Consider the following 57296-nt stretch of genomic DNA (forward strand, 5'->3'; position numbering starts at 1 on the left):
CATTGCCGCAGGGCGCGATGATGACGGTAAAGCTGGTGGACGGCACGTACCAGCTGGTTGTGCTGACCGCGCCGATCGCGGGCACCACCGCATCGTTCGCGCCGGCCCTGCGGGCTGACGCAACGACCGGAGCGGGCAGCGTGGAGACGATCCTGCCATTCGCCCACGTGGCGCTGACCGAGGACAGTTTCACCCACTCGGTCGATCCCGGGCAGAAGTACACCCTGGCGTTCCAGGCGGAGGAGGCATTCTGATGGCCTTGCCCGACGCCCTTGCCGGCGCGCAGCTCGCCGGCGGATACTTCGATGTCGCATGGCTGGCGTGGCTGGATTTCGACGGCGATCCCGTGCGCGTGACAACGGCGGGGCGGACGCTAATCCTTGCTGGCACCGGAGACGCCGAGCTCGACGGCACGTTTGATGCGGTGGATCCGTCGCTGGTTGGCGTGACCGAGGTTCACAATAAGGAAGGCGGCGCGGAAACGCTGAGTTTCACGCTTTCCGGCATCGTCGGCCCCGATACAGACCTGCTGAACGTGCTGGGCAACGCGGCGCTGTGGCGCGGGCGCACGGCGCGGCTGTGGGCGGCCGTCTACGACGCAGCCGGCGTGCAGCAGGGCGCGATCTGGCCGTTTTACACGGGGCGGATGTCCGCCCTGCAGATCGTGGGCGAACCCAGCGGCCAGACGGTGAAGCTGGATGTCGAAACCTACCTCGCCAGCCTGACCAAGGCATCGGGGCGCACGTACCTGGACCAGGCGCAGTTCGACAACGACGACAACACGGCGGCGCTGACGATCGGCATTGCCAATGGATCGACCAAGGGCGTCGCGGGCGCGTCCAGCGTGCGCGGGGCTGGTGTGAGCGAGCGGGCCAGCACGCTGCGGGAGTTGTACCTGTGAGCGCGCTGGTGCGGCACGGTGGCTGGGAACAGGCGCTGGCGGACTACCTGCTGGCCAACCGTGATGCCGTGTTCGCGTGGGGGCGGATCGATTGCGTGCTGTTCTGTGCCGGGGCGATCGGCGCAATGACGGGCATCGATCCCGCCGCCGGCATGCGGGGCCGGTACGCAACGCCGATCGGCGCGCGCCGCGTGATGACGCGGATGGGCTGGAAAGACGTGCCGGCGATCGCCGCCGCGCATTTCGTGGAGATCGGCCCCGCGAGCGCAAGCCGCGGGGACGTGGTGTTCGATGGCCGAAGCCTGGGCGTGTGCATCGGTCGGGTTGCCTGCTTCGTCGGCGAGGAGGACGGCATGCCCGGCCTTGTCCAGCTATCTCTCTCTCAGTGGACCCGCGCCTGGCGCGTTCCGTTCTCGATCTAAACCGTGGGCAAGGTTGTAAAAATCGTCGCCGCCGTCGTCGGCGTGGCGGCGCTTGTCATACCCGGCGTGGGCGCGGCGATCGGCGGCACCATCTTCGGCACGCTGGCTGGCGCCGGCGTTGCGGTCGGCACCGCCGCGACGATCGCCAACGTCGCCCTGGTTTCCCTGATCGGCATTGGCGTTTCCGGTGCTCTGCAGACGGTCGCCGGCGTGCTGGGGCTGGGACCGAAACCCGCCAAGACAAGCGCCGCGACGACGGACAGGCTGACGGCGACGCTGAACCCGCGCGAGTACCGCAAGAGCTGGGTAGGGCACACCGCCGGCAACTGCGACGTGCGCTATCAGGAATACACGGGCGGCAACCAAGAATACCTCAATTCGATCATCGTCGCGGCGAGCCATGCCGTGCAGTCGATCGACGAGATCTGGTTTGACGACACCATGGCCTGGTCGGCCACGGGCGGCGTTGCCAGCAAGTATGCCGGCTACCTGTGGGTGACCACGCGGACCGAGGGCACGGCGGGCAACGCCTTCACGATCACGGGATCGACCAGCTGGGTCTCGTCCGAATCGCGCTTCGCGGGCTGCGCCTATCTGTGGCTGCGCTACAAGCTGACCGGGAATACCAGCAACGCTGAAAGCCCGTTTTCCAGCAGCGTGCCGAGCCGGATCACGATCCGGGGGCGTGGTGCGAAGCTCTACGATCCGCGCCAGGACAGCACGGTCGGCGGCAGCGGTGCGCAGCGGGCCAATGATCAGGCGACCTGGGGTTGGGTTTCCGACGACGTCGGCCGCAATCCGGCGCTGCAGCTCCTGTGGTTCCTGCTGGGCTGGCGCATCCAGAACCCGTTGACGGGCGCTTGGAAGCTCGCCGTGGGCATCGGCCTGCCGGCATCGCGCATCGACGTCCCGTCGTTCATCGCGGCAGCGAACCTCTGCGACGAAGCGGTAGCCCTGGCCGTGGGTGGCACCGAACCGCGCTACCGCGCCGACGGGGTATGGTCCGAGGGCGACGATCCCTCGACCGTGTTCGGAAACCTGCTGGCCAGCATGAATGGCGTGCTGCGCGATGCGGGCGGCAAGCTCTCGCTCGATATCCTGCACAACGACCTGGGCACGCCGATCGTCGATTTGGGACCGGCGGATCTGGTGGACGCTTTCACCTGGCTGCAATCGCCACCGATCGACCAGAGCTTCACGACCGTGCGCGGCAAGTACGTCGATGCCAGCAACGCCGGTTTGTACCAGCTGGTCGATTACCCCGACGTGTCGATCGACAGCATGGACGGGATCGAGCGATCGAGCACGTTCGATCTTTCGATGGTGCAGAGCGCCAGCCAGGCGCAGCGCCTGGCCAAGACCTATCTACAGCGGGCGCAGTATCCCGGCACGTTCTCCGCCGATTTCCTGGCGTCAGCGTGGCGGTGCCAGGTGGGCAGCGTGGTGCGGCTGACATTCCCGGCGCTGGCGTTCGAGAACAAGCTGTTCCGCGTGATCGAGCATACGATCCGGCAGGATGGCACGTGCCCGATGGTGCTACGCGAGGAAGCCGGGGCGATCTATTCCTGGGATGCGGACGAGCGGCCGGCCGTGGTCGCCGCGCCGGCGATCACCTATGATCCGCTGAACGATCCGATCGTGGTGGGTATCGGCTATGTCCAGGCATCTGCCGACGAAGCCTATGGCGCCGCACATGACGCGATTACCAAAGTCGCCGGTCTGGCCAACGACGGTATCATCTCGATCAACGAGAAGATCACCAAGCTGATCCCCGAATCCGCGCGGCTTGCGGACAAGTGGGCGTCGCTTTCGGCCACGGCGGCCAGCCTTTCGGTCAGCTCGAGCGCCGCGGCATCGGCGCGGGCCTCATGGCTGGGCATGCTGGCCGCGCTGGCACCTGCCTGGAACGACATCACGCAGGACTCACCCGTGGTGCGCGCAACCTATGACGGCGCGCGCGATGCCTATGGCGCGGCGCTCTATGATCTGGCGCAGGCGATCGACGCCAAGGCGGCAACGCTGGCGCAGTGGGCCGGCATAGGCGGATGGGGCAAGCCGCAGGACAATGCGACCCGCAACGTCGTCACTTACGCCACAAGCGACCCGGGTGGCGTCGACGGCGATTTGTGGGTCGACATTTCGGGCACGTATGCGGTGTTCAAGCTGCGGTTGGGCGGCACATGGGTTGTCGGTGCAAACGCGCTCAATGCCTATAACGCCTTGAGCGGAAAGCCGATTGCCCTTGCCGATATCAACACCACCGAAAGCAGCAAGCTCGCTGGGATCGCCGCCGGCGCGACGGTAGGCGCGCCGGCCGGCACGAACGTCGGCGGGACGGCGGCAACGACCGTCGAAAGCGGGGCCAACGCCGCCAATGCCGGCGTGAATTCCGACGGCACGATCAAGACGGACAAGGTATCGACGGCATCGGTTCAGACCAATGCCGTGACCGCGCTGGGCTATGTCTTCTCCGCCGGCGTGGGTGGGGGCGTTTCGAGCGATGGCTATCCATCGTGGTCAGACGTGCAGTCGCTGACGGTTTCGGCCATCGGCGTCGCGCTGCAGGTCGGCTTCGCGGTCAACGCGATCTATGCGGGCGATGCCGGCTATATCCCCACGGTTGACATCCGGCTGCTGCGGAACGGCAGCGAGATATTCTCCGGACCGGCGCTCTACCCGTCCGATTATTCAGCCGATTACCGATACTTCGAGGTCATCGACACGCCGAGTGCGGGAACCGCGATCTACAAGGTGCAGGCGCGCGCCTATCATACACACACCGATGTCGGTGCCGCTTTTACCAACCGCCTGTTGAAAGCTGTGGAGCTGAAAAAGTGACCGACTATTTCCTGATTTACCGGGCCGACACTGGCGCGTTGGAAGGCAGGGGCGCTGTTCCCGATGGCGGTGCCGCGCTCCAGCAGCCACCGCAGGGGTGCGCGATCCTGACAGTGCCTGTGGCGCTCTGGCAGCTGGACACTCAAGATCTGTTGCCCGCGCTGATCGCGCACATGTGCGCAGCGATCGACCAGCAGGCGGAGGCGACGCGCGGGGAGTTCATCACCAGTGGTTCCGGACAGGCGATGACCTATCTCCGCAAGGAGGCCGAGGCCGCCGCCTATCTTGCGGACAATTCTGCCGTGGTGCCGTTTCTGACGGCCGAGGCATTGGCAACCGGAGTGACGGTGGCGGCGCTCGCTGCCGTGGTGGCGGCGCGCGCTGCGCAATGGGCCGCGATCGGTCCAAGGATCGAGGCGGCCCGGATGGCGGCGAAACAAGCCGTGGCGGCGGCTGCGAACATTGCAGCTGCGGTTAGCGCAGCGCACGTCGATTGGGCAACTGTCGTCCAGGATGCCGCGTGATGGGCCGGCTTAAGATCGGGCTGGCCGCCCTGGCGACGGCGGCCGATATCTTCTTTGACACGCTGCTGGTGCTGCCCTTCTACTGGCTGGGGCTGGCCCCTCCGCCCAGCGGGCGGCAACTGATCAGCAGCCTTGTGGGGCAGTGCGCCGCCGCTGGACAGCGCTGGGCGATCCTGGCTGCGCGTATGATCGATCGCGTGGCGATCGCGCTGGGGGATGATCCCAACCACTGCGAGCGAGCCTTCCGCAAGTACGAATTCCTCGACGACTGAGAAGGGCACTACCATGCGCGACCTGCTGCATGCCGCGTTCGACGGCCTTTCGGACAACCTCAAGGCCACCGTCGACACGGTATCCGTCCTCTCGCTGGTCGGCGCCCTGGTGCAGATCCTGCCCGCCATCGCATCGCTGCTGACGGTGATCTGGACGGCGCTGCGCATCTACGAGACCACCACCGTACAGCGCTGGCTGCATGGGCCGGATGCGGCGGCCAGCGACGATGTCGCCGGCGAGGGCCGGCACGACCCCTAGAAGGAACACCATCATGGCGATCGATGCGAAACGCGCCAGCGGGTTGACCGCTGGCGTGATGGCGGTGCTTGCGCTGTTGCTTGGGGTGGAAGGTGGGTACGTCAACCACCCGAGCGATCCCGGCGGCGAAACCAACCACGGCGTGACGAAGGCGGTTGCGCGCGAGGCGGGCTATACCGGCCCGATGCGCGATCTGCCACAGGAGCGCGCGGCGCAGATCCTGGCCGATCGCTACATCATGGGACCGGGCTTCGGCCCGCTGATCGAGATCGCGCGGCCCGTGGCGATCGAGGCGATCGACGCCGGCGTCAATACCGGGCCGGCGCAGCCTTCGCGCTGGTTCCAGCTGGCGCTCAACAGCCTGAATCGCGGCGGCCGCGACTACGCCGATATCGCCGTCGACGGCAAAGTGGGAGCCGGCACAATCGCCGCCTATCGGCAGCTGCAGCGCGCGCGGGGAACGGCGGAAGCCTGCCGCCTGACGGTGAAGCTGCTCGATGCGCAGCAGGCCGTCTACTACCTGACGCTGACGCGCCAGGACGGGAAGTTCGAGGACTTCATGCCGGGCTGGATCATCAACCGCGTGGGCAACGTCAACCTGGCGGAGTGCCGCTGATGTGGGCCGCGCTGACCGGCAACCTCTGGCGCGCCGGCGCGATCGCGCTGGTCGGGATCTGCCTGGGCCTGCTGGTGCAGATCCACGGCGCGCCCGTGCTGGGCGGGGGGCTGATCGCGGAGCGTGACGCGGCGATCGCCGCGACCGCGACCGCGCGGCGCGAGCGCGATGCCGAACGCGCCGCGCACCAGGCGACGAAAGACCATTACCAGGAGGCGCAGGCGCAGGCTGCGCGCGACGAAACGCTTCGCCTGGCGCGCGTGAAGGGCGAACAGGAAAGGATCTCCACCGATGTGGCGGAAAACTATGCTCGGCGCCTTGCCGATTATCGCGCTCGCTATGAGCAGCTGCGCCAGCAAGCCGCGGCCGCCGCTGGAACCGCTGGCGGTGCGGCCGGAGGCGAGCCAGTGCCCGGCGTTCGCGATGCCGCGCCCGGAGCTGATGCGCCGGCCTGCGCGGACGGACTTTCTCTCGACCAGCGATGGGACGCCACCCAGCAAGCCCTCCAGCTCGATGAACTGATCTCGTGGATCGAGCGCCAGGCCCGCGTGCCGGCGAACGACCCCGCACCCAAGGAGAACTGATATGGCCGACTTCCTGACAACCGTCCTGAGCGGCATCACAAAGCGTTTCCGCGATATGGGCGACACGTCGTTTGCGGAAGTGGTCTCGCTGCCGGCTGCCGCGGCGGCACCCCTAGCCGCCAACACGGCGTTCGACGCTCGCGCCTTTGGCGCGGTGGAAGTGCAGTACGATGGCGCGGGAACCGTTACCGTCCTGCGATCGAAGGACGGGGTCACGTATTACCCTTGGCAATTCCTTGCGCTGGACGGGACTCCCGTAACCTCGATCACCAGCGCCGGCATCTACTCGGTGCGGGGCTCGGGATGGCTGAAGTTTTCGGCCACGGTCCTCGTGGACGGGAGCAACTGATATGGCGGTAGATCCTCTCGCTCAATTGTTGGCCTCGCGCGGCGCGCAGCGGGCAAACATTGCCGCCGCTGGCATCGGTTTTCGCGACAACTGGCTGGCATCGGTCAAGCGCAAGCTGGCGGCCGGGCAGAGCGCAACGATCCTGGTGTGGGGCGACAGCACCACGCGCAACAGCGTGCCCGCCGACGGCACGCCGCGCCGCTATCCCGCGCAATGGGCGGACAGCCTGATCGCGTCCGGCCGCCTGCCGGCGACGCACGGCGTGCGCATCTATGTCTATGACAGCCTGACCACCCAGAAATACGTGCTCGCCGAAACGCCGCGCGATCCCGGCAACGGGCTGTGGCTCGACATCTATCAGGCCAGCGTCTCCGGCTCGATCCCGCGTTATTTCATGCACGCCTACTTCCTTCGTGCGCTGGCGGCGGTGCCGGCGGATGCCCTGTTCATCGGGCACGGCATTAACCTGGCCAGCTTCCCCAATATCGCCGGCGAGATGCTGGCCGCGATTGAGCAGTTCCGCACGGTCAACCCGACGGCACCGATCCTGTGGACCACGCAGCATCCGCTCCAGGCCAACACCAATGGGGAGACGAGCTGGCGCCCGGCGCTGCTGAACAATGCGGCGGCGTGGGGCATCGCGGTGGATGATACCGTCTATCAGGCCTACCTTGCCGCCGGGAAGCCGAACAGCCTCTACAACGGCGACGGCATCCATGAGAGCACCGGCACCGGCTGCGCGCTCTATGTCGATATGCTCAACAAGTGGTGGGATGCCAGTTCGCCAGGTGTCGGCATTGCCCGCCAGCCCTCGCTGCTGCTGCCGGCGGATCAGCAACTGATCATCAATGGCGACTTCCAGACGTGGACCAACACGGCCGCCGCGCCTGACGGATGGACGGCGGGCGGCGCTGGTGGAATTGCGATCAGCAAGGACACGACGAACTACGCCAACCCGCGCAAGCCGTTTAGCTGCAAGATGATCGGCAGCGGTACGGCTGAAAGCTACATCGAACAGCAAGTGCCCGCTGCCCTGCGCAACTACCTGCTGGGTCGTTGGGTGACCGGTTGCGCGCGTGTGTGGCGTGACACGGGTGGTAGCAGCAATTTTCTAGGCAGGCTTTGCCTTGTGGTCACAGCCGCGTCGATCGGTGGAACGAAAAACGTCAAGATCGCCGATGCGAACATCACGCAGACCAATGGCTTTGGCTGGACCGTGCTGGAACCATATCAAATCCCCGACGACGCTACGATCGTGCGCCTGCGCATGTTCGCAGATAGCAGCACCGCACCCGATGCGACGAAGGCGTGTTACGTCGATCAGATGAGTCTGGTGCCCGGCGTGATGCCGAGGCCGTACAGCGTTTGATTTGGGGGTATCGCTGGGGGTAAAGACGCGCCACACCCGCGCCTTTTCGCGCGGAAAACGGCCGATTTCGCCTTGGCGCGCGGCGGAGGGATTATCCGCCGCGTTCCGAACAAGGAAAGGGCGGCCTGATTGGCCGCCCTTTCGGACCATGACGGTGCGTCGAGGCCTGCGCTGCACAGCCAAGGTAACCATCGCCCGCGCGTGAGACAAGCATTCGGGTCAGTTTGCTGAATTGCGCAAGTTAGGAATAGCTCATGCTCACCATCGCCGCGGTGAAAGCCGCCGGCGCGCAGGCGCGCGCCTACAAGCTGTTCGATGGCGGTGGACTGTTCCTGCATGTGGCACCGACCGGCGGGAAATCGTGGCGGCTGAAGTACCGCTTCGGCGGCCGGGAGAAGCTGCTCACCGTCGGCCGGTTCCCCGAGGTCTCGCTGCCCGAGGCGCGTGCGCGCCGCGAGGAGGCGAAGGCGGTGCTGCGCGATGGGCGCGATCCAGCTCATGCCGGCGCCGCGCCGGAGACGTTCGAGCAGCTCGCGCGCGCCTGGCACGCGCACCAGGTGCCGCGCTGGTCGACCACGCATGCGGCCGACGTGCTGGCCAGCCTGGAGCGCGACGTCTTCCCCGCGATCGGCAAGCGGCCGATCGGCGAGATCGGCGCGGCCGAGCTGCTCCACGCGATCGGTTCGGTCGAGCGGCGCGGCCGGCGCGAAACGGCGCGCCGGATCCGGCAGCGTTGCAGCGCGATCTTCGGTTACGCGATATCGCAGGGGCTGGCATCGCAGGACCCTGCGGCGATGCTCGGCCGGGCGATGATGGCGCCCGCGCTGGCGCAGCCGCACGCCGCGTTGACGTCGATCGATGCATGCCGGGCGCTGATCGATGCATGCAATCGCGTTGCCGGTGCATCATCGGCCGCCGCGCTTGCATCGCGGTTCCTGGCGCTGACCGCCGTGCGCCTCGATGCAGTGCGCGGCATGCGCTGGGACGAGCTCGAGGATCTTGACGGCGTTGCGCCGCTGTGGCGCGTGCCGCCGGCCCGTATGAAGCTCGCCCGGGCGAAAAAGGAATCGGACCGCTTCGCGCACCTGGTGCCGCTGTCGGCGCCGGCGGTGGCCGTGCTGCGCGCCGCGGCCGAGATCGGGTATGATACCCATTCTTCGGGTGGACTAGTTTTTCCGAGCGCGCGGCGAACTAGTCCATTGGGCGAGGGCGCCCTGCGCCAGCTCTATGCCCGCGCGGGCTTTGCCGGCCGGCACGTGCCCCATGGCTGGCGGGCCAGCTTCAGCACCATCCTGAACGAACTGCACCCCGAGGACCGCGCCGCGATCGATGCGGCGCTGGGGCACGCGGGCAAGGGCAAGGTCGAGGCCGCGTACAACCGCGCGCAGCTGCTCGAACAACGCCGGCGTCTGTTCGATCGCTGGGGCGCGTTGCTGACAGCCTGATTTCACGAATTCCCTGCCGCGAGGCGGGGGCACCGGGCTGCAACCCGGAAAACCGACGAGTGTGAGCCTCGCCACGACACAGCTGGCCAACTGGCCGCCCCGCACCCGCGCAACGGGCAGGGGCCTCGTGGACCACCAATCCCTATGAAATCGTTAACCCTGAGTTCCGTCCGCCCTGTCTCCCCCGCCGCTGGCTACCAGGGCGGCAAGCGCAACCTGGCGCGGCGCATCTGCGCGATGATCGACCAGACTCCGCACGAATCCTATGCCGAGCCATTCGTGGGCATGGGCGGCATTTTCCTGCGTCGATCGATGCGGCCGCGGGCCGAGATCATCAACGATATCTCCGGCGACGTCGCCACGTTCTTCCGCGTCGTCCAGGAGCACTACCCCTATTTCATCGATATGATGCGGTTCCGCGTGGCGAGCCGCGCGGAATTCGAGCGCCTGCTCGCCCTGCCACCCGATCGGCTGACGGACCTGCAGCGCGCGGCCCGGTTCCTGTATGTCCAGCGGCTGGCATTTGGCGGGAAGGTGAAGGGCAGGGGGTTCGGCGTCGATCCGCGCGCGCCGGCGCGTTTCAATGTCGCCAAGCTCGAGCCGATGCTGGCGGACATTCACGACCGGCTGGCCGGCGTGGTCATCGAGCAGTTGCCATTCGACCGTTTCCTGGAGCGCTACGATCGGCCGGGCATGCTGTTCTATGTGGACCCGCCATACTACGGCTGCGAGACGGATTACGGCGCGGACGTGTTCCACCGCGCGGACTTCGATCGACTGGCCGCGCAGCTCGCCGCCGGCCGGGCCAAGTTCATTCTATCGATCAACGACCATCCGGCGATCCGCGAGCGCTTCGGCCGGTTCCAGATCCGGCCCGTCGAAACGACCTGGGCGATCGGCACCAGCGAAACCCGCGCGGGCAAGGTGACCGAGCTGATCGTTTCCAACTTCCCGCTGCCCTGACCGCTGGCGCGACGGCGGGTGCGGAATGGCACGGTCCGTGCTCTTCCCCCTGGGAAGCCCGGGGCGGCGCATGCCGCCCCGTACACCAGTGCGACCTGGTGTGCCGCCTCTGGCGGGTGGTGCCTCTGTTCGGGCGTTACGGGATCGAGCTACGCCGGCCGAAGGCCGTCCTTTCACGTCATCTATCAGATGACCCCGGTCTCTCCACTCGTCGAAGATTCGCGCTCGCGTGAGTCGCGGGCATCGATCAGTTCGCCGATGCGCTTGAGCGTTTCGCCTCGCAGGCGATCGCCCGTCCAGATGGCGTCCACGAAGTCGGCCGGGTCCAGCGCGTCGAGCATTTCGCGCCATTGGGCCTTCTGCTGTTCGCGCGCCCAGCTGGCGTCGTCGGGCGCCGGCCCCTTGCCGATCAGGCGACGCACCATGTCCTCGACCGGCTTGGGCAGGAACAACGCATAGGCGTTGGTGATCTGCTCGACCTGGGGACCGGCCTCACCCTTGTTTTCGAGCGGGCGCGACCGTCGGACCCAATGCAGGAAGCCGGCCGCGCGGAGGCGGCGCAGCGCGCTATGAACGGCCTGGTAGGAATGCCCGACCATTTCCGCGAGCGTGGCGATCGCCGGCTCGAGGCGGCCGGTCCTGAAATCAACGATGTTGTACAGCGCCTCCAGAACCGCGACGCCGATATGGCCAAGGATGCCGTTGCGGCACCCCGGTTGCGACTTCTGCCGTTCGCGCCTGGTCCGGGCCTCGAGCGCGCGGGCGCTCTTGACCACGGCCCCGATCCTTCGTCGCGCGCCCCTTCGACTGCCATCGCCGATCGGCCGCCATATGCGATCCTCGATCGTCCCTTCGGTGTAGCTGTTGCGCCAGACAGCTTCGCCGCTGCGCGGGCTGTCTCCGCGTCCCTGCCGGCCGGCAAGGACATCGCCAATCGCCCGCGCCGTCATGCGCGGCCTCCGGCTTTCAGCGGCGCGGGCCATCCAGCAGGGTTTCCGGCGGCGCAAAGCCCTGCACCAGCAGGTCGGCCCATTCCTGCGCAATCTGGCGGCGGCGCCCCATGTATGCAGCGCGGTTGTAGCGGGATTCGACGCCGGCGGGCTTGTGCGCCAGCATGAGGTCGATGACGGCGCGATCGCCGGGGCGGTCCTGATCGAGCGCGCGCTGGTTCATGATGGTCGAGAAGCTGGCGCGCCATCCGTGCGGAACATGCCGGCCACCGAATCCCGGCACCCGGCGATAGTTCGTCGACAAGGCGTTCTCGCTGAACGGCCGGCGCGGATGACGCGCGGACGGAAACAGGTAAGTGCGTCCGGCTGCGTACGCCGCCGCGACGCGAACCACGTCGACCGCCTGTCGCGAGAGCGGGATGGTGAACTCGAAGGCTTCCTGCGACGCTTCGTCGAGCAGCAGCTTCATCTTGTCCGCCGGCACACGCCAGATCGGGTCCGCCGTATCGAGCCCCTCGAATTCGCGCAGCTCCGAGAAACGGATCATGCCCGGGCGCGCGGCGGTCAGTGCCAGCAACCGCGAAGCCAGCTTCGTCGTAGGATCGGCCGGCTGTTCCTCCATCGTCCGAAGAAACACCTGCGCCTCGTCCAGCTTGAGCAGCGCGGGAAACATGCGCTTGCCGATCGGGCGCAACGCCTGCGACAGCTTGGCCGCCGGATCCGCCGCGACCAGATCCACCGCGATCGCCATGCCGTAGATGCTCGAAACGCGGGCACGTATCCGGTGCGCCGTCTCGATCGCGCCGCGCTGCTGAATCGCCAGCAGCAGCTGCAGGATCTCTGAGCCCCGGATCTCGCCGATGTCGCGGCGCCCTAGCGTCGGAAAAATTTCGTTCTCGAGGCTGCTGATCACGTCCTGCGCGTGCTTCGGTTTCCAGCCCGGGCAATGCTGGCCATGCCACAGCCGGGCGATCGCCTCGAACGTGCGGGCCTCGTCGATCCCCCAGCGCCGGCGCGCCATGACCGCCTTTCGCTGTTCCCCGGGATCGGTCCCCTCGCGCAGCAGCCTGCGCGCTTCGTCGCGCCGATCGCGTGCCGCGCGCAGCGACGTCTCCGGATAGGCGCCGATCGTGAGCAGCTTTTCCTTGCCGCCGAACCGGTATTTCAGGCGCCAGCTCTTGAAGCCCTTCGCCGTCACGAGCAGGAACAACCCACCGCCATCGAACAGCTTCTGAGGCTTGTCGGCCGCGCGCGCATTGCGGCAGGCCTGATCGGTCAGCATGCGATACCCCCGCCGGCAGGTCCGCTACCCCCGCGCATACCCCACTTTGCGGCGGGAACTGCTGGGAACAACGGAGAGCGATGGGGACGGGCGTAAGGAGGAAGTAGCTGGAAAGTAAAGCTTTCCGGGAACACCTGCGCCCTGCTGGGAATGAGAATTGGCTCCCCTTAATGGATACGTTTCGAACTTTCTATCTCTTTCCGACCTCCAAAACCATGCGTTTGATCGTGCGCTACCGTTCCCTTCGTAGTGATGTCGGGTAATGCCCCGTTCTGAAATTCTCGGTTGAAGCGGATCATCGCTGGGAGATGCTCGACTACTTCGTTTGTCTGGACAAGGCAGCAGCCATTTCACTGGCGGAAATTCGTTAACTGGCTGCCATATAGACAGGCGTGTCTACGCCATCGCAGGCGGCCAGTTGTGCGTCTCGCCCTGACAGGACTGGCACCAGGCGTAGAGCGCGTCATAAACGACAAGACCGTGGCGCAGCATCTCGTGATCGTCGGAGTAGCGGGCTGACAAGCCGAGCGAGATGGCGAACAGCCCGGCTGACTGCGGGGCAAGGTCGAGCCGGGACGTATCGGCCCCGCGCACGATGACTGCCAGTTGCCTTAGCGCGGGACTGTCGAGCGCATATTTGGCGAGAAACGCATCGAAGCTGCATAGCTCGCCAACGTGACTGAACTCGACATCCGGGATATCGTATGGCGTTGCTCCTTCCTTGCTAGCGACAGCAAGAACCTCGTTGGCTGGCACATAAAGAAATTCAGGCTCGGCATCGACGAAGCGCAGGATCAGCCAGGGACAGGCAATGCGGTCGATCTTCGGGCGTTCGCGGGTGACCCATTTCATGGCGGTTATCCTCTCGCGCTCGCAACGGCACGGTAACGGCCATCGATGACTTCCCAATCGAGATTGCGCATGAACGCATCGACATATTTCGCGGCCGCGGCGCCGTAGTCCATGTGAAAGGCATGCTCGTACATGTCGAGGACGAGCAGCGGCGTCCCGGTGGCGGGACCGTTGGTGTGATCCCAGCACCAGTAGTTGTGCAGCGACGTCGTATGATGGTTCCAGGCGAGAATGCACCAACCCGAGCCCCCAGATAGTGCCATCGCGGTGCGGCGGAACTCGGCCTCCCAGGCCTCGAACGAACCATGCGACGTGGCGAGCGCTTGACGGATGCTGCCCGCTGCCTGGCCATTGCCACCCAGCGCATCGAAATACAGCTCGTGCAGCACGACCGATCCGGTGCGATGCAGTTCCTCGCGCTTGAGACCGCCATAGGCGACCGGCGGGAAGTCCTTGTCGGCCATGGCGGCGGCGAGCCGTCCCTCGATCATGTTGAGCGCGCGGACCGAGCCCTGATAGTTATTTTCCCAGTGCGAGCGGATCAGCCGCTCCGATAGCCCATCCAGCTTTGCTGGATCGAAACGCAACGGCTTGGGTTGGTGCTGGCTGGCGAAGGCCGGAACTGCTGCGGATGTCGCTGCGGTCTGCGCCTCACCGGCTGTGGCGGAATTGGCGATGGCAAGTCCGGCCGCTCCGGCGGCAAGGCTTCCAATCGCAGTACGGCGTGACACTTCGCTCATAGCTACTTCCTTTCAGGCAAACCGGCCAAGCATCAGTCCGCCGATGGCGGCTATTCCAAGCACCTTGATGACATTCCATTTGAAGCGGAAGACGAGCGCCGCGGACAATGCCGCGAGCAGTCCGGCGCGCCAGTCGAAGCTCGTCCAGTCCGGGCTGTAGAGGCGCAAAGGGCCTGTCTCAACCTCGCCGACGCGGGCGAACAGGACGTGGATGAGGAACCAGACCGTCAGGTTGGCGATCACGCCCACAACGGCGGCGGTCAATGCTGCGAGACCGCCCTTCAGGCGTTTCGCGTTCTCCATCCGCTCTATCCAGGGAGCGAAGGTGAAGATCCAGAGGAAGCAGGGGGCGAACGTCACCCACGTCGTCAGTGCCGCGCCGAGCAGACCAGCGACAAGCGGGCTGAATGGTTCCGGCGCCCGGAAGGCAGCGAGATAGCCGACGAACTGCGTTACCATGATAAGCGGCCCCGGGGTGGTCTCGGCAAGTCCGAGACCGTCAGCCATTTCACCGGGTGAGAGCCAGCCATAACCCTGCACGGCCTGCTGGGCCATATAAGCCAGTACGGCATAGGCTCCGCCAAAGGTGACCACGGCGAGCTGCGAGAAAAAGCTGCCGATCTCCCACAGCACATGGCCGCGCCCAAGCGTCACGAGGATAACTGCCATCGGTGCCGCCCAGATGGCGGCCCAGACGATGATTGTCCTTAGGGTCTGACCCCAGGGACGAGGGCCGGAAACGGGAGTTGCGCCGCCGGGTTTTATTCCCAACCATTCGGGTTTTGACGCAGCAACCAGCATGCCGATCGCGCCCGCGCCGAGCACGACGAGTGGGAAGGGCAGGTTGAGGAAGAAGAGCGCGGCGAAAGCGACCACGGCCAGCGCCTTCTTGAAGGCGGTATTGAGCGCACGGCCCGCTATGCGCAGCAGCGCCTGCACCACGATTGCCAGGACGGCCGCCTTGATTCCCAGGAACAATGCCGCAAACCAGTCGAGGTTGGCCGCAAACGCATAGAGCATCGATAGTCCGAGCATCACCAGAGCACCGGGGATGACGAACAATAGCCCTGCGGCAAGCCCGCCGCGCAGACCGTGCAGTTTCCAGCCGATCCAGGTGGCGAGCTGCTGGGCCTCGGGACCGGGCAACAGGTGGCAGAAGTTCAGCGCGTGGAGATATTGATCCTCGCTAACCCATTGGCGCTCATCCACCAGTTCGCGGTGCATGAGCGCGATCTGACCGGCCGGCCCCCCGAAGCTGAGAAAACCGATACGTGTGAATACCCGTAACAGTTCGCCAAAATCCGGGCGATCGGTCGAAACAGTCGATTCGGCAAATTTGGTCACTCTTCCCCATGCCTTTCCATCCGCTCGGCCGCGGACAAACAAGGCAACACTTGGGCGGTGACGCCTGACCGGGAGGTTGCTTCGCCCCGGCATCGCCAATGTAGACCGGGCATGCCCAAACCGCAACGCCAGTTGGTGCTCACACGCTGGGCCTGCCGAATGAACCCAACCCGATCCACAAGCAGCCCCATTGCCGTTGAATGCGGGATTGCCTCAAATCTGGATCCCGTCCTGTCGCGCGGCGCGAACCGGTCGTCGATGTCGGCGCGTGAGCGTGGCCCGGAGGCCGCGGGTTACGTGTGCCGCCAGACCTTGACGGCTGAGATTACGAGGATTGCGGCCAGCGCCGGTAGCAGGACAGATCCCGGAACGATCCCCAGCAGCAGTCCGCCGACAAGGGTTCCGCAGATCGAGCCGAGCGCCATCACCAGAAGGAACGTCCGGTTGCGGCCGAGCACGGCGAAGCTCTGGTCGCGGCTATAGCGCGTGAAGCCGACCAGCATGGTCGGCAGGCTCACCGCGAGCGACAGGCTGCCGGCCAGCTTTATATCGGTGCCGAACAGCAGCACGAGTGTCGGGATCAGCAGCTCGCCGCCCGCCACGCCCAGCAGCGACGCGACAATACCGATGGCAAGCCCTGCGACAATACCGGCGACAAGCTGAGCGGTCCCGGCCAATGGCGGCTGGCCCGCGCTGGAGCCGTGGCAGAAGAGCAGCACCGCCGCGATGGCCACCAGCAGCACGGCAATGACCTTGTAGAGGGTCTCGGACTTCGCCCGCACTGCCCATCCGGCGCCGAACCAGGCACCAATGAGACTGCCGGTGAGCAAGTTGAGGATTATCGGCCAGTGCGCGGCGACAGCTTCGAATGGGACCGACTTGGTGCGGAAAATGAGGGCGGTGGCGACCACGATCAGGCTCATGGCCTTGTTGAGGATGACAGCCTCAAGCGGTGCGAACCGGAAGGTGCCGATCAGGAGTGGCAACCGAAACTCCGCGCCGCCCAGACCGATAAGACCGCCGAGAGAGCCGATTACCGCGCCGCCGCCAAATGCCATCGGCAGGTTACGGGCGGGCGCTGCATTGGCGGTATCCTGCATCATGGCGCCGTGGTTACACCGACGCCGAGGTGGGTGCAGCTACTTTAAGGTCGGCGCCGAGAACGAGCGGGTCGATGAAGCCGAGCGCGATACCAACAAGACTGGCAAGTACAAGAGCAGAACGAAGCGCCAAATTCTGGCTTCATGTCATGAACGAACTCAAGACCCGAAGTGTGGAGGATAACGAGCAGCCGAGCAGCCGAGCAGTTGGCGACTCCGGTCGCTTCCCTTTTCAAAAAGCTGACTCAGGAAGTGAGGGATGGGAGAGGGAAGGTGCCTTTCGGAGCCTTTATGTCTGCCACATCCCGCTTTCGCCAGAGCCGTGACCTGGAGTCCCAGGCGGTTGATCTCGTCAGGCATCTTGGCGGGATTTGGTCGCCAGATGGCGCGATGTGCCGGTGCCCGGCCCATGATGACCGTACACCCAGCCTGTCGGTTCGCGTCGGCGAGAAGGCGCTACTCTTCAAATGCTTCGCGGGCTGCGACACTATCGATGTAATCCGTGCAATCAGGCGCCTCGACAAGGATATTCCGCTGAGCGCCGGGCGAGATGGTTCGCAATCCGTTTCAGCGCTCAGCCCCGCATGGCTGCGGCAACGGGCGCTGGACCTATGGGACGATGGACGTCCGCTGGCAGGAACGCCCGCCGATCATTACCTCCAGCGCCGCGCCATCACCCTGTTGCCGCCAGCTTTGCGATATCACCCGCGCACGCCGTTGGGCCGAGGAAAGCTGGCCGTATTCAGGCCGGCCATGATCGCGGCACTCCATGAGCGGCGACACGTGGTCGCGCTCCAGCGGACATTCCTGGACCCCAACGAACCGCTCCGCGCCCGCGATCTCACCAACCCGCGCCGCATGCTGGGGTATCCCGGCGGCGGCGCGGTCATGCTCGCACCGGCAACCGACACACTGGGCTTAGCTGAAGGCATCGAAACCGCCCTCTCGGCCATTCTCCTGCTCGACATCCCGGTCTGGGCGACGCTTGGCAACGAACGCCTCGCTCATATCGCCATTCCCGACAGCGTCACCCGTCTGATCCTGCTGCCCGACAATGATCGCGGCGGGCGGATCGGCGCGGCCAAGGCCATGAATGCTTATGCGATGCCGGGCCGGACGATCGAGGTTGTCTGGCCGCCCCAGGGCTTCAACGACTGGAATGATGTCCTGCGAGCGGAAGGAAAGGGGGTGGGGAGCTGGTTGCGGCAAGCGGCCTGAATGGTCTGGCCTCGTCCGTCAGGAGAATATCCATGTCCCAACCCATCATCCTCGTACCAGCGAGCAAGCTCGCCAAGTCGCCGAGCAATGTGCGCAAGGCCAGCGACGCCGAGGCCGACGCCCAGCTTGAAGCCAGCATTGTTGCGCACGGCGTGCTGCAGAACCTCATCGGCTTGCCCGTCGCGCGCAAGAAGGGGCAATACCGCATCACCGCCGGCGGTCGCCGCCTCGATGCCGTCCATCGCGCAATCGAAAAGGGTGAACTCCCCGCCGACTACGAACTGCCGGTCAAGGTCCTCGCCGATGCCAATGACGCGGTCGAGATCAGCCTGTCAGAGAACTTTTTCAAATTAGCGATGAATCCTGCCGATGCCTGCCGGGCATTCCAGGATATCATCGAGACCGAGAACAAGACGCCGGCCGACATCGCCAAGCGCTTTGGGCTCACCGAGCGCTTCGTGCTCGGGCGCCTGCGGCTCGCCAATCTCGCCGAGCCGGTATTCGAGGCGCTGCGCGAGGGCGCGATCACGCTCGACATCGCCATGGCCTATGCCAGCACATCCGACACCGCGCGCCAGGCCTCGGTGTTCGAACAGCTCGGGCAGGGCTATTACCGCGCCAATGTCGGCGAGATCCGCCGCCAGCTCGCCTCGGGCGGTTATCGCGGCAGCGACCCCAAGGCGCTGCTGGTCGGGCGCGAGGTCTACATCGCTGCGGGCGGCCGGATCGATGCCGATCTCTTCTCCGACGATGCCAGCGAGATGTGGATCGACGGCGACATCCTCGATCATCTCGCCGAGGAACAGCTCGCCGCCGCCGCCGAAGCGATCCGCGAGCGCGAAGGCTATGCCCAGATCCGCCCGGTCGCCGCATCTCACATTCCCTACACCGAGACCTATGGCCTGCGGCAAGTGCAGGGCGATCTGCCGCCGCTCACCGACGAGGAAGAAGCGCGCTGCGAGGCGATCCAGGTCGAACTCGAAGCGATCGAAGAAGCCGCTTCGGACGAAAACGGCGAGGGCTACACCGAGGACGACGAAGCCCGGGTTCAGGCGCTCGAAGCCGAATACGACGCGATTCAGTCGCGCACGCCGGTCCTCACCGATGAGCAGAAGGCCTCGGCGCTCGCCTATGTCGTGATCGGCCGCGACGGCCAGCCTCGCATCCACGAGCAGCTCTATGTCGCGCCGGTGGAAACGTCTGAGCACGATGGCGACGACGGCGAAGGCGATGAAGGCGACGATGGACTGGACCACAGCGGCGAGAGCGATGGCCCGGCCAAACCCGTCGTCAGCCAGCGGCTCGCCGACGAGCTGGCGATGATGAAGTCCGAACTACTCAGCGTCCATGTCGCGAGCGATCCGCGTTTTGCGCTCGATGTCGGCACCTTCATTATGGCTGATGCCGCGACCCGCCATTACGGCAGCATGGATCTCGCGAGCGAACTGCGTGCACGGTCGCCGTCCCCTCGCGTCGCCAATTTCGAGAGCGGGACGCTTGCGGCCGCGGAATGGGCGAAACTCGACGGGGCGCTCGACCGCAGCTGGATCGACCATGACGATGTGCGGGACCGCTACGACGCGTTCTGCGCGCTGTCCGACGAGGCGCGGGCCGCCTGGCTGGGCTGGGCGGTCGCGCGCACCTTCGATGCGGTGCCTGCCGGCCGGACGGGTAGCGCGTTCATCGATCATCTCGGTTCCAAGCTTACGATCGACGTCGCGGCCTGGTGGCGGCCGAGCGCGAAGAATTACTTCGACCGGATCACCAAGCCCGCGATCCTCGACCTGTTCGAGGCAGTCGGCGGCGTCGAACTGCGGCATCGCTACGGCGCGTCGAAAAAGCATGATCTCGCCGCGTCGGCCGAAAAGCTGTTCGCTGGCGACATCCTCGTCGAAGCCGAGACGAAGGAGCGGGCGATGAGCTGGCTGCCCGATGCCATGCGATTCGTGCCGGTCGATGACACCGCGCGTTCGATGATCGACTCGGAGGGCGAGCAGACCGAGGAAGGGGACGCCGCAGCGGAAACCGATCTGGGCATCGAGCCCGGCGATCATGAGGACGACGGCACGGAATCGCTCGCAGCCGCTGCCTGACCAACAACCCAACCCTCCCGACGGGGCCGCGGCGCACATGCCGCGGCCCCGTTTCCTTGTGCCCGGCCGATGGGGAGCAAGGGGGGAGGGCGATTGGCGACGGGGCGGATGGCCGCCCGAACTCCCAAGGATCACCTGCTATGAACATGCCGCTTCTCAAGCTTGCAGAGCCGGAAATCGACATCGGCGCCACAAGGTGCGAAAAGCTGTTTTCGGTCGCCAGGATTGTGGTGGACACGCTCGCCCATTCCGGCACCGTCACCCGCCAGTTTCTCACCCGATTGATGGCCGAGGCTTTCGGTGCGTCCGATGCCAATGGGGCGTGGTCGATGCGCGATGCCTATGACGCCCTGGAAACGGCGCAGGTGCTGCTGCTCGGCCGCGACGACTGGCAGGTGGGGCAGGGCGACGATCCACAGGCTACCTTCGCGGGGCTGCTCGCTTTCCAGAACCGCCTGCCGACCCAGAGCTACCGCTCCGAGCGCCAAGTCGATCTCCAGCAGTTCAGCACCCCGCTTGCGCTCGCCTGGCTCGCTGCGCGAGCCGCCAGGATCACGTCGTCGGACTACGCGCTCGAACCCTCGGCGGGCACCGGCATGCTCGCGGCCCATGCCGCGAGGGCGGGCGCACGCTTGCTGCTCAACGAACGCGACGACCAGCGTGCCGCACTGCTCGGCCTCGCGTTCCGCCATGACGTCACCACCCATGACGCCGAGTTCATCCACGACAGACTGACCACCGGCCTTGCCCCGAGCGTAGTCCTGATCAACCCGCCCTTCAGCCGCAGCGAGGGGCGCGGTCGTGATCGCCATGCCGGCGCGCGCCACTTGCGTTCAGCCCTGCTCCGGCTTGCCCACGGCGGACGCTGCGTCGCGATCATGTCGCCGGGTTTCGCCTCTGACGGCAGCGCAGCCGCCGGTTACACCGCAGTCGCCGAAGTCGTTTGCCCGCGTGCTGAAATCACCATCCTCGGCAATCCCTACGCCAAGCACGGCACCAGCATCGCGGTGCGGCTGATCATCTACGACAAGGGCTGGGCGGGCCAGACGGCGCGCCATACGGTCGATAGCATCGAGGCGGCGCTGCCGATCGTGCTCGGCCTTCCGGATCGCCTCGATCCCTCGCAATCGCCGCCGCCCGCGCCTGCTATGGCGCAGCCGCTTGTGCGGCTCGCTCCAAAGGCGTCGCCATCGGCATTGTTCGCGGGTCTGGCAGGTCCGCGCCTGGTTACGCCCAAGCGCGAGCCGCGCATCGACGATGTCCCGCTTCCGCTCGACTATAGCGTCCGCGACATGCCGCTCCCCGCGGGCGATCCTGTCGGCATATATGTCCCCTGGCGGCTTTCCCGCATCGAGATTGCAGGTGCCAAGGCCCACCCCGACCAACTGGTCGAGTCGGTCGCCATGGCCTCGGTTCTGCCGCCCGCGCCGAGCTACCGCCCGCTGCTGCAGCAGCGCGCCGTTTTGGCCCTGTCCGATGCCCAGCTCGAAACCGTCATCCATGCGGGCGAAGCCTTCGAGCGCAACCTGCCGGGCGTCTTTCTCCCAAACGATGCTGGCGACCAGCTCAACGAGGCGCCGGGCGGTCATGTCTACCGCACCGGCTATTTCATCGGCGACGGCACCGGCGTCGGCAAGGGGCGCGAGGTTGCGGCCTGCATTCTTGACCAGTGGAACCGGGGACGCCGCAAGGCGGCGTGGATATCGGTCGCCTCCGGCCTCGTCGAAGATGCCCGCCGCGACTGGGCTGCGCTCGGGGGCCTCCCCATCGACATCCAGCCGCTCGACGCCTTCCCGCTCGGCCATTCCATCGGCATGGACAGCGGCATCCTGTTCCTGACCTACGCGACACTGCGCTCCTCTCGCCATGACGAGGCCTCGCGCCTCCAGCAGATCCGGACGTGGCTGGGCGAAGACTTCGACGGCATGCTGGTGTTCGACGAAGCGCATGCGCTCGCCAATGCCGCCGGCACCGAGACCGAGTTCGGCGCGGCTAGGGGTTCCGAGCAGGGGCTGGCGGGCGTGCGCCTGCAGCATGCGCTGCCTCGCGCGCGGGTGCTCTATGTCTCGGCGACGGGCGCGACCGATCCCGCCAACCTCTGCTATGCAGCCAGGCTTGGCCTCTGGGGGCCGGGCACGGCGTTTCGTGATCGGGCTGCGTTCATGGCGGCGATGAACAATGGCGGGATCGCAGCCATGGAAATCGTTGCCCGCGACTTGAAGGCCATGGGGCTTTATACCGCCCGGGCCCTGAGCTTCGCAGGTGTCGAGTATGAGGCGCTCGAACATCGGCTGACCATAGATCAGATCGCTATCTACGATACCTACTGCGATGCGTGGCAAATAATACATTCCAACCTGGCCGAGGCCATGAAGGCTTCGAACATTGTCGATCGCATGTCGGGCGACACCTTGAACGCGCAGGCCAAGGGGGCTGCGCTATCCAAATTCGAGAGCGCGAAGCAGCGATTCTTCAGCCAGGTTCTGGTTTCGATGAAGATACCGAGCGTGATCCGCTCGATCGAGGCGGAACTGGCCGCAGGCCATGTCGCTGTCGTTCAGCTCGTCACCACGGCTGCCGCCATTCTCGACCGGCGGCTCGCCGCACTTTCGGCGCAGGATCGGGCTCACCTCATGCTGGATATCTCTCCGCTTCAGACGCTCGTGGATTATCTCCAGAACGCTTTTCCAACGAGGCAACTGCGCGCCTTCCGGGCGAGCGACGGAACGATGCGCTCGGAGATGATGGTGGGCGACGATGGCCAGCCGGTCCATTGCCAGGAGGCGCTCGCCGCGCGTGACGCGCTAATTGAGCAACTCTGCGGTATGCCGCCGATCCCCGCCGCGCTCGATGCCTTGATCGCGCATTTCGGCAGCGAGCAAGTGGCCGAAGTGACCGGGCGCACGAAGCGCATCGTCCTTGATCCACGCGGCAACCAGAAGCTCGAATCCCGCGCAGCCGGCGCTCGTAAAGCCGACAGCGACGATTTCATGGCCGGGCGCAAGACGATCCTCGCGTTTTCCGACGCCGGCGGGACGGGACGCTCTTACCATGCTGATCTCAATTGTGGCAGCGCGGGCAGGCGCCGCATCCACTTTCTGCTCGAGCCGGGCTGGAAAGCTGCAACCGCGATCCAGGGGCTGGGCCGCACTCATCGCACCAATCAGGCGACTCCACCCGTGTTCCGCCCCGTCACCACCGACTGCAAGGGTGAGCGCCGCTTCATCAGCACCATCGCGCGCCGCCTCGATAGCCTCGGCGCCCTGACCCGCGGCCAGCGCCAGACGGGCGGGCAGAACCTATTTGATCCCGCCGACAATTTGGAAAGCGACTATGCCCGTGAAGCGCTGACGCAGTGGTATCACCTGCTCCACGCCGGTAAGCTTTCCAGCACGACAATGGATCAGTTTCAGGCGATGACCGGCTTGAAACTGGTGGAAGAGCAGGGCGGCGGGCTGCTTGAGCGCCTGCCGCCGATCCAGCGCTGGCTCAACCGTATCCTGGCACTGAGGATCGCGACGCAGAATGCGATCTTCGAGGAATATATCGGCCTGATCCAGGCGCGCGTCGATGCCGCGCGCGAAGCGGGCACACTCGATATGGGTGTCGAGACCATTCGCGCTGAGCGAATTGTCCCCCTGTCCGATCAGGTTCTGCGCACGGATCCGCTGACTGGCGCCGAAACCCGGCTGCTCCGGCTTGAACTGCACATGCGCCCCTGGACGACATCCTGGAACCGGCTGATGCATATCTGGGAGGGAACCGACGACATCGCTTTCCTGCGCAATGGCCGTTCGGGCCGGGTGGCGTTGCGGGTACCATCCTGGTCGGTCACCGACGATGAGGGCAAGCCGGTGCCGATGTGTCAGCTCGTCCGGCCGACGGGCACCGATCGCATGTCGATGGGCACGCTCTGGACCAGCCATTGGAAGCCGATCGAACGCGAGGATTTCCGTAAAGCTTGGGAAATGGAGGTGAGCGAAGCCAGCGCGCGACTCGATGTCGAGACGATCAGCGTGGCAACCGGGCTGTTGCTGCCCGTCTGGCACAAGCTGCCTGCCGACGATGTGCGCGTATGGCGGATCGGCGACGCCACTGGCGAGGCGCTGCTCGGTCGGATCGTCATGCCGGCAGCGGTGGAGAAGCTCGAAGCCGAGTTCGGCCTCGCCGCTTCGGTTCGGTTGACGCCAGCCGAACTGATCGCGGCCGCGCGCAGCGACGAGGGTGTGCCGGTGCCGGGCCTCGAGGGCGTTCGCCTGGTGTCGGTCTTCGTCAACAACAGCCGCCGCCTCGAGCTGCGCGGCCAAAATCCGCTGGACCGCGAATGGTTGAAGGCGCGGGGCTGTTTCACCGAAGTCATCGCCTATTCGACACGAACGTTCGTGCCGATGGACCGGGCCGAGGACGTCCTCGCGGCAATAGCGATGGCCTCGGCATGAGCCTTGTTCCACCGAACGGAACTGGCGATTACGCACCCCAAGCCGTCACAAAAAGCTTGCCCTGCCAGATGCCGTCCGCTAATTATTGCGAACCATTCGCAATAATTAGCGAGTCGCCCGGAGCGCATCGCATGACCTATCTTTCGGCGCCCATCGAAGCCGGAGCGATCTCCATCCTCGGACTCGTTCTCGTCTCCGCGCGTCGGTGGCGCGAGGCGCGCGATACCGGACTGGCCGTCCAGCCGCACCTGTACACCGAGCTTGTCCGCGAAGGTGGCGACATCCTGGCGCCAGTGCTGGATAGCTTGATGCATTTCTACGAGATAGTGCTGCGCCGTCCGATGTGCGTGGGACGTGGCGGAATTGCGTCGCCAGACGAAGATTTGCTGCTCGATCTGCTCACCGGCACGAAGCAGAGCCGGGAGGCGTTCAAGGACTTGGCCGGCATGGGTCGCACGTTCGAGACAGCGCTGGCCTCGACCCGTATCATGGTCCGCAAGGCGTTCGGACTTCCCGCCCTCGCCTGACCGGTTTTAGCCGGACCTGAACCGATCGCCCGGAAGGGAAGTGGGGAAGGGGAAGCGCGCTCGGATGGTCGGGCGCCTTTCCCGGAGAAACCCATGGCACACAGCGACCCCATTCTCGACCCGCTCTTCGTCAAGAGCTTCAACGCCGATCTCGAGGCGCTCAACAGTCCGGCCCGCATCGCGATGACCAAGCTTTCGTCGGGCGGAGACGTGTTCGAACTGCTCGACGACGAAGGCCAGTTCGTCACGCTGTTTCCCGCGTCCGCCACGCCCGAAGTCACCGCCGCCGCCTACCGGCTTTACGGCCAGGGCCTCAACCGGGGGCTGCGTGCGGGCGAGGATCTCGCCTGGTCAAAACTGCGCCACCTGATCGGCGCTGCCGCTGTTGAGCGCTGACGCGCGCGTCCCTCTGCATCCCCTGAATCCGGAGAAACATCATGGCAGACCGAGCCAGCGCGTCGATCGTCATCGGCGGCGCCATTCACCGTTCCCACATTCCCGGCCTGATCGAGGCCATTTCCAGCGATGGTGGCCGCGCCGATTGGGACGGCGAACCCCTCGAACCCTCTTCGATCCGCGCGGGCGATACCCTCGATGCCTGCGCATATGAACTGCCCGGCGGCACCTTCGACTGGACCGAGCAATTCTGCGAGGAACGCGGTATTCCCTACGTCCGCAGTTCGGGCAGCTGCGGCGGTGTTTTCGGACCCGAGCGCGTGGTCTTCACGGGCGTCGGTACTGCCGTGCAGTTCGACATGACCGAGAACGACGAGATCGTGCTTGCCCGGAGCCTGGTCCGCGAACTCGGCACGATGGAAGCGGTCGAGGCCTGGTTCGTCCAGGCGGAATTCGTGCCGCCGCCCTTCGCGATCATCGACGATGATGCCGTCGATGCTCCCGTAGAGGAGGCGCTTCATGGCTGACAGTTATGTCCAAGGGAGCTTCGCCTTCACCTGCACAAACGCGGAAATGGCGCTGATCGAGGAAGCTTTCCAGGCGAGCTACGACCTCGAAGCGGGAAGCACGTCGGGCGATCCCACGCCGGAGTTCTTGGCAGCCTTTCCACCACTCGAACCCGGCGATCCCTGGAGCGGATTTGTCGGCATCTTTCCCGATCCCGATTTCCCCAATTTCGGGGTCGATTTCGAGGGCGGCAACACACTCGATCGGCCGGATGTCAGCACGGTCCATCTCTACAGTACGACCGACTTCCAGCCCGACGCCTTGGCACGACTGATCCAGCATTGCTGTCAATCCACATTGCAGCAGGCGCCGATCGGCTTCGAGTGGGCTTGTAGCTGTTCACGTGCCCGGATTGGTGAGTTCGGCGGCGGTGCCGGTGCTATCTTCCCTGATCGCATTGTCTTCGACAACACCGCGCAGATGCTCCAACGGGCGCTGAATAGCGATCCGTACGATGCCCCGCCGCCTGGGCAGGGGCATTGGGACGAGTTTCCAGAACATCCGCTTGCCGATTGGCAGGCCGAGGTTGCCAATGGCGATACACGCCTCGGCTATCCCGCCTGGGCTGCCGTGCGCGCAGCCTGACCCTTCAGACACGAGGACAGTATCCATGACCATATCCGCACCGGCGGAGCCTTCGGCGCGCCTATACAGCCAGACCGACCACGACGAACGCGGCAATTTTCACTATCAGGGCGATCTTTATTGCCCCGCCGACGATTTACCGGTGCTGTGCCGCCGGATCGAACGGCATCTGGCCAGCCAGTTCCCCGAAGTCCGCTTCGCCATTCGCAGCGAGCGATTTTCCGGCGGCCGCAAGATCATTGCCGAGGTGCTTGATGCGCCGGATGATTTGACAACCCGGGAGGCGCAGGAGGCCTTCATCGCCAGGGTGCGCGATCAGATCGAGCGTTTCGGTTACGCCCGCTCCAACTTCTACCAGGACTTCATGGCGGTCTCCTTCTACAACGAAGTGCGCATCGTCCCGGCCTATTGGGCAGCGCTTGCGGCCCGGCGTGGGCCCGCCAATCCCGTCGATAACCTGGTATCGCTGGCGAGCTTCAAGAAGCGCCTCAAGCCCGGCGACAGCCTGACCCTGCTGCACGCGCCCTACAAGCATCGGGCGCTGGGCACGGCCCGCAAGGTCATCCAGATCCGCTCGAAGGATTTCGTGTTCGAGGGGCGCAGCTATTGCGACTTTCCGCGCGCCAGCAGTTTTGCCTGCGACGGGCGCCTGGTGCGGATCGCTGTCGGCAACGAGCACGAGCCGGATGCGCACGTTCTTTACGAATGGCTGCCCGCTGCGGCCTGAACGCGCGGGGTGCTGGAAGGAAGGGGGTGGGAGAGGATGAGCGCGGATGCGGCGATGCACCGGCTCTTTTCACCTCAGTTTCCAGGAGCAGCTTCATGGCCAGTCTTGCCCGCGTAATCGACCACGATGTCCTCGACCATCCGGCGCCTGCCGGTTCCTCTCGTGACCGTCCGGTCAGCAGCGGCTACCGGGTCGATATTTCCCGTGGCCGCAATGTCAACCGCGTTTCGTCCGAATGGTTCTCCCGCCCCGACGACGAACGCTTTCTGTCGCTGACCGCGCTGCACGACAGCGTTCGTCGGCGTGCTGATCGCGCCACAACGCGCATCGTCGAGAGCCGGGCGGTGCGGGTCGAGGCGCGCAGCGACAATCCCGAGCGGCTCTCATTGATCGTGCCCGGCGACGAGCGGCCGATCGCGCCCACCAACTGGTCGTTCGGGCAGCTCGCCAGCCTGGTCGGCGCGCCCGCGTCCTATCTGCGCACGCTCCCCGCCGCGCTTGCCGGCATCAACATGCAGCATGGCCTCCTCTCGCATCGCGGCGAGCAGGTGAAACTGTTCCAGACCGACGATGGGCGGACGGAACTGCGCGCCGTAACTGGGCCAGATTACGGTCGTATATTCGACCACGAACTCGTGAGCGCCGTCATGCGGATCGCCGGGAACGGCGTTGGCGATACCCGCTGGAAGGTACCGGGTGTGCTCGATTGGGGCAGCATGATCTACAATCCCCATGTCGATGTAAGTCTGGAGACGACCACGCTCTACGCGTCCGACCGCGATGTGTTCGTATTCTTGGTCGACGATTTGCACCCGATCGAGGCCGGTAAATTGCCCAATGGTGAGCCCGATCTCTACTTTCGCGGTTTTTACGCCTGGAACTCAGAAGTCGGCGCCAAGGCATTGGGAATCGCGACTTTCTATCTCCGAGCTGTGTGTCAGAATCGAAACCTCTGGGGTGTCGAAAATTTCGAGGAAATCAACATCCGCCACTCGAAGTTCGCCGCCAATCGTTTCGCCCACGAGGCCGCGCCCGCGCTCGAACACTTCGCCGATTCCTCGCCGAGAAGCTTCGTCGAGGGGATCAAACAGGCCCGCGAACGCATCGTCGCTCGTAAGGACGAGGACCGTGAGGATTTCCTGCGGAAGCGCGGCTTCACCAAGGCCGAAACCGGCAAGATCATCGCGACGGTGCTCGCCGAGGAAGGCCACCCGCCCGAGAGCCTATATGACTTCGTGCAGGGCATCACCGCGCATGCCCGCACCAAGGCCAACCAGGACACACGCCTCGAAATCGAGGGCAAGGCGCGCAAGCTCCTCGAAAAGGTCAACTGAGCCGCCCATGACCATGCCGGTGCCGCGCCTTCGCCGACGGGGCACCGGCATGCCCACATCCCGTCAACCGACAAGGAGATCGCCGTGGAGTTCGGGCGCTACCTCGTGCTCAGCACCGTACATGTCTGCATGAAGACCGCCGACCTGCTCGACGCCTGGGCCGTGCTTGAACCGTCCAGCCGTCCGCTGGCGGTCGCTTCGACGCATTATGGATGGTTCATTCCGACCCGCGAGGCCGAGGAACCCGATCGTCAGCAGATCCCTGAAGAGGTGCTCGCCGCCATGCGCTTTGGGCGCGACCAAGGCTGCGACTACCTGCTGTTCGACTGCGATGCCGACGAAATCACCAGCCTGACCGTATTTCCCTGGTAATGCCACATCGGACGTCGTGATTGGCCGTGGCACGAAGACGTCACTGTTCGCGACGCAACGCGAAGACAGCGTTGTGCCCGCACGCCCGAATGCCCAGCGACTGCAATCCCGCCCTCTGCATGTTGGTCAGTGATCCCGAAGGGAAGGGAGGAGGCCGTGCGCAGGCTCGGAAAGCGGGTGGTGACAGGAGGACTCCATGAAAATCGAACTACGCCGCATCAATCACAATCCGAAACTGTCGGAAGAGACCAATGCCTATTCGGCGGAGGTCTGGATCGATGGCGAGCATGCTTTCGACGCCCGCAATCAGGGGCAGGGCGGCTGTGATTTCTACCGCCAGACCGGGCGATGGACCGAGGCCGAAGTCAGTGCCTGGCTCAAGGCCAATCGTCCGATCCGCGCTTTCCAGGGCCTCACCCTTGAACATGACCTCGAGGCTGAAGTCGGCGACCTGCTTGCGCACGAACTCGAACATCGCAGGCTGAAGCGGTTGCTGCGCACCAACCTCGTCACGATCGAGCGGGGCCAGATATTCCAGTATCCGCTGCGCAAGCGCCCCCTCGACCTTGTGGCGCGGGCAGTCACCGCCACCAATCCTGCTGCCGTGATCGTGAATGGCGGCGGTGATGAGGTAATCCGCCAGGCGCTCGCCATTCTCCTCGCTGTAAACTGACTCCAAAACCGGCATCGGAGAAACGCGGTGGCTATCACGCTCTCATCAGTGCGTCCAATCGATGGCACGGACCTAGACGCTGCCATTGATGACCTGATCATCTACGCAATAGCGCGCCGTGCCTGGTTCGCCTTCAATCTGTCGGGCGGCAAGGACTCCACCGCCTCTGCCCAGGCCGCCATCGCCCTGCTCGACCATATGGGACATCCTCGCGAACGGCGCATCGCTATCCATGCCGATCTCGGCCGCGCCGAATGGCGTTCGACACCCGCGACTGTCGCCGCGATCGCTGAGCGTCTTGGCCTTCCGCTCATCGTAGTGCGCCGCAGTGCCGGCGACATGATCGCGCGCTGGGAACAGCGCTTCGCCAACGGGTGCCGCCGCTACGAGAATCTCGAACTCTACCATCTGATCGGTCCGTGGAGTCAGGCCAACAAGCGCTTCTGCACCTCGGAATTGAAGGCGCAGGTGATTGGACCGGCGCTGGCCCGGCGGTATCGCGGCGATACGGTCGTTTCGGTGATCGGCCTTCGCCGCGCCGAAAGCCATGGTCGGCGGGATACGCCGATTTCACGGGCAGACGAGCGCTTCGCCAAGCCGGGGAATGCCGCAGGCACCCGGATGATTAACTGGTATCCCGGCGTCGACTGGACGGTCGAGGATGTCTTTGCAGCCCATGCCCGTCATGGCCTGCCGCTACATGAGGCCTATTGCCGCTTCGGTGCGACCCGGTTGTCCTGCGCCTTTTGCGTCCTTGCCTCCGCCCACGACCTTGCCGCGGCTGTCGATGCCGCCGACAATCGCGATCTCTATCGTCATCTGGTCGGCATGGAGGCGGCTTCGACCTTCTCGTTCCAGCCCGGGCGCTGGCTCGCCGACGTGGCTCCGCGCCTGCTCACACCGTCGCTGCACCGGGATATAGTGCAGGCCAAAGCCGATGCCGCAGAGCGCCGTGCGATCGAGGCCGCAATGCCGCCCGGCCTGCGCTTCGTGAAGGGCAAGCCGCCACGGCTACCGACGCTGGATGAAGCGAAGGCCGTTGCAGCGGCGCGGGCCGGAATTCTCAGTCGCCACGGTCTTGACAATCACTTTCCCGATGCCGCTTCAGTACGCCGGAGGTTCGTCGAACTCATCGACGCACGCGCTGCATGATGGCTGAGCAGTTTGGTGTCTGTGCGACAAAGGGGAGGCGGGGAGATCGGGTGAGGCGAGGGGAATGGTCCAACCGCCCCATCCGGAGTGCGGCCATGTCCCTTCCTGCCACCATCCAGACTGCCGTCGGTCAGTCCATCCTCGGAAAAATCACGAGATTATATAATAATAATAGCGTCGCCGACGTTTTGAACGAGATTCTGCAAAATTGCCTGAGAACACCGGCAATAAAAGGGGCCATTCATCGGACGGTAGCACCGGATTAAAAAGGGGCCACTCCTGCTAGACCTTCGCCTTTGCGCGGAGGCGGAGGGTGAAGAGAGTGGAACTTTATCTCAAGGTTCGCCGCGCTGTGATGATAGACGGGATGAGCCGTCGTTCTGCTGCGCGATTTTATGGTATCAACCGCAAGACCGTCGACAAGATGTTGGCCTTCCCGGCTCCGCCTGAGCATGGTCGGACAGGCGTGAGTTATAGCCGGAAGTTGTCCGGGTTCACCGAGACCATCGATCAGATATTGGAAGATGATCGCAGCGTGCATGCCAAGCAGCGGCATACAGCGGTGCGGATATTCGAGCGCCTGCGCGATGGGCATGGATTTACCGGCGGCATCACGATCGTACGTGATTACGTGGCCGGGGCGAAGCTGCGCAGCCGCGAAGTGTACATTCCCTTGAGCCATAAGCCTGGCCACGCTCAGGTCGATTTTGGTGAGGCGGACGGGATCATTGGCGGCAAGCTGGTGCGGTTCCACTATTTCTGCATGGATCTGCCGCACAGCGATGCGCCATTCATCAAAGCTTATCCTGCCGAGGTGGCCGAGGCTTTTTGTGATGGGCATGTCGCAGCCTTCGCCTTCTTCGGCGGCATTCCGATATCGATCCTATATGACAACACCAAACTTGCTGTGGCGCAGATCTTGGGTGACGGGAAGCGCGAGCGCAGCCGGATGTTCTCGACCCTGCAGAGCCATTACCTGTTCGAAGACAAATTCGGTCGGCCCGGCAAGGGCAACGACAAAGGCAAGGTCGAAGGGCTGGTCGGTTATGTGCGGCGGCACTTCATGGTTCCGATGCCGGTTGCCGATAGCTTTGATGCCATGAACGCGCGCTTTGTCGAACAATGCATGGAGCGCAGGCATGCAGTGCTACGCGGGCACAGCGAAAACATCGAGACGCGCATGCAAGCCGATCTGGCAGCATTTATGTCGCTGCCAGCGGTGCCATTCGATCCCTGCCATATTGTGACGGGGCGTGCCTCGTCGATGTCACTGGTGCGCTATCGCACCAATGATTACTCAGTGCCCACGGCCTATGCCCATCAGGAGGTGGTGATCAAAGGCTATGTCGACCGTGTCGCGGTGATCTGCCGGGGTGAACAGATTGCGGTGCATCCGCGCAGCTATGAACGCGAAGACTTCATCGCCAATCCGTTGCACTACCTGGCGCTTCTGGAGCAAAAGCCGCGCGCACTTGATCAGGCCGCACCGCTTGATGGCTGGGTTCTGGCCGAGCCAATGCATCGCATCCGGCGATTGATGGAGGCGCGTAGCGGCAAAGAAGGGCGGCGCGAGTTTATCCAGGTGCTGCGGCTTTGTGAGCGGTTCGAGCAAAGCCTTGTGGAATGGGCAGTGGCTCATGCCTTGGATCTGGGGGCGATCAGCTTCGATGCCGTGAAGATGATCGCGCTGGCGCGGCTCGAGCGGCGGCCACCGCGGCTTGACTTGCAGTTTTATCCGCACCTGCCACGCGCAGATGTCGGGCGCACTGACCCGCGTAGCTATATGGGCTTGCTGTCGCAGACAGGCGGTTCCCCGGCGGGAGTATTGGCATGACCGAGTCCCTGATGCCGCTGCCTGCCATGGCGCAAACTTCTACCAGCGTTCCGCCAGCGGTGTTGCTGGCCAACCACCTCAAGGCGCTCAAGTTGCCAACCTTTGCGCGTGAGCATGAAAAGGTCGCCTTTGAAGCAGCGCAAGACCGTGCCGATTATCCGCGCTATCTGCTGCGGCTATGCGAGCTCGAGCGGATCGACCGCGAACGCCGGATGGTGGAACGCCGCATTCGCATGGCCAAGTTCCCGCACACCAAGAGCTTCGACACGTTTGATTTTACCGCCCAGCCATCGCTGAACAAAGCACTGGTGCTGGAACTGGCGCGCGGGGAATGGATCGAACAGCGGCGTAATGTTATTGCGTTGGGGCCGAGCGGTACAGGCAAAACGCACGCCGCCCTCGCATTGGGTCTTGCCGCTTGCCAGAAGGGCCAAAGCGTGGCGTTCACCACCGCGGCAGCGCTGGTGCATGACCTGATGGAGGCCAGAGATGAGCGGCGATTACGCATGCTCCAGAAGCAACTGGCATCAGTCAAGCTGCTGATCTTGGACGAACTCGGCTACGTGCCGTTCACTGCCGTCGGCGGCGAACTCCTGTTCGAAGTGCTCAGCCAGCGATACGAACGCGGCAGCACGCTGATCACCAGCAACCTACCGTTCGACGAATGGACATCGGTGTTCGGCTCCGAACGCCTTACCGGCGCGCTCCTCGACCGGCTAACCCACCATGTCCACATCCTCGAGATGAATGGTGACAGCTTCCGTCTTGCTAGCAGCCGTAAGCGACAAAAGGAAAAGGAGAGCAGCAAGATGACCTGATCAGAAACGGCAATCGGCGTCGGGAAATCGGCTTCCGCTACGCTACAGCCGCTTCCCCGACGCCGATTAAACCCAGCCTCAAACTGAGGCTTTTTGTTTGAATTGACTGGCCCACTTTTAAACCGGTGGCTGGCCCCATTTTATACCGGCGTTGACATTACCGTCGTGCCGGTGATCTTGTACGCGAATGCGGTCTTGAACTTGTCCTCGGGCGAGGACAAGTATTTGGGCCGGATATGGAATTCACCGCCTTCCCAGAAATAACCGGCGTCGAGATCGATGGCGAACCGCTTCGTCGGCTTGTCCTCGACTTCGCGTGACGACAGCAATCCGGCCGCAGTCAGCTTGTCCTTGCTCTTGATGTTCGGCTCATCGACGTATGACACCGCGCCCTGAAAGCCGAAATGTTCGCCGAAGCGGTTGCCATAGGCAAAGGAGCCACCCCAGCCGTCATCGCTCCCGAACTTCGTGCCGCCCAGCGCAATGTCGGCATCGATCTGCTGCTCCTCGGGGATGGCGCGGGTCTCGACATGGACGCGGCCGACAAGCCCGTCCGCTTCGAACTCGGCGGGAGCGTTGCGGATCACGGTGACCGAACCGATCAGGGCGTTGGGCAGGATGTCGAGGTTGAACTCGCGCTTCTCGCCGCCGCCCGGCAACTGGATGCCATCGACCTGCAGGCGCGAATATTCCTTGTCGAGGCCGCGCAGGCGCAAATCCTTGTCTTCGCCAGGACCGCCGCCGGTATAGACGCCGGGCAGCCGCTTGATGACGCCGTTGAGAATGAAGCCCGAAGGACGACGTTCGATGTCCTTGCGGGTGATCGTCGCGGTTGCCGAAGTGTCATTGGTGATGACGACACTGTTTTCGGAGGCACCGGCCATGCTGAGACTCGGAAGAAGGACGCTGTTGTCGAGTTCCTCCTGCGACACCTCACCCTTCTGGGGGCCTCCGTCCGTTTCAGCGGCAAGGGCGGGCTGGGCGAACAGTCCGATAAGGGCCACCCCGATCATCCATTGGGAACGAAGGGTGCGGAAGGCCGGGGCCTGAATCGGCTGCAAGGTCATTATATCGTCTTTCTTTTCTAGCTGGTGATGGTGAAGTCGACCGGCAGGGTGTAGCTGGTCTGGAATACGTCCCGGCTCCAGTCCGGGATCGGGAAGGGTTGTGCCCGCTCGAAGATCGAGCGGATTTGGCGGTCCAACTCCGGCGAACCGGTCGAACGGACAAGCTTGAGGCTGGCGATCCGGCCATCCGCCGTCAGGTTGAACAGCACCAGACCACGCCCCTGGATTCCGGCGTCGCGCAGTTCGCGCGGATAGCGCTTGTGCCGGCCGAGGTGGGCCATCAGTACGCCTGCATAGCGGCTCTGCTGCTGCTTGATTTCTACTCGATCGGGTGCGGGCGGCGCTTCTGCAACAGTCGGCTTGGGTGCGTCGTCCCGCATTGGCGGCCAAGCAGCAGGCGAAGCTGCTGCGACAGCCGCAGTCGGCGACACGTTGGGAGCGAGATTAATGGAAACCGGTGCAGGAACGTCCGCTATGGCCGCTGCCTTCATGTCCGGTGCCTGAACCGCCTTCCGCTCTGCCGCCTCAGCGGCGGCTGGCGCTGGCGGCGGAGCGGGCGGCGCAAGCTGGACGACTGTCAGGCGCTCGGATTTCTCGACACGAAGAGGACCAAGGCCTGGGCCGAACCCTGCGAACAAAGCTGCCATCGCCAACCCGTGAAGCAGGGAGGCTACAGCGAACGCAATTTTTCGATTCGCGCCGGGGTTATATTGCGATCTCTCACAGTCCAATGAAACCAGTTCGTTTCGGACTGGCCCTTCACTTCGAAATTGCGGTGAATCTACCTCTCTCGCTGTGAAGATATTGGATTCGCCTGTCTGCGGGGGAGCAGCGGGCAGCGGAAAACCCACGGTATTCCGCGTGCTTTTGCTTTGCCCTGATACCGCAAGTGTAGCCATCAATCCCCCCGGATGAACCGCGCAATATGGTAGATGCGAACGCTTCGCAATAACAATTGTATCCGACCGATCCTTGATTTCGGTCAACGATCTCGGCTAGGGCGGGTCATACTGAGAATGAATTGCAAACGGGGTGGCTATGGCGATGGGTTCCGCACGCGGGTGGCATAAGTGGGTGAGCATCGCGCTGCTCATTCCGATGTTCATCATCGGCGCGACGGCGATCTTCATTGCGCACGACAAGTCTCTGGGCACCCAGGACTTGAAACTCGCGCCTGCCATGGCGGGCAATGCCATGAACATGAAGATGCCCGAAGTCATCGTGCGCGACGTCGCTACGGTTGGGGATGCGACCTTCATCGCCAGCCAGGCGGGCCTGTTCAGGATGGTCGGCGGCTTCCCGGTTCGTGAGCCGGGCATACCCAAGGGCGAGTTCCGTTCGGTCAAGGCCGATGCTGCGGGTACGCTCTATGCCGCCGGCAAGTATGGCCTTTGGCAGAGGGCCGGGAGCGGCGCGTGGACACAGCTTCGCGAGGGCGACTTCCATGGTCTGGGGCTGATGCCCAATGGCATTGTCGCCTATCTCAAGGACCAGGGCACGCTGCTGAGTTCCGATGGTGGCAAGAGCTGGATCGAAGCTCCCGGATTCGCCAAGCTTGGGGTTCTCGCCGCCAGGGAGCCGGAAGCCTACACGCTGCAAAAGCTGGTCATGGACCTCCACACCGGCAAGTTCTTCTTCGGCAAGAGCGCCGAGTGGATATGGATCGACATTCTGGGCGCGACGCTCCTGATGCTCTGCCTTACCGGCGGCTGGATGTGGTGGCGCAGTCAAAAGCAGAAGGCTCAGCCAGTTTGACCGGTCCCGAATAGCAGGACACGCTATGCTCAGCCTGCTGCTCGCCCTTTGCGGACTGGCGCTTCTGGCGATCCTCTTCTGGCTGACCGACGCCGGTCGAAGGGCGCTGCGTCGCCGATGGGATGCATGGCGTCAGCGGCCGCACCTGTTCCGCGTGACCCGGCGGATCGATCATGACGAAACGCATTTCTCGCTCCATCTTACGCCGGTGGGAGGCAAGTGCCGTCCTTTCATTGCCGGACAATATCTGACCGTCCTCGGCCCCCTGCTTCCGGCGGGAAACCACGCCGAGCGCCGCTATTCGCTCGACCGCTGGGATGCCTCGCCCGGCGAGTACGGCCTGACGATCAAGAAGGAACCGATGGGCCGCGTCTCGGGCTGGCTGCACGAGACGATCCGTGAAGGTGACGAGTTGCAATGCCGTCTGCCGGAGGGTGATTTCGTCCTGCCGGAGATCGGCGATAACGCGCCTATCGTGTTGATAGCGGCCGGTGTCGGCATTACTCCGCTCAGGTCGATGATCCATGCCTTGCGCGCGCGGGCTAGTGGCCCCGTCACCTTGTTCTTCACGGCGCGAAGCTTGCCGGGCCTGATCTTTCACGAAGAGTTCGAAACGCTGGCACGGGAATGGACCTCCTTCCGATACCACGCCCGCCTGACGGGGCAGGACGACATGTGGGAAGGAAATACAGGCCGTTTCAGCGCAGCCGATCTTGTCACCGCCGACAATGGCCGTGCCCACTACCTGTTCTGTGCCTCGCACGCGATGATCGAGGATCTGTCACAGGGGCTGCGCGACAAGGGCGTCCCGCGCTCGCGCATCCACTACGAGTTGTTTGCTACCAGCGCGGGTCTGTGCGGCAATTTCACCATGACCGTAGGCGAGGCGGAAATCCCGGTCGAGGGCTATCCCAGCTTGCTCGCCGCCATGGAGACGCATGCCATTCCGGCAGTGTCCGACTGCCGGGCCGGGCACTGCGGCCTCTGCCGCCGCCATCTTGCTTCCGGGAGCGTCGAACATGGGCCGGGCCTTGCCTGTTCGCTGCGCCCCGGCGAGTTCCTCCCCTGCATCGCTGTTCCAACAAGCGATATCAGAATCGCGGCCTGAGCGATGCGGCGCTCGAGCTCAGTACTGCGTCAGGATGGCGCGACTTGCGCAATCCTGACGATGCTCAAATCCCACGCTCCTTGCTGCACCGAGAAGCAAAGGCATTGGCATCCGCAACCGCATCGTCTAATCGGCCCGCTGAATGTTGGATATTTTCAGCATTCATTGATCGCGCCGGTGCCCTGACAAGGGGCTTAATCGGGAATGCGGTGCGGGAGCTTGCTCCCAAATCCGCGGCTGTCCCTGCAACTGTAAGCGGATAGCGCGATGCACATCGTCCCTTCGATGGAAAAGGGGCAGCCACTGGGCCGGACGCTAAATCCTGCGAGGCCTGGGAAGGCGTGCATCAAGCTGTGACCCGCGAGCCAGGAGACCTGCCGGCGTCTGGTCGCTCTTGCCCTGGTCCAGGGGATGGCCGCGGCACGGTGAACTCCGTCTGAGCGACGAACGAGCGGCTGGGGCCGCATCGGCAGACGTGCGTTGGCCGCCCATGGCGTCCGGCCGCCGCGCGTGCCGACCGTTCGCGAACGGCACGCCCCGGCCACGTCGCAAGACGCCGGGGGACTATGTGTGACCAAGACTTTCCTTTCCAGTTGCGCGCTCGTCGCGCTCATCCTGCCTGCCCTCGCGCATGCCGAAACGGCGGCAGAAACCGATGCCGCCGAAGCCGAACGATCGGGCAGCGAGATCGTGGTTTTCGGGCGCGGTGAAGCGAAGATCGGTACGGCTCATGCCGCCAGCGAAGGCAGCGTTGCCGGTTCCGATCTGCTGGTCCGTCCGCTCCTTCGCGTGGCCGAGCTCCTGGAAGCGGTTCCCGGCATGGTGGCGGCCCAGCATTCGGGGAGCGGCAAGGCGAACCAGTATTTCCTGCGCGGCTTCAACCTCGATCATGGGTCGGACTTCACGACCTATATCGACGGTGTGCAGATGAACTTCCGCACACACGGCCACGGTCATGGCTATCTCGATCTCAATGGCCTGATCCCGGAAATCGTGGCGCGGGAAGATTTTCGCAAAGGCCCCTACCGAGCCGATGGAGGCGATTTTGCCCTGGCCGGGGCAGCCTATATGTCCACCATCGACGAATACGAACGGCCCTGGGCATCGGCCGAGGCCGGTTCCTATGGCTGGCGCCGGGTTGCCGTCGGCGGAACATTTCGCGGTTTGGGACAGGGCGACCTAACCCTCGTCGGCCAGGCGAAGGTCTATGATGGTCCCTGGCAGGAGCCAGAACGCCTGCGTCATTACTCAGGCTTCGCCAAATACCGCATGCCGGTCGGCGCGGGCACCGTTGAGGCTACACTTCATGCCTATCGGGCGACATGGAGCCCGACCGAGCAGATTCCCGAGCGGGTCGTCGGCACGCCTCTGTGCCCGGACGTGTTCTGCTCTCCTGATCCATCCGCGCGTGGCGAAACCACACGGCTGATCGGGAACATCATGGTCGAACAGCCGAGTTGGCGCGCCAATGCCTATGCCCAGTTCTACGACTGGTCGATGTTCTCGAACCCAACTTATGCCGACGCCGATGGAACCAGCGCACAGATCCGGCAATTCGACCAGCGCTGGGTGTTCGGGCTGATGGCACAGAAGCGCTGGGAACCTGCACCCGGTCTGTCGCTGACGGTGGGCACCGAGAACCGGTATGACGCCATCGGCAATGTCGGCGTTGACCGCACCGCCGACCGCACGTTCCTGGCCTCGCTTGGTCACTATCGCGTCAAGGAACTGTCGTCCGCCCTTTATGGCGAGGCAACCTGGACGCCGATCCAAGGGCTGCGCCTGACGGGCGGCCTGCGCGGAGACTATTACCACCATTCTGTCGAGGCGCGCGATCCGGCTGCCATCTCGCTGGGGGAGGGGAGTGGCTCCGACGCGATCATCTCGCCAAAGGCTGCCTTGGCCTATCGGATCACGCCGCATTTCGAGGTCTACGCCAACTGGGGCAGGGGTTTCCATTCCAACGATGTTCGCGGTGCGGTGAATACGGCCAGTCCTGTCCCGGTGCTCGTCCGCGGCACCGGCAAGGAACTGGGCGCGCGCCTGCAATTCTCCGGCGTGAGCCTGACAGCGACATACTGGTGGCTGCATGTCGGCAGTGAACTGCGCTTTGTGGGTGATTCCAATGCCGTCGAACCGTCGGGGGCCAGTCGAAGGCGCGGCTATGAAATCGTTGCATTCTGGCGGCCGTTTCCATGGCTTGCGCTCGATGGCAACTTCACTGCCAGCCACGCGCGCTACGACAACGGCGATCATATTCCCAACGCGTTCGAAAACGCAGCGTCGGCCGGTGTTGCTCTGGTTCTCGATCCATGGGAGGCGAGCCTCCGGGTGCGTCATCTCGGCCCTTCACCCCTGGTCGAGGACAATAGCATCCGTGATTCCGGCAGCACGGTCTTCAATGCCCGCGCGGCATGGAAGGGCAAGCGGGTCGAGATTTACGGCGAGGTGCTGAATGTCCTCGGCAGCCGGGACAAGGACATCGCCTACTACTACGAGTCCTACATTCCCGCCTTTGACGCAGGCGGTCCGGTTGAAGATCGGCTCAGCCGCGTCGTCGAGCCTCGCACCGTGAGATTGGGTGCCAAGTTCACATTCTGACAGCCATGCCAACAATGCCGCGCGGTGGATCATTCCTGCCGCGCGGCGTTTTCCTCGATCCGGGATCGATCATGACCGCTTCTGCCGAACCTTCACTATCCTTGTTGCGCCAACGCATCGTCATTCTGTTTTCGTCACTAATTCTCGCGAACATCGCCGTTTGGATATGGGCGTGGAGCCAATTTTACGCGCAGCCCCTGATGCTGGGCACTGCCTTGCTTGCCTGGGGGCTCGGGCTGCGTCACGCGGTCGATGCCGATCATATCGCGGCGATCGACAATGTGACCCGCAAGCTGATGCAAGATGGTCAGCGACCGGTTTTGGTCGGATTCTGGTTCGCTTTCGGTCATTCCGGGATCATTGCCATCGCGTCGATCACCATCGCGCTGACGACGAGCGCCTTGTCGGACGGCGGCGCATTCAGGGATCTCGGCGGAATGATCGCGACCGTGATCTCCGCGCTGTTTCTCTTCGCCATTGCCGGTATGAATCTCGTGATTCTGCGCTCGGTGTGGCGAACCTTTGCCCATGTCCGCACTGGGGGAAGCTATGCTGACGACGACCTTGATCTGCTTCTGAGCGGGCGTGGGCTGCTCTCAAGATTGTTCCGGCCCATGTTCCGGCTGGTGAACAGGAGCTGGCACATGGCACCGCTGGGCTTCCTGTTCGGATTGGGGTTCGATACCGCGACCGAAGTCGCCATTCTGGGCATGTCGGCTAGCCAGGCCGCCAATGGCTTGTCGATCGGCACGATTCTTGTCCTGCCCGCGCTGTTCGCGGCGGGCATGGCGCTGATCGATACACTGGACGGCGTGGTGATGCTCGGCGCCTATGAATGGGCCTTCGTCAAGCCGATCCGTAAGCTCTACTACAATATCACCATCACCCTGATTTCGGCGATCGTGGCCATCGTCATCGGCGGCATCGAGACGCTGGCGCTGATCGGCGAGAAGTTGGGCCTGACCGGATGGCCATGGAGTCTGGCGACCGAACTGGGCGAGAATTTCAACAGTCTGGGGTTCGCGATCATCGGCCTTTTCGTGCTGTGCTGGCTGGCCAGTTTCGCGATCTATCGATGGAAGCGATTTGACGAGATCGAGGTGTCCGCCGTTGCCTGATCGTCGCCATGGCAATCGCTGCGTCGTGATGAAGCATTGCGACGATTCCTGGGCCGTCTCGATCAATCTCGACGTCCGAATGCCGCTCGGGCTGCGGGTGCATCACGGCGAGCGCGACGCTGCCATTCGAATGTTTATGGTGCGTTCCGGCGGAACTTTCATCAAATCCAGCCAAAGCTGTGTCTTTGATGCAGGTTCGCGGCAGGCCGCAGAACAGCTCATCATGAGGCTGCGGGAAAGATTGTTCAGGATCGCGTGCAAGCCGATTAGCCAAGGGCAGGTCGAGCAAATACTTGGTATCACGTCCCGTGAGCGAATTCGGTGGGGCAAGGACGGCCGCCTGGCGCTGTCGGGGATATCGAGGATCAAGAAGGGCACAACCGAGATTTCACTTTGGACCTATCCCTGCCTTGCGATCGAGCAGCTTGCGGCGGACCCTGCTGTGATAAGGCGATGGCGCGAAGAGGATGAAGCCAGAACGCCAATTGGCTTGGCCGACATTTTCGTCTAGGGGCAGGTCTGAAGGATCGGGCTTGCCCGTCCTTCGATGATCGCGCCGGTGCCCCGCAAGGGGCTTAATCGGGAATGCGGTGCGGGGGTTCGCTCCCAAATCCGCGGCTGTCCCTGCAACTGTAAGCGGATAGCGCGATGCACATGCCTCTCTTCGTGAGGGGCGGCCACTGGGCAATGCATGATGCTGGGCATCAGTGCAAATCCGGGAAGGCGTGCATCAAGCTGTGACCCGCGAGCCAGGAGACCTGCCGGCGCACCGGTCGCTCTTGCCTGATCCAGGGGATGGTCATGGCACGGTAACTCTCCGTCTGAGCGACGAAGCTGTGCGGCTGGGGCTGCACGGCCGTGTGGTGACGGGTGCCTTGCGGCGCCCGCCCGTCGCTCGCGCGCCGGCCGGACAACGTCCGGCAAGCCCCGCCTGTTCTCGCTCTGGCGCGCGGGGGATTGCATGTGACCGACCTGTCCAAGGTGCCTGTCACCATCGTTACCGGCTTTCTGGGCGCCGGGAAAACCACGCTCATCAGCCATCTGATCCGCAATGCCGGCGGGCGGCGGCTGGCGGTGGTGGTCAATGAATTCGGCACGCTGGGCGTCGATGGCGATATTCTTGCATCCTGTGCCGTTCCCGACTGTCCGGCGGAGAACATCGTCGAATTGGCCAATGGCTGCATCTGCTGCACCGTGGCCGACGATTTTATCCCGACGGTGGAAAAGCTGCTCGCGCTCGAACCGCGCCCCGACCACATCCTGATCGAGACGTCGGGGTTGGCGCTGCCCAAACCGCTGCTCAAAGCGTTCGACTGGCCCGCGATCCGTAGCCGGATCACCGTGGACGGCGTGCTGGCGCTGGCCGATGCCGAAGCGGTGGCGGCCGGGCGTTTCGCGCCTGATGTGGCGGCACTTGATGCCCAGCGCGCCGCCGATCCCGGCATCGATCACGAAACCCCGCTGTCCGAAGTGTTCGAGGATCAGCTGGCCTGCGCCGACATGGTCCTGCTGACCAAGGTCGATCTGGCCGGGGCGGAAGGTGTCGCCGCCGCGCGCGCGGTGATCGCCGCCGAGGCTCCGCGCCCGGTGCCGGTGATCGAGCTGACCGAAGGTGTCATCGATCCGCGCGTCATCCTGGGGCTTGGTTCTGCCGCCGAGGATGACATTGCCTCGCGCCCTTCGCATCATGATGGTGACGATGATCACGAGCACGAGGACTTCGACAGCACGGTGATCGCGCTCGATGAGATTGCCGATCCGACGGACCTTGTGGGCCGGATCGAAACGCTGGCGCGCGATCATGGTATCCTGCGGGTGAAGGGCTATGCCGCCGTGACCGGTAAGCCGATGCGCTTGCTAGTGCAGGCCGTGGGTACTCGTGTGCGCCATCATTATGATCGCCCGTGGCGGCCCGGTGAGGCGCGGCGCACAACGCTGGTCGCCATCGCCGAGCATGACGCGATCGACCACGGCGTTCTGCACGCTGTGCTGCAAGACTGACCGCTGCCGATGCACGTTATCTTCCGCGAAACCCACGGGATGGAGGAAACCGCCGTCCCGCAGGATCTGGGGCAGGAGCCCGCGGATCTTGTGGTCCTGTCCTTCTCGGACAGCGACCTGGGCGCTTTCGCGGGCGGATGGCGTTTGGCGCGGGCGCGCGATGCAGCCTTTCCGGACCTGCGGCTCGCCAATCTGGCCGCGCTGGCGCATCCGCTCTCGGTCGATACCTATCTTGAACGGACGCTATCGGGTGCGCGGGCCATCCTGATCCGGCTGATCGGCGGCACGCCCTACTGGAGCTATGGTCTCCAGCAGGTCGAGGCGCTGGCCCGCTCGCGCGGGATGGCGCTGGCGGTCATTTCGGGCGATGGCCGCCCTGACGAGCGGCTGGATAGCGTGTCGACGGTTCCGGCGTCCGCTCTGCGGGAGCTGTCGCGGCTATGCGAGGCGGGAGGTGCTCAGGCGGCGGAGGCGGCGCTGGGCGTCCTGGCCCGCGCGGCAGGGCTGAGCGGAGGGACTGAGGCGGACTGCGAGCCCTTGCCTATAGTCGGATTCTGGCATCCAGAGCGGGGGCTTGTCGATCCGCAGACATTCGTGCGCGGCGAACGGCCGCTGGTCCTGATCGTGTTCTATCGCTCCTACCTGACGGCGCACGATCTCGATCCCTTCGTAGCCTTGCATGGAGCGCTGGAGCGGCGCGGCTTCGATACGCTCTCGATCTTTGCTCCCTCGCTGAAAGCGCAGGAAGTGCGCAGGCAGATGGACGAGTGGGTGCGCGCTCTGGCGCCGGCCGCAATCGTCAATGCTACGGCATTTTCGGCGCGGGGCGAGGATGGGGATACGCCGCTCGATGGAGCGGGCGTTCCGGTGTTCCAGATCGCGCTGGCGACTTCGGGCCGTGATGCCTGGGCGGCGGCTTCGCGCGGGCTTTCCCCGGCGGATCTCGCGATGCATGTGGTGCTGCCCGAGATCGACGGGCGGATCCTGGCGGGGGTCGCGAGCTTCAAGGAAGCCAGCGAGCGCGACCCGGACCTTGCCTTTTCGCGCGGCGTGCATCGCGCGGATTTGGGGCGGGTTGAGGCGATTGCGGAACGGGTGGCCGGGTGGATCGCCCTGGCGCAGAAGCCGGCGGGGGAACGCCGGTTGGCGCTGGTGCTTTCGACCTATCCGGGCAAGGCGCACCAGATGGCGCATGCCGTGGGGCTGGATGCGCTGGCCTCGGCACAGGCCATGCTGGGTTATCTCGCCGAGGCGGGGTACGCAGTGGGGCAAGGCGCGGATTTGACGACCGCGTTGCAGTGCGAACAGGTCTGCTGGCCGGTTGCCGACTATCGCCACGCGCTGGCTGAATTGCCCGAGGAATTGCGCAGCGATCTGGCGGCGGCTTGGGGCGAGCCAGAGGATGACGAAGCGGTTGTCGATGGTTCGTTCCGCTTTGCTGCAACGACCGTGCGAAACGCCAGCATCGCCCTGCAGCCGGAGCGTGGCCATGCCGCAAGCCGCGATAGGGACTATCACGATCTCTCCCGCTGTCCGCGCCACGCCTATGTGGCGTTTTACCTCTGGCTGCGCGTCCAAGGGGTCGATGCGCTGGTTCATGTCGGTGCGCACGGCACGCTCGAGTGGCTGCCGGGCAAGGCGGTCGCCCTGTCGGATTGCTGCTGGCCCGAGGCGCTGACCGGTTCGCTACCGGTCATCTATCCCTTCATCGTCAATGATCCGGGCGAGGCGGCGCAGGCCAAGCGGCGGGTCGGGGCGGTTACCCTGGGCCATGCCCCGCCGCCATTGGCGCAGTCGGGCACCGGCGCTGGGCTTCATCGGCTTGAGGCCTTGCTCGACGAATTCTCCAATGCCGGGGGGCTGGACCCGGCCCGGCGCGACCGGTTGCAGGGCGACATTCGCGAAGAGGCGCGGGCGCTGGGGCTGGAGGCCGAGCTTGGGCTGGATCAGGCGACCACGCTGGTGGAGGCGATCACCCGGATCGACCGGTTCGTATGCGACGTGAAGGAAAGCCAGTTCGGCGACGGGCTGCACGTGTTCGGGCGCGGCGAACATGGGGATGCAGAGCGGGCCGGTCTGCTGGCTGCGCTGGACGGGCGGCGAGTGGCTCCGGGGCCTTCAGGTTCGCCCTTCCGTGGGCGCAGCGACGTGCTGCCGACCGGGCGCAATCTCTACACGATCGACCCGCGCGCGGTGCCTTCGCGCGCCGCATATGCGCAGGGCGTGGTGCTGGCCGAAGAACTGATCCGTCGGCACCTTCAGGATCACGGCGACTATCCGCGCGGGCTGGTGGTCGACCTGTGGGGTTCGGCGACGATGCGCACGGCGGGCGAGGAGTTCGCCATGGCGCTGCACCTCCTGGGCGCGAAGCCGGTGTGGGACATGGCGTCGGAGCGGGTGACGGGGGTGGAAATCCTCAACCTCGCTGTGATGGACCGACCGCGCCTTGACGTCACCTTGCGGGTGTCGGGCCTGTTCCGCGATGCCTTCCCCACGCTGCCGGTGCTGTTCGGGCAGGCTGTACGCGCGCTGTGCGGGCGCGATGAGCCGGCTGAATGGAACCCTTTTGCCGGGCAGCTGGTTACTCCGCGCGTTTATGGTCCGGCTCCGGGCCGTTATGGTCTGGGCCTTGGTGACGCAGCCGAGACCTATACCGATGAGGCCCGCCGCGCGGCGGGCGAAGCATGGCTGGCGGCATCGGATCATGTGCTCGATACTGCGTCCGAAGGGGCGGATGGCGTGGCCGATACCGACGGGCTGGCGCAGCGCGTGGCGGGGGCCGATGCCTTCGTTCACCTGCAGGATCTGCCCGAGACCGACCTGTTGCTGAGCATGGATTATGCCGCCCATGAGGCGGGCTTTGCCGCTGCAAAGGCGATCACGGGCGGCACGGCGGCACTCTATCATCTCGACAACCGCGATCCGGTTCGCCCCACCGCGCGAACACTGACCGAGGAAATCGCCCGGGTGGTGCGCGCCCGCGCGGCGCATCCCGGCTGGGTGACGGGCATGATGCGGCATGGCTTTCGCGGAGGGGCTGAACTGGCGGCGACGCTCGATCATCTTGGCGCTTTCGCGCATCTTTCCGGCAGCGTACCGCCGCAGATGTTCGACATCTATCACGATGCCACGCTGGGCGAGCCCGAGGTGCGCGCCTTCCTTGCGCGGGAGAATCCCGGCGCGCTGGCGGCGATGGAAGCCCGCTTTGCCGCGCTCCACGCTGCTGGACTGTGGCAGACGCGGCGCAACTCCATCCTCGCCAGCCTTGGAGGCGCGGTATGAGCAGTTTTGCGGTGAAAGGCTGGTGCCCCGATGCCTGGCGCCCGATGATGTCGGGCGACGGCCTGCTGGTAAGGATCAAGCCGAGGCTGGGTCGGCTTATGCGTGAGCAGGTGTTGGCGCTGTGTGAGGCCGCTGCCGCATGGGGCAACGGGCTGGTGGACGTGACCCGCCGGGCCAATCTCCAGATCAGGGGCGTGGCCAAAGCGGATTGGCGCGCCCAGCTGGAGCACTTGCTTGCGCTGGATCTGGTCGATGCCGATCCCGCCAGCGAAAGCCGCCGCAACATGCTCGTCGCGCCCGACTGGCAGGTGGGTGATGACAGCCATCGCATAGCCTCCGAATTGCTGGGTCGATTGGACGAACTGCCCGAACTTCCGGGGAAGGCCGGGTTCGTGGTGGACGCTGGCCCGCGCCGCATTCTGGCGAATGAGCCGGGCGATTTCCGGATCGAGCGGGGCGAGGATGGCGGCCTGATTCTGCGCGCCGAGGGCCGCGCGCACGGCATTGAGGTTGCGCCCGGGCGGGAAGTCGATGGGCTGATTTCGCTCGCGCGGTGGTTCGCTCAAAGCGGTGGGGCTGACGCAGGCCGGATGGCGCGCCATCGGGCCGAGCTGCCTGCCGGACTGACGGGGCGTAGCAAGCCCGCATTATCCGCTGCCGCCATTGTGCCGGGAGCCTATGCGCGCGGCTCGGCCTATGGGGTGCCGTTCGGCCGGGTGAATGCCCGTGTGCTGGCTGAGGCGGCAAGGTCCGCCCCGGCAATCAGGATCACGCCCTGGCGCGTCTTCCTTCTCGAAGAGGCCCGGTTCGTCCCCATCGAAGGCCTGATTGATGATCCGGTAGACTCATTGCTGCGCGCCGACGCTTGTCCCGGCGCGCCGGACTGTCCGCAGGCCACGGTTGAGACCCGCGACCTTGGCCGATGTCTTGCGCCTCAGATCGCAGGCCAACTGCATGTTTCGGGTTGCGACAAGGCTTGCGCCTGCTCCCGCCCGGCTGACGTGACCGTGACGGGACGGGGGGGACTCTACGATCTCGCCTTCAATTCAATTCCAGCGTCCGCCGCCCTCAGCCGGGCGGAGCTTCTTGCCCAGTTCGAAAGGCGCCCTGATGCCGCACGTCTATGAAACCAATGGCGCGGCGATCTATCGCCAGTCCTTCGCGACAATCCGCGCGGAGGCCGATCTTGCCCGCTTCTCGGCCGAGGAGGAGCCGGTAGCGGTGCGTATGATCCACGCCGCCGGGATGGTGGAACTGGCTGCGCATATCCGCTTTTCGGCGGGCTTTGCCGAAGCCGCGCGCGGGGCGCTGGCTGGTGGCGCACCGATCCTGTGCGACGCGCGGATGGTGTCCGAAGGGATCACCCGCGCCCGCCTGCCCGCGGCCAATCCGATCGTCTGCACGCTGAACGAGCCGGAAGTTCCTGCGATGGCCCGGGAAATGGCAAACACCCGCTCCGCCGCCGCGCTGGAACTGTGGCGACCGCATCTGGCGGGCGCGGTGGTGGCCATCGGCAATGCGCCCACCGCGCTGTTCCACCTGCTGAACATGCTGGAAGACCTGGAATGCCCGCGCCCGGCGGCGATCATCGGTTGCCCGGTGGGCTTCGTGGGTGCGGTGGAATCGAAAGCGGCACTTTGGGAGGCACCGCCGGTGCCCTGCTGCATCGTTGAGGGGCGGCTTGGCGGCAGCGCGATCACGGTCGCAGCGGTCAACGCGCTGGCGAGCCGCGTGGAATGAGTGTGCTCCCAAGCTCGATCGAGGTCGGAACGGTTCACGGTGTGGGGACGATCCATGGCGTGGGCCTTGGACCCGGCGCACCCGATCTGTTGAGCGTGCGCGCTGACCGGCTGGTGCGCGGGGCGCTCCATGTCGCTTATTTCCGCAAGGCCGGAAGGCCGGGGCAAGCCCGCAGCATCGCCGAGGGCATGCTGCGCGAGGATGTCGTCGAAATCCCGATGGAATATCCGGTGACGACCGAGATTCCGGTATCCGATCCAGGCTACAACGCCTGCCTTTCCGCCTTTTATGCCGAATGCACCGAACGTTTGGCGGCATTGGCGGGGGCGGGTGAGGACGTAGTGGTTCTGTGCGAGGGTGATCCGTTCTTCTACGGCTCGTTCATGCATCTCCATGCCCGGTTGTCGGGCGTGGTGCCGATCAGCGTGGTGCCGGGCATCACCGGCATGGCCGGCGCTTGGAATGCCACGGGCCAGCCCATCACCTGGGGCGACGACGTTCTGACCGTGGCCATGGCGACCCTGCCCGAGGACGAACTGGCACGGCGGATCAGGGATACCGATGCGCTCGTGGTGATGAAGATCGGGCGCAACCTTCCCAAGCTGCGCCGCGCGGTTGCCGCCGCCGGGCGCGAGGACGCGGCCTGGCTGGTGGAGCATGCCGCCATGCCCGGCCAGCGGGTGACACGGCTGACCGAAGCGGAGAGTGTTACGCCCTATTTCTCGATCCTGCTGATTCACGGCCAAGGACGCAGGCCATGAACGCGGCGCAGGCCATTAGCGGCTGGCTTGCCATTGTCGGGCTGGGGCCGGGGGACGCGGCGCTGGTTACGCCCGAAGTCAGCGCGGCGCTGGCCGAAGCTAGCGATGTCGTGGGCTATATCCCCTATGTCGCCCGGGTGGCCCCGCGCGAGGGGCTGGTTCTGCATTCGTCGGACAACCGGGTGGAGTTGGATCGCGCTGCCCTGGCATTGGAGCTGGCGTCGCAAGGACGGCGCGTGGTGGTCGTCTCTTCGGGCGATCCCGGCGTTTTCGCGATGGCCGCCGCCATGTTCGAGGCGCTCGAGGCCGGTCCCGCGCATTGGCGCGATCTCGATATCCGGGTGCTGCCCGGAATCACCGCTATGCTGGCCGCCAGTGCGCGGGCCGGGGCGCCGCTAGGGCACGATTTCTGCGCGATCAACCTTTCGGACAATCTCAAGCCCTGGCCGCTGATCGAAAAGCGCCTGCGACTGGCGGCAGAGGCCGATTTCGCAATGGCTTTCTACAATCCGCGCTCGAAGGCCCGGCCGGAAGGCTTTGCGCGGGTGCTGGAGGTGCTGCGCGAGGCTTGTGGCGATGATCGCCCGATCCTGTTTGCCCGTGCCGTCTCCACGCTGGATGAGAACTTGACGGTAGCATCGCTGGGCGAGGCCCGGCCCGAGATGGCCGACATGCGTACGATGGTCATCGTGGGATCGAGCCACACCCGCATCATCGAACGGGCGGAGCGTCCGATCCTCTACACTCCGCGCTTCGTGCCGGAGGCTGTATCGTGATCCAGCCACGCGAGCACGTCTTCGGGACGATAGACTTCCATCCGGTCGGGCAGGGCGGGCCGGTCGATCATCAGCACCGGCACACCCAGTTCGCGCGCGGCAATCAGCTTGGCTTCGGCGCCTATGCCGCCGGCGTTCTTGCAAACCACCAGATCGATGGCGTGGGCTTGCATGAGCGCGCGGTCGCCTTCCGACGTGAACGGCCCGTGATCCACGATCAGGGTGTGCCGGGGCAGGGCGGGCGGCTGGTCCGGCGCATCGACGAAGCGCAGAAGATAGTGGTGCTGCGGCTGGGCAGCGAAGGCGTCCACATGCATGCGTCCCAATGCCAGCATGACGCGGCGGGCGGGGCCGGCGAGGGCGGAAACTGCGCTGTCGATGTCGGGAACGCGGCTCCAGCGATCACCCGCGATGGGCTGCCAGGCAGGACGGGACAGGGCGACGAGGGGAACGCCCACTTCCCGTGCCGCCGCTATCGCATGTGCGCTCATCGTCGCCGCAAAGGGGTGGGTGGCGTCGATGAGATGGGTGATCGCGCGGTCGCGCAGATAGGTGGCGAGACCTGTCACACCACCGAAGCCGCCGATCCGCACCGGCACCGGCTGGGGGCGGGGATTATCCGTTCGACCGGCATAGCTGAGCGTTGCCGGGACGCCCGCGTTCGCCAGCAGGCGTGCCAGCGCGCTGGCCTCCGTCGTGCCGCCCAGCAGGAGGATGTTGGGCATGGCTGACACGGTTTCCTCCCCATGGTTGACGATCATCGGCGTCGGCGAGGACGGGGTGAATGGCCTCGGTCCCGCTGCACAGGCCGCGCTGGCGAAGGCTGAGATGGTCATGGGACCAGCCCGTCACCTTGCGCTGCTCCCCGCGCTTAGATGTCCGGCGATCGAATGGCCAGTGCCCTTTGCCGATGGCATCGCCGTGCTGCTCGCGCAGCGCGGGCGACGCGTGGTCATGCTGGCTTCGGGCGATCCCTTCTGGTTCGGCGCGGGAAGCAGCGTGACGCTGGCGTTGGAGCGGGAGGAATGGACCGCGATCCCCGCGCCTTCCACCTTTACTCTGGCGGCGGCCCGGCTGGGCTGGCCGCTTCAGGACGTGGCCTGCCTTGGCCTTCACGCCGCCCCGCTGGAGCGGCTTCGCCCGCATCTGGCGCCGGAGCGGCGCGTGCTCGCGCTGCTGCGCGATGGCGATGCCGTGGCAACGCTGGCCGACTATCTGACACGGCAGGGATTTGGCCCTTCGACGCTGCATGTGATGGAAGCGCTGGGCGGCCCGCGCGAAAGGGTCCGCAGCGCAGCCGCCGATGGGCTGCTCTTTGCGGATGTGGCTCACCCCGTCGCCGTTGGCATCGAATGTGCCGGGGACGGAAGCACCCTGCCGCTGACGCCGGGACGACCGGACGACTGGTTTGCGTCCGACGGGCAACTGACCAAGAGCCCGGTGCGGGCGCTTACCATGTCGGCACTGGCACCACGCGCGGGCGATCTGTTGTGGGATATCGGCGCGGGATCGGGGTCGGTGGGCGTCGAATGGCTGCTGGCCCATCCGGCGAACCGGGCCTGCGCGATCGAGGCCGATCCGGTGCGGGTCGAGCGTGCGCGTGCCAATGCGACGGCGCTGGGCGTGGACCGGCTTGACCTGCTGACCGGCGCCGCGCCCGATGTCCTGCCCAATGGACCGGTGCCCGATGCCGTGTTCATCGGCGGCGGGCTGTCGGATGCCTTGCTGGAAACACTCTGGGCGCGCCTCCCCGCCGGGACCCGGTTGGTCGCCAACGCGGTGACGCTGGAATCCGAAGCGCTGCTGATCCGGTGGCACGGAGAAAAAGCCGGCAGTCTCCTGCGGATCGAACTGGCCGATGCCGCGCCGCTCGGAACCCGGCGGGGCTGGCGCGCGCGCTATCCCGTAGTGCAGTGGAGCGTGGTGTTGTGATCATTGCAGGCTTCGGCTTCCGCTCGGGTGCGAGCCTGGCTTCGCTGCGCGCGGCATTCCTGCTGGCGCAGCAGGGGCACCCACCAGTCACTCATCTCGCCACCGCGTGCGACAAGCTGGCGGCGCTGGCCCCATTGGCCGAAGCGTTAGGCCTGCCGCTGACCGGGGTGGAGTCTGCAGCGCTGGCCGCTGTTCCGACGATCACCCGATCCGCCGCCAGCCTGGCCGCGCACGGCACCGGCAGCCTCGCCGAAGCCAGTGCTCTCGCCGCGGCAGGCCAGGGCGCGTGCCTGCTTGGGCCGCGCCATATCTCGCCCGATCGCATGGCCACCTGCGCCATCGTCAAAGGACAATCGACATGAACGTGCATTTCATCGGCGCTGGCCCCGGCGCGCCCGACCTTCTGACCCTGCGCGGGCGCGACCTGATCGCGGCTAGCCCGGTGTGCCTCTATGCCGGTTCGCTGGTGCCGGAGGCGGTGCTAGCGCATTGCCCGCCTGGCGCGCGCATCATCAACACCGCGCCGCTGGAACTGGACGGGATCATGGCCGAGATCGCCGCTGCCCATGCCGCCGGGCAGGATGTCGCGCGGCTCCATTCGGGTGACCTTTCGGTCTGGTCGGCGATGGGCGAACAACTGCGCCGCCTGCGCGCGATGGACATTCCCTTCACGGTCACGCCCGGAGTGCCCGCCTTCGCCGCCGCCGCCGCCGCGCTTGAGGCGGAACTGACGCTGCCCGAACTGTCGCAATCGCTGGTGCTGACCCGCACGCCGGGCCGGGCCAGCACAATGCCGCCCGCCGAAAGCCTGGCCAATTTCGCAGTGACCGGCGCGACGCTGGCCATTCATCTGTCGATCCACAACCTCGCGACCGTGGTGGCCGATCTGGTCCCCGCCTATGGCGCGGATTGTCCGGTCGCGGTGGTCTGGCGGGCAAGCTGGCCAGACCAGCGGGTGGTGCGCGCCACGCTCGCAACCATTGAGGAAGCCGTCGCGGGTAGCATGGAGCGTACTGCGCTGATCTTGGTCGGGCGGGTGCTGGAGGCGGGGGATTTTGCCGAGAGCAGCCTCTACGCGCCCGGCTATGATCGCCGGTTCCGGCCGCAGGACGCGACGTCTCGGTTTGCTGGGGCGTCGAAGTGAGCGTGCCAGGCAGCTTTCCACCGGGCCTGATGATCGCCGCCCCCGCGTCGGGAACGGGCAAGACCACGGTCATGCTCGGCCTGCTGCGCGCGCTGGCTGAGGACGGGCTGGCGGTGCAGCCCTTCAAGAGCGGACCGGACTATATCGACCCGGCTTTCCACCGCGCCGCCAGTGGCCGGTCTTCGTTCAACCTCGATAGCTGGGCAATGGACGGCACTCTGCTGGATACGATCGCTTCGCAGGCGACTGGGGCGGACATGGTGCTCGCCGAAGGATCGATGGGTCTTTACGATGGCGTCGCGCAGGCCGGGGCGACAGGGAATGGCGCAAGCGCCGACATCGCCCGCCGCATGGGCTGGCCGGTGGTGCTGGTGCTGGACGTATCGGGACAGGCGCAGTCTGCCGCCGCCGCGGCGCTGGGGTTCAAGCTGCTTGATGCGGAACTGCCGTTCGCCGGCGTGATCCTCAACCGCGTGGCCAGCCCGCGTCATGAACGGCTGGTGCGGCGGGGTCTGGAGGCGGTCGGGATACCTGTGCTGGGGGCCCTGCCACGGCGCGGCGACCTGACGCTGCCTGAACGCCATCTCGGACTGGTTCAGGCACAGGAGCATCCCGATCTCGACCGCGCGATTGGCGATTATGCCACGTTCATGCGGGGCCATGCCGATCTTGCCACGATCCGCGCCGCCGCCGGAACGCGCGCGGCCGGGGGCGGCGCGGGGCGATTGCCCCCGCCACCGGCGCAGCGCATCGCCATCGCCCTCGATGCCGCCTTTTCCTTCCTCTATCCCCATCTGCTCGAAGGCTGGCGGCGGGCCGGGGCTGAGATCATGCCCTTTTCGCCGCTGGCCGATGAAGCCCCGGCCCATGATGCGGATCTGGCCTGGTTGCCCGGCGGCTATCCCGAACTGCACGCCGGGATGATCGCCGGTGCCGCGATGTTCCTGTCCGGCCTGCGCGCTCATGCCCAGACGCGGCCCGTCCATGGCGAATGCGGCGGCTACATGGTGCTGGGCGAGGCGCTGATCGACAAGAATGGCGAGCGGCACCGCATGGCCGGGCTGCTCGGCCTCGTTACCAGCCATGCCCAGCGCCGGATGCACCTGGGCTATCGCCATGCCGAACTGCTCGCGCCGGTGGCGGGCCTTGCCGCGGGGACCAAACTGCGCGGCCATGAATTCCATTATTCCACGATTCTAGAGCAGACCGACGCCCCGCTAGCGCGGGTGACCGATGCCGACGGCGAGGCTGTGGCCGAAACCGGATCGCACCGGGGCCATGTGACCGGCACCTATTTCCATATGATCGCGCCGGCCTAATGATCGAGCTTCACCTCATCGGCATCGGCACGGGCAACCCGGATCACCTGACCGCGCAGGCGGCGGCGGCGATGAACCGTGCCGACCTGATCCTGCTGCCGCGCAAGGGCGCCGCGAAATCGGACCTCATCGACCTGCGGCGCGAGATTTGCGCCACCGTGCTTACTGCTCCTGTCCAGATCGTGGAGTTCGACCTGCCAGTACGCAGCGATGATCCGGTCTATCTGGATGCCGTCCACGACTGGCACAATGCCATCGCCGCCGCATGGCGCGCGCAGATCGCTGCGCATCTGCCAGGTGGCGGCAGGCTTGCCATGCTGGTCTGGGGCGACCCCTCGCTTTACGACAGCACGCTGCGGATCGCGCAAAGGCTGCAAGGCGCCGGGTTGGAGATCGATGTTCGCGTCGTGCCGGGCATCACCAGCATTCAGGCGCTGACCGCCGCCCACGCCATCCCGCTGAATCCGTTGGCCGGACCGGTGACGATCACCACCGGACGGCAATTGCGGGAAGGGGGCTGGCCCGAAACGGCGGATACCGTCGTCGTCATGCTCGATAGTGGCTGCGCCTTCGACGCGCTCGATCCGCAAGGCATCTCGATCTGGTGGGGCGCCTATCTCGGCATGGCGCATGAAGCGCTCGAACAGGGAGCGCTGGCCGAGGCCGCACCCCGGATCGCCGCGCGGCGCGCGGAGCTGCGCGCGCGCCATGGCTGGATCATGGATGTCTATCTGATGCGAAAGGAGCGGGACGATGGTGCCTGAAGGTGATGGTGAACAGGTGCAGGGCGATGCCCGCCATGCCGAGAAGATGCGCAAGAAGCAGGCCACCCGCGGCACGATCATGGCCAGCAAGACCCGCGAGAAGGGGCTGCTGATCGTCCACACCGGCAAGGGCAAGGGCAAGACCAGCGCGGCGCTGGGCATGGTCGTGCGCGCGATCGGTCACGGCATGAAGGTGGGCGTGGTCCAGTTCGTCAAGGGTGCGATGACCACCGGCGAGAAAGCCGTGTTCGATGCTTTCCCCTGCAATGTCGAATTCAAGCCGATGGGAGAGGGCTTTACCTGGGATACGCAAGACCGCGCGCGGGACATCGCCGTAACCCGCACCGCCTGGGAGGAAGTGAAGCGGATGATCGCCGATCCCTCCTATCACATGGTGCTGGCCGACGAACTGAACATCGCGCTGCGCTATGACTATCTGCCGCTGGACGAAGTGCTGGAGGTGCTGACCGCGCGCGACGAGATGAAGCACGTCATCGTCACCGGTCGCAACGCACCCGAAGCGCTGATGGATGCGGCCGATCTCGTTACCGAGATGACCATGGTGAAGCACCCCTTCCGGTCCGGCGTGAAGGCGCAGAAGGGTATCGAGTTCTGAGCGCGCAGCCGCCTTTGTTCGACGCTGACTTTGCCGAGCGTTTCAACGCACTGCTGCGCTGGCGGCGCGATGTCCGGCATTTCGCGCCCCGTGCGGTGGCGGAAGCGGACATGACCGCGCTGCTGGATTGTGCCGCGCTCGCGCCGTCGGTCGGCAATGCACAGCCGTGGCGTTTCGTGCGCCTGCGTTCGCCCGCGATCGGTGATGCGCTTGCCGCGCATGTCGACGAGCAAAGCGCGCGCGCGGCACAGGGCTATGCCGGGCAGACGCGGCATGAACACTATCTCTCGTTGAAACTTCACGGACTGCGCGAGGCGCCCGAACTGATGGCCGTGTTCTGCGATGACCGGCCAGAGGCGGGACATGGCCTTGGCATCGCCACCATGCCCGAAACGCTGCGCTATTCCTGCGTTCTGGCAATCCACACCCTGTGGCTGGCGGCGCGGCTGCGCGGCATTGGCCTCGGGTGGGTGTCGATCCTCGATCCCGAGGCGGTCCACGCCATGCTGGACGTGCCCGCGCACTGGTCGCTGATCGCGCTGCTGTGCATCGGCTATCCGGCTCAGGAATCCAACATGCCCGAACTGGAGCAGCGCGGCTGGCAAGCCCGCGAGCCCCTGGCCGACCGGGTGTTCGAGCGATGACCCTCACCCAAAGGAAAAAGTTACCATGCTGACACCCGTGGAGGATGGCCCCGCCATTGTTGCATGCAACACCTGCCGCCACAGCGCGGACGAGCGCGAAGATGCTTCGGGCATGCGTGGCGGCCTGCGGATGGTGGCCGCGCTACAGGCCGCGCGGAACAGCGATGCCCGCTATGCCGGGATTGCGGTGCAGGAGATGCCCTGCCTGTTCGCCTGCACCGAATTCTGCACCATCCACCTGCGCGCGCCGGGCAAGGTCGGTTATGTGCTGGGCCGGTTCACGCCCGACGAGGAAGCCGCGACGGCCATTCTGGACTATGCCGTCCACTATGCCGCCAGCGAGCATGGGCGGGTGCCGTTCAAGCAGTGGCCGCAAGGGGTGAAGGGCCATTTTATCACCCGCACCCCGCCACCGGGGTTCGTGGCGGAATGACCGGCTTTTCCTCACCCGCCGCGTTCGGTGCGGCCTTGCGCGATCTGGCCCGGCCCGATGCTCGGGCCATAGCCGCAGCCCGCGCGCGGCAGGACAATCTGACCAAGCCAGCGGGATCGCTCGGCCGGCTGGAAGACATCGCTGTGTTCATGGCCGGTTGGCAGGGCACCGATCGCCCGGTGATCGAGCGCGTCCGGGCGGCGATCTTTGCCGGGAACCACGGTTTCGTCGTCCACGGCGTCAGTGCCTTTCCGGCCAGCGTGACCGCCGCGATGGTGGCCAATTTCGCGGGCGGCGGGGCGGCGATCAACGCGCTGGCCGGGGCCGCTAATCTGGACCTGCGGGTGGTTCCGCTTGATCTGGAGCGGCCCACAGCCGACTTTACCACGGCCCCCGCCATGTCCGAGGACGAATGCCTTGCCGCGCTCTCTGCCGGGGCGGCGGTGGTGGAACCGGGGATGCACATGCTGGTGGTGGGTGAAATGGGCATCGGCAATTCGACCGCCGCCGCAGCGCTCTGCGCGCGCAGCTTTGGCGGCTTGCCCGCGCAATGGGTGGGGCCGGGAACCGGCCTTGATGCCGATGGGATCGCGCGCAAGGTCACGGTGGTGGAACGGGCACTGGCCCTTCACGCCGACGCCCCGCACACGCCCGTTGAAACCTTGCGCCGTCTGGGCGGCCGCGAAATCG

General features: G+C 65.2%; 56 protein-coding genes and 2 riboswitches (2 of these 58 only partly in view). Of the genes, 47 read left to right on the forward strand and 9 right to left on the reverse strand.

The window, feature by feature from the left end:
- From FA702_RS01195 to FA702_RS01255, 13 genes are all read left to right on the forward strand, one after another.
- Window positions 1-254 carry the 3' portion of a hypothetical protein gene (locus tag FA702_RS01195; protein ID WP_136954680.1) on the forward strand. Its footprint begins 334 nt before the window's first position, so the window shows 254 of its 588 coding nt (coding positions 335-588); its start codon lies beyond the left edge, outside the window; the stop codon is at window positions 252-254.
- On the forward strand, window positions 254-901 hold the full coding sequence (locus tag FA702_RS01200) for a hypothetical protein (RefSeq protein WP_136954681.1): 648 nt from the start codon (window positions 254-256) through the stop codon (window positions 899-901). The genes FA702_RS01195 and FA702_RS01200 overlap by 1 nt, the downstream gene beginning before the upstream one ends.
- Window positions 898-1323 (forward strand): hypothetical protein, encoded by a 426-nt coding sequence (locus FA702_RS01205; protein ID WP_136954682.1) that lies wholly within the window; start codon window positions 898-900, stop codon window positions 1321-1323. Before FA702_RS01200 ends, FA702_RS01205 begins: the two co-directional genes overlap by 4 nt.
- Window positions 1324-1326: 3 nt before the next feature.
- Window positions 1327-4161 carry a phage tail protein gene (locus FA702_RS01210; protein WP_136954683.1) on the forward strand — a complete coding sequence of 945 codons (2835 nt, stop codon included), beginning with the start codon at window positions 1327-1329 and terminating at the stop codon, window positions 4159-4161.
- On the forward strand, window positions 4158-4685 hold the full coding sequence (locus FA702_RS01215; protein ID WP_136954684.1) for a hypothetical protein: 528 nt from the start codon (window positions 4158-4160) through the stop codon (window positions 4683-4685). Before FA702_RS01210 ends, FA702_RS01215 begins: the two co-directional genes overlap by 4 nt.
- Window positions 4682-4957, forward strand: a complete 276-nt coding sequence (locus FA702_RS01220; RefSeq protein ID WP_168195968.1) for a hypothetical protein — start codon at window positions 4682-4684, stop codon at window positions 4955-4957. The genes FA702_RS01215 and FA702_RS01220 overlap by 4 nt, the downstream gene beginning before the upstream one ends.
- A gap of 13 nt (window positions 4958-4970) precedes the next feature.
- A complete protein-coding gene (locus tag FA702_RS01225; RefSeq protein ID WP_136954686.1) occupies window positions 4971-5216 on the forward strand; it encodes a hypothetical protein in 246 nt (81 codons plus the stop codon).
- 13 nt (window positions 5217-5229) lie between these two features.
- Entirely contained in the window at window positions 5230-5832 is a 603-nt protein-coding gene (locus tag FA702_RS01230; protein ID WP_136954687.1) for a glycoside hydrolase family 108 protein, read from the forward strand.
- Window positions 5832-6416 carry a hypothetical protein gene (locus tag FA702_RS01235; protein ID WP_136954688.1) on the forward strand — a complete coding sequence of 195 codons (585 nt, stop codon included), beginning with the start codon at window positions 5832-5834 and terminating at the stop codon, window positions 6414-6416. The genes FA702_RS01230 and FA702_RS01235 overlap by 1 nt, the downstream gene beginning before the upstream one ends.
- A 1-nt stretch (window position 6417) precedes the next feature.
- On the forward strand, window positions 6418-6765 hold the full coding sequence (locus tag FA702_RS01240) for a hypothetical protein (protein WP_136954689.1): 348 nt from the start codon (window positions 6418-6420) through the stop codon (window positions 6763-6765).
- A gap of 1 nt (window position 6766) precedes the next feature.
- Complete coding sequence (locus tag FA702_RS01245; protein ID WP_136954690.1) at window positions 6767-8134, forward strand: hypothetical protein; 1368 nt, start codon at window positions 6767-6769, stop codon at window positions 8132-8134.
- Window positions 8135-8388: 254 nt separating this feature from the next.
- Window positions 8389-9579: an integrase arm-type DNA-binding domain-containing protein gene (locus FA702_RS01250; protein ID WP_136954691.1), complete on the forward strand. Its 1191-nt coding sequence runs from the start codon at window positions 8389-8391 to the stop codon at window positions 9577-9579.
- Window positions 9580-9723: 144 nt separating this feature from the next.
- Complete coding sequence (locus FA702_RS01255; protein ID WP_136954692.1) at window positions 9724-10542, forward strand: DNA adenine methylase; 819 nt, start codon at window positions 9724-9726, stop codon at window positions 10540-10542.
- Window positions 10543-10727: 185 nt separating this feature from the next.
- Here FA702_RS01255 and FA702_RS01260 read toward each other — a convergent pair whose 3' ends face one another.
- The 6 genes from FA702_RS01260 to FA702_RS01285 all read right to left on the reverse strand — a co-directional run bounded on the left by FA702_RS01260 (window position 10728) and on the right by FA702_RS01285 (window position 16813).
- The gene (locus tag FA702_RS01260) at window positions 10728-11492 is read right to left on the reverse strand and encodes a hypothetical protein (RefSeq protein ID WP_136954693.1); all 765 of its coding nucleotides are present in this window, start codon (window positions 11490-11492) and stop codon (window positions 10728-10730) included.
- 16 nt (window positions 11493-11508) lie between these two features.
- Window positions 11509-12774, reverse strand: a complete 1266-nt coding sequence (locus tag FA702_RS01265; RefSeq protein ID WP_136954694.1) for an integrase arm-type DNA-binding domain-containing protein — start codon at window positions 12772-12774, stop codon at window positions 11509-11511.
- Between the two features lie 396 nt (window positions 12775-13170).
- Window positions 13171-13626 (reverse strand): chromate resistance protein ChrB domain-containing protein, encoded by a 456-nt coding sequence (locus tag FA702_RS01270; RefSeq protein WP_136954695.1) that lies wholly within the window; start codon window positions 13624-13626, stop codon window positions 13171-13173.
- Window positions 13627-13631: 5 nt separating this feature from the next.
- On the reverse strand, window positions 13632-14366 hold the full coding sequence (locus FA702_RS01275; RefSeq protein WP_136954696.1) for a superoxide dismutase: 735 nt from the start codon (window positions 14364-14366) through the stop codon (window positions 13632-13634).
- Window positions 14367-14378: 12 nt separating this feature from the next.
- Complete coding sequence (gene chrA, locus FA702_RS01280) at window positions 14379-15710, reverse strand: chromate efflux transporter (protein WP_255504660.1); 1332 nt, start codon at window positions 15708-15710, stop codon at window positions 14379-14381.
- Between the two features lie 293 nt (window positions 15711-16003).
- Complete coding sequence (locus FA702_RS01285; RefSeq protein ID WP_255504661.1) at window positions 16004-16813, reverse strand: sulfite exporter TauE/SafE family protein; 810 nt, start codon at window positions 16811-16813, stop codon at window positions 16004-16006.
- Between the two features lie 204 nt (window positions 16814-17017).
- Between FA702_RS01285 and FA702_RS01290 the strand changes: the two genes are divergently transcribed.
- The 14 genes from FA702_RS01290 (at window position 17018) to istB (ending at window position 33545) form a co-directional block, all read left to right on the forward strand.
- Complete coding sequence (locus tag FA702_RS01290; RefSeq protein WP_255504662.1) at window positions 17018-18028, forward strand: toprim domain-containing protein; 1011 nt, start codon at window positions 17018-17020, stop codon at window positions 18026-18028.
- Window positions 18029-18060: 32 nt separating this feature from the next.
- Window positions 18061-20121 (forward strand): ParB/RepB/Spo0J family partition protein, encoded by a 2061-nt coding sequence (locus tag FA702_RS01295; protein ID WP_136954697.1) that lies wholly within the window; start codon window positions 18061-18063, stop codon window positions 20119-20121.
- 140 nt (window positions 20122-20261) lie between these two features.
- A complete protein-coding gene (locus FA702_RS01300; RefSeq protein WP_136954698.1) occupies window positions 20262-24560 on the forward strand; it encodes a strawberry notch family protein in 4299 nt (1432 codons plus the stop codon).
- A 131-nt stretch (window positions 24561-24691) separates the two neighbouring features.
- Complete coding sequence (locus FA702_RS01305) at window positions 24692-25087, forward strand: hypothetical protein (RefSeq protein ID WP_136954699.1); 396 nt, start codon at window positions 24692-24694, stop codon at window positions 25085-25087.
- Window positions 25088-25180: 93 nt separating this feature from the next.
- The gene (locus FA702_RS01310; protein ID WP_136954700.1) at window positions 25181-25483 is read left to right on the forward strand and encodes a hypothetical protein; all 303 of its coding nucleotides are present in this window, start codon (window positions 25181-25183) and stop codon (window positions 25481-25483) included.
- A gap of 41 nt (window positions 25484-25524) precedes the next feature.
- Complete coding sequence (locus FA702_RS01315; protein ID WP_136954701.1) at window positions 25525-26010, forward strand: hypothetical protein; 486 nt, start codon at window positions 25525-25527, stop codon at window positions 26008-26010.
- Window positions 26003-26635 (forward strand): hypothetical protein, encoded by a 633-nt coding sequence (locus tag FA702_RS01320; RefSeq protein WP_136954702.1) that lies wholly within the window; start codon window positions 26003-26005, stop codon window positions 26633-26635. Before FA702_RS01315 ends, FA702_RS01320 begins: the two co-directional genes overlap by 8 nt.
- Before the next feature lie 25 nt (window positions 26636-26660).
- Entirely contained in the window at window positions 26661-27362 is a 702-nt protein-coding gene (locus FA702_RS01325) for a hypothetical protein (protein ID WP_136957195.1), read from the forward strand.
- Between the two features lie 95 nt (window positions 27363-27457).
- Window positions 27458-28696 (forward strand): DUF932 domain-containing protein, encoded by a 1239-nt coding sequence (locus FA702_RS01330; protein WP_370385486.1) that lies wholly within the window; start codon window positions 27458-27460, stop codon window positions 28694-28696.
- Window positions 28697-28780: 84 nt separating this feature from the next.
- The gene (locus tag FA702_RS01335; protein ID WP_136954703.1) at window positions 28781-29068 is read left to right on the forward strand and encodes a hypothetical protein; all 288 of its coding nucleotides are present in this window, start codon (window positions 28781-28783) and stop codon (window positions 29066-29068) included.
- Between the two features lie 196 nt (window positions 29069-29264).
- Window positions 29265-29741, forward strand: a complete 477-nt coding sequence (locus FA702_RS01340) for a hypothetical protein (protein ID WP_136954704.1) — start codon at window positions 29265-29267, stop codon at window positions 29739-29741.
- A gap of 27 nt (window positions 29742-29768) precedes the next feature.
- Complete coding sequence (locus tag FA702_RS01345; protein WP_136954705.1) at window positions 29769-30893, forward strand: phosphoadenosine phosphosulfate reductase family protein; 1125 nt, start codon at window positions 29769-29771, stop codon at window positions 30891-30893.
- Between the two features lie 313 nt (window positions 30894-31206).
- Complete coding sequence (istA, locus tag FA702_RS01350) at window positions 31207-32727, forward strand: IS21 family transposase (RefSeq protein WP_136954706.1); 1521 nt, start codon at window positions 31207-31209, stop codon at window positions 32725-32727.
- Window positions 32724-33545, forward strand: coding sequence for an IS21-like element helper ATPase IstB (istB, locus tag FA702_RS01355; protein WP_370385487.1), 822 nt, complete (start codon window positions 32724-32726; stop codon window positions 33543-33545). The genes istA and istB overlap by 4 nt, the downstream gene beginning before the upstream one ends.
- 140 nt (window positions 33546-33685) lie before the next feature.
- Here the strand turns inward: istB and FA702_RS01360 are convergent, their stop codons facing one another.
- Together FA702_RS01360 and FA702_RS22655 are read right to left on the reverse strand one after the other, a co-directional pair.
- Window positions 33686-34549: a TonB-dependent receptor plug domain-containing protein gene (locus tag FA702_RS01360; protein WP_168195969.1), complete on the reverse strand. Its 864-nt coding sequence runs from the start codon at window positions 34547-34549 to the stop codon at window positions 33686-33688.
- Between the two features lie 80 nt (window positions 34550-34629).
- Window positions 34630-35103 carry an energy transducer TonB gene (locus FA702_RS22655; RefSeq protein WP_168195970.1) on the reverse strand — a complete coding sequence of 158 codons (474 nt, stop codon included), beginning with the start codon at window positions 35101-35103 and terminating at the stop codon, window positions 34630-34632.
- 583 nt (window positions 35104-35686) lie between these two features.
- Here FA702_RS22655 and FA702_RS01370 point away from each other — a divergent pair.
- The 11 genes from FA702_RS01370 to cobJ all read left to right on the forward strand — a co-directional run bounded on the left by FA702_RS01370 (window position 35687) and on the right by cobJ (window position 49754).
- Window positions 35687-36367, forward strand: a complete 681-nt coding sequence (locus FA702_RS01370; protein WP_168195971.1) for a PepSY domain-containing protein — start codon at window positions 35687-35689, stop codon at window positions 36365-36367.
- Between the two features lie 25 nt (window positions 36368-36392).
- Entirely contained in the window at window positions 36393-37475 is a 1083-nt protein-coding gene (locus FA702_RS01375; RefSeq protein ID WP_136954710.1) for a 2Fe-2S iron-sulfur cluster-binding protein, read from the forward strand.
- Between the two features lie 158 nt (window positions 37476-37633).
- Window positions 37634-37872: riboswitch (cobalamin riboswitch) on the forward strand.
- Between the two features lie 173 nt (window positions 37873-38045).
- Entirely contained in the window at window positions 38046-40076 is a 2031-nt protein-coding gene (locus FA702_RS01380; protein WP_136954711.1) for a TonB-dependent receptor, read from the forward strand.
- A 71-nt stretch (window positions 40077-40147) separates the two neighbouring features.
- On the forward strand, window positions 40148-41194 hold the full coding sequence (locus FA702_RS01385) for a HoxN/HupN/NixA family nickel/cobalt transporter (RefSeq protein ID WP_136954712.1): 1047 nt from the start codon (window positions 40148-40150) through the stop codon (window positions 41192-41194).
- Window positions 41187-41705, forward strand: coding sequence for a hypothetical protein (locus FA702_RS01390; protein WP_136954713.1), 519 nt, complete (start codon window positions 41187-41189; stop codon window positions 41703-41705). The genes FA702_RS01385 and FA702_RS01390 overlap by 8 nt, the downstream gene beginning before the upstream one ends.
- A 29-nt stretch (window positions 41706-41734) precedes the next feature.
- Window positions 41735-41975: riboswitch (cobalamin riboswitch) on the forward strand.
- A 182-nt stretch (window positions 41976-42157) separates the two neighbouring features.
- Window positions 42158-43195, forward strand: coding sequence for a cobalamin biosynthesis protein CobW (gene cobW, locus FA702_RS01395; RefSeq protein ID WP_136954714.1), 1038 nt, complete (start codon window positions 42158-42160; stop codon window positions 43193-43195).
- Between the two features lie 9 nt (window positions 43196-43204).
- Window positions 43205-46477, forward strand: a complete 3273-nt coding sequence (cobN, locus tag FA702_RS01400) for a cobaltochelatase subunit CobN (protein WP_136954715.1) — start codon at window positions 43205-43207, stop codon at window positions 46475-46477.
- Window positions 46474-47604: a cobalamin biosynthesis protein CobG gene (locus FA702_RS01405; RefSeq protein WP_136954716.1), complete on the forward strand. Its 1131-nt coding sequence runs from the start codon at window positions 46474-46476 to the stop codon at window positions 47602-47604. Before cobN ends, FA702_RS01405 begins: the two co-directional genes overlap by 4 nt.
- Entirely contained in the window at window positions 47588-48217 is a 630-nt protein-coding gene (locus FA702_RS01410; RefSeq protein WP_136954717.1) for a precorrin-8X methylmutase, read from the forward strand. Before FA702_RS01405 ends, FA702_RS01410 begins: the two co-directional genes overlap by 17 nt.
- Entirely contained in the window at window positions 48214-48978 is a 765-nt protein-coding gene (gene cobI, locus FA702_RS01415) for a precorrin-2 C(20)-methyltransferase (protein ID WP_136954718.1), read from the forward strand. The genes FA702_RS01410 and cobI overlap by 4 nt, the downstream gene beginning before the upstream one ends.
- Complete coding sequence (cobJ, locus tag FA702_RS01420; RefSeq protein WP_136954719.1) at window positions 48975-49754, forward strand: precorrin-3B C(17)-methyltransferase; 780 nt, start codon at window positions 48975-48977, stop codon at window positions 49752-49754. Before cobI ends, cobJ begins: the two co-directional genes overlap by 4 nt.
- Here the strand turns inward: cobJ and FA702_RS01425 are convergent.
- Window positions 49718-50479, reverse strand: a complete 762-nt coding sequence (locus tag FA702_RS01425) for a cobalt-precorrin-6A reductase (RefSeq protein ID WP_136954720.1) — start codon at window positions 50477-50479, stop codon at window positions 49718-49720. The two genes, cobJ and FA702_RS01425, sit on opposite strands and share 37 nt — an antisense overlap.
- Between FA702_RS01425 and cbiE the strand changes: the two genes are divergently transcribed.
- The 9 genes in view from cbiE to cobT are tightly spaced (at most 29 nt apart) and all read left to right on the forward strand, a layout consistent with a single transcriptional unit that may run on beyond the window.
- Window positions 50478-51686 carry a precorrin-6y C5,15-methyltransferase (decarboxylating) subunit CbiE gene (gene cbiE / locus FA702_RS01430; protein ID WP_136954721.1) on the forward strand — a complete coding sequence of 403 codons (1209 nt, stop codon included), beginning with the start codon at window positions 50478-50480 and terminating at the stop codon, window positions 51684-51686. The two genes, FA702_RS01425 and cbiE, sit on opposite strands and share 2 nt — an antisense overlap.
- Window positions 51683-52048: a cobalamin biosynthesis protein gene (locus tag FA702_RS01435; protein WP_136954722.1), complete on the forward strand. Its 366-nt coding sequence runs from the start codon at window positions 51683-51685 to the stop codon at window positions 52046-52048. Before cbiE ends, FA702_RS01435 begins: the two co-directional genes overlap by 4 nt.
- Window positions 52045-52830, forward strand: a complete 786-nt coding sequence (gene cobM, locus FA702_RS01440) for a precorrin-4 C(11)-methyltransferase (RefSeq protein ID WP_136954723.1) — start codon at window positions 52045-52047, stop codon at window positions 52828-52830. Before FA702_RS01435 ends, cobM begins: the two co-directional genes overlap by 4 nt.
- Before the next feature lie 29 nt (window positions 52831-52859).
- Window positions 52860-54149, forward strand: a complete 1290-nt coding sequence (locus FA702_RS01445) for a cobyrinate a,c-diamide synthase (RefSeq protein WP_136957198.1) — start codon at window positions 52860-52862, stop codon at window positions 54147-54149.
- On the forward strand, window positions 54149-54913 hold the full coding sequence (cobF, locus tag FA702_RS01450) for a precorrin-6A synthase (deacetylating) (protein WP_136954724.1): 765 nt from the start codon (window positions 54149-54151) through the stop codon (window positions 54911-54913). The genes FA702_RS01445 and cobF overlap by 1 nt, the downstream gene beginning before the upstream one ends.
- Complete coding sequence (gene cobO / locus FA702_RS01455; RefSeq protein ID WP_136954725.1) at window positions 54903-55529, forward strand: cob(I)yrinic acid a,c-diamide adenosyltransferase; 627 nt, start codon at window positions 54903-54905, stop codon at window positions 55527-55529. The genes cobF and cobO overlap by 11 nt, the downstream gene beginning before the upstream one ends.
- A 14-nt stretch (window positions 55530-55543) precedes the next feature.
- Window positions 55544-56173 (forward strand): 5,6-dimethylbenzimidazole synthase, encoded by a 630-nt coding sequence (bluB, locus tag FA702_RS01460; protein WP_255504664.1) that lies wholly within the window; start codon window positions 55544-55546, stop codon window positions 56171-56173.
- A gap of 25 nt (window positions 56174-56198) precedes the next feature.
- A complete protein-coding gene (locus FA702_RS01465) occupies window positions 56199-56606 on the forward strand; it encodes a DUF1636 domain-containing protein (protein ID WP_136954727.1) in 408 nt (135 codons plus the stop codon).
- Window positions 56603-57296, forward strand: partial view of a nicotinate-nucleotide--dimethylbenzimidazole phosphoribosyltransferase gene (gene cobT / locus FA702_RS01470; protein ID WP_136954728.1) — the 5' portion only. Its footprint extends 323 nt past the window's final position; only the first 694 of its 1017 coding nucleotides appear in the window; its start codon is at window positions 56603-56605; its stop codon lies off the right edge, out of view. The genes FA702_RS01465 and cobT overlap by 4 nt, the downstream gene beginning before the upstream one ends.

Source organism: Novosphingobium sp. EMRT-2 (assembly GCF_005145025.1).
In the GTDB taxonomy this organism is placed as follows: Bacteria; Pseudomonadota; Alphaproteobacteria; order Sphingomonadales; family Sphingomonadaceae; genus Novosphingobium.

Excerpts from the sequence above, each read along its gene's own strand:
- FA702_RS01200 (WP_136954681.1), top strand. The coding sequence starts at position 254 with ATGGCCTTGCCCGACGCCCTTGCCGGCGCGCAGCTCGCCGGCGGATAC.
- FA702_RS01225 (WP_136954686.1), top strand. The coding sequence starts at position 4,971 with ATGCGCGACCTGCTGCATGCCGCGTTCGACGGCCTTTCGGACAACCTC.
- FA702_RS01230 (WP_136954687.1), top strand. The coding sequence starts at position 5,230 with ATGGCGATCGATGCGAAACGCGCCAGCGGGTTGACCGCTGGCGTGATG.
- FA702_RS01235 (WP_136954688.1), top strand. The coding sequence starts at position 5,832 with ATGTGGGCCGCGCTGACCGGCAACCTCTGGCGCGCCGGCGCGATCGCG.
- FA702_RS01240 (WP_136954689.1), top strand. The coding sequence starts at position 6,418 with ATGGCCGACTTCCTGACAACCGTCCTGAGCGGCATCACAAAGCGTTTC.
- FA702_RS01245 (WP_136954690.1), top strand. The coding sequence starts at position 6,767 with ATGGCGGTAGATCCTCTCGCTCAATTGTTGGCCTCGCGCGGCGCGCAG.
- FA702_RS01250 (WP_136954691.1), top strand. The coding sequence starts at position 8,389 with ATGCTCACCATCGCCGCGGTGAAAGCCGCCGGCGCGCAGGCGCGCGCC.
- FA702_RS01255 (WP_136954692.1), top strand. The coding sequence starts at position 9,724 with ATGAAATCGTTAACCCTGAGTTCCGTCCGCCCTGTCTCCCCCGCCGCT.
- FA702_RS01260 (WP_136954693.1), bottom strand. The coding sequence starts at position 11,492 with ATGACGGCGCGGGCGATTGGCGATGTCCTTGCCGGCCGGCAGGGACGC.
- FA702_RS01265 (WP_136954694.1), bottom strand. The coding sequence starts at position 12,774 with ATGCTGACCGATCAGGCCTGCCGCAATGCGCGCGCGGCCGACAAGCCT.
- FA702_RS01270 (WP_136954695.1), bottom strand. The coding sequence starts at position 13,626 with ATGAAATGGGTCACCCGCGAACGCCCGAAGATCGACCGCATTGCCTGT.
- FA702_RS01275 (WP_136954696.1), bottom strand. The coding sequence starts at position 14,366 with ATGAGCGAAGTGTCACGCCGTACTGCGATTGGAAGCCTTGCCGCCGGA.
- FA702_RS01285 (WP_255504661.1), bottom strand. The coding sequence starts at position 16,813 with ATGATGCAGGATACCGCCAATGCAGCGCCCGCCCGTAACCTGCCGATG.
- FA702_RS01295 (WP_136954697.1), top strand. The coding sequence starts at position 18,061 with ATGTCCCAACCCATCATCCTCGTACCAGCGAGCAAGCTCGCCAAGTCG.
- FA702_RS01300 (WP_136954698.1), top strand. The coding sequence starts at position 20,262 with ATGAACATGCCGCTTCTCAAGCTTGCAGAGCCGGAAATCGACATCGGC.
- FA702_RS01305 (WP_136954699.1), top strand. The coding sequence starts at position 24,692 with ATGACCTATCTTTCGGCGCCCATCGAAGCCGGAGCGATCTCCATCCTC.
- FA702_RS01310 (WP_136954700.1), top strand. The coding sequence starts at position 25,181 with ATGGCACACAGCGACCCCATTCTCGACCCGCTCTTCGTCAAGAGCTTC.
- FA702_RS01315 (WP_136954701.1), top strand. The coding sequence starts at position 25,525 with ATGGCAGACCGAGCCAGCGCGTCGATCGTCATCGGCGGCGCCATTCAC.
- FA702_RS01320 (WP_136954702.1), top strand. The coding sequence starts at position 26,003 with ATGGCTGACAGTTATGTCCAAGGGAGCTTCGCCTTCACCTGCACAAAC.
- FA702_RS01325 (WP_136957195.1), top strand. The coding sequence starts at position 26,661 with ATGACCATATCCGCACCGGCGGAGCCTTCGGCGCGCCTATACAGCCAG.
- FA702_RS01330 (WP_370385486.1), top strand. The coding sequence starts at position 27,458 with ATGGCCAGTCTTGCCCGCGTAATCGACCACGATGTCCTCGACCATCCG.
- FA702_RS01340 (WP_136954704.1), top strand. The coding sequence starts at position 29,265 with ATGAAAATCGAACTACGCCGCATCAATCACAATCCGAAACTGTCGGAA.
- istB (WP_370385487.1), top strand. The coding sequence starts at position 32,724 with ATGACCGAGTCCCTGATGCCGCTGCCTGCCATGGCGCAAACTTCTACC.
- FA702_RS22655 (WP_168195970.1), bottom strand. The coding sequence starts at position 35,103 with ATGAAGGCAGCGGCCATAGCGGACGTTCCTGCACCGGTTTCCATTAAT.
- FA702_RS01375 (WP_136954710.1), top strand. The coding sequence starts at position 36,393 with ATGCTCAGCCTGCTGCTCGCCCTTTGCGGACTGGCGCTTCTGGCGATC.
- FA702_RS01385 (WP_136954712.1), top strand. The coding sequence starts at position 40,148 with ATGACCGCTTCTGCCGAACCTTCACTATCCTTGTTGCGCCAACGCATC.
- cobN (WP_136954715.1), top strand. The coding sequence starts at position 43,205 with ATGCACGTTATCTTCCGCGAAACCCACGGGATGGAGGAAACCGCCGTC.
- FA702_RS01405 (WP_136954716.1), top strand. The coding sequence starts at position 46,474 with ATGAGCAGTTTTGCGGTGAAAGGCTGGTGCCCCGATGCCTGGCGCCCG.
- FA702_RS01410 (WP_136954717.1), top strand. The coding sequence starts at position 47,588 with ATGCCGCACGTCTATGAAACCAATGGCGCGGCGATCTATCGCCAGTCC.
- cobI (WP_136954718.1), top strand. The coding sequence starts at position 48,214 with ATGAGTGTGCTCCCAAGCTCGATCGAGGTCGGAACGGTTCACGGTGTG.
- cobJ (WP_136954719.1), top strand. The coding sequence starts at position 48,975 with ATGAACGCGGCGCAGGCCATTAGCGGCTGGCTTGCCATTGTCGGGCTG.
- cbiE (WP_136954721.1), top strand. The coding sequence starts at position 50,478 with ATGGCTGACACGGTTTCCTCCCCATGGTTGACGATCATCGGCGTCGGC.
- FA702_RS01425 (WP_136954720.1), bottom strand. The coding sequence starts at position 50,479 with ATGCCCAACATCCTCCTGCTGGGCGGCACGACGGAGGCCAGCGCGCTG.
- cobM (WP_136954723.1), top strand. The coding sequence starts at position 52,045 with ATGAACGTGCATTTCATCGGCGCTGGCCCCGGCGCGCCCGACCTTCTG.
- FA702_RS01445 (WP_136957198.1), top strand. The coding sequence starts at position 52,860 with ATGATCGCCGCCCCCGCGTCGGGAACGGGCAAGACCACGGTCATGCTC.
- cobF (WP_136954724.1), top strand. The coding sequence starts at position 54,149 with ATGATCGAGCTTCACCTCATCGGCATCGGCACGGGCAACCCGGATCAC.
- cobO (WP_136954725.1), top strand. The coding sequence starts at position 54,903 with ATGGTGCCTGAAGGTGATGGTGAACAGGTGCAGGGCGATGCCCGCCAT.
- FA702_RS01465 (WP_136954727.1), top strand. The coding sequence starts at position 56,199 with ATGCTGACACCCGTGGAGGATGGCCCCGCCATTGTTGCATGCAACACC.